Annotated in this window: 61 protein-coding genes (2 of these 61 running past the window's edge); 38 read left to right on the top strand and 23 right to left on the bottom strand. The window is 68.5% G+C overall.

The genetic code is table 11. The annotated features are described in order from the left end of the window. The 3 genes in view from AC1DVU_RS12885 to AC1DVU_RS12875 are tightly spaced (at most 55 nt apart) and all read left to right on the top strand, a layout consistent with a single transcriptional unit that may run on beyond the window. Positions 1–952, top strand: the 3' portion of a protein-coding gene (locus tag AC1DVU_RS12885; protein WP_476922840.1) for an ASKHA domain-containing protein. 962 nt of this gene lie to the left of the window's left edge; 952 of the gene's 1,914 nt are visible here — the last part of the coding sequence; the start codon falls outside the window, past its left edge; its stop codon occupies positions 950–952. 55 nt (positions 953–1,007) lie between these two features. Continuing rightward, positions 1,008–1,538, top strand: coding sequence for a DUF1638 domain-containing protein (locus tag AC1DVU_RS12880; RefSeq protein ID WP_476922839.1), 531 nt, complete (start codon positions 1,008–1,010; stop codon positions 1,536–1,538). Between the two features lie 37 nt (positions 1,539–1,575). After that, positions 1,576–2,370, top strand: a complete 795-nt coding sequence (locus tag AC1DVU_RS12875) for a deoxyribonuclease IV (protein ID WP_476922838.1) — start codon at positions 1,576–1,578, stop codon at positions 2,368–2,370. On the opposite strand, the gene AC1DVU_RS12870 is transcribed toward AC1DVU_RS12875, so the two are convergent. Next, positions 2,367–3,233: a methylenetetrahydrofolate reductase gene (locus AC1DVU_RS12870; protein ID WP_476922837.1), complete on the bottom strand. Its 867-nt coding sequence runs from the start codon at positions 3,231–3,233 to the stop codon at positions 2,367–2,369. The genes AC1DVU_RS12875 and AC1DVU_RS12870 overlap by 4 nt on opposite strands. 279 nt (positions 3,234–3,512) lie before the next feature. On the opposite strand from AC1DVU_RS12870, the gene AC1DVU_RS12865 reads away from it, so the two are divergent. The 5 genes from AC1DVU_RS12865 to AC1DVU_RS12845 all read left to right on the top strand — a co-directional run bounded on the left by AC1DVU_RS12865 (position 3,513) and on the right by AC1DVU_RS12845 (position 7,943). Beyond that, a complete protein-coding gene (locus AC1DVU_RS12865; protein ID WP_476922836.1) occupies positions 3,513–5,222 on the top strand; it encodes an alkaline phosphatase family protein in 1,710 nt (569 codons plus the stop codon). 135 nt (positions 5,223–5,357) lie between these two features. Continuing rightward, a complete protein-coding gene (locus tag AC1DVU_RS12860; protein WP_476922835.1) occupies positions 5,358–6,338 on the top strand; it encodes an aldo/keto reductase in 981 nt (326 codons plus the stop codon). Between the two features lie 24 nt (positions 6,339–6,362). Then, positions 6,363–7,139: an SGNH/GDSL hydrolase family protein gene (locus AC1DVU_RS12855; protein WP_476922834.1), complete on the top strand. Its 777-nt coding sequence runs from the start codon at positions 6,363–6,365 to the stop codon at positions 7,137–7,139. 22 nt (positions 7,140–7,161) lie between these two features. Next, a complete protein-coding gene (locus AC1DVU_RS12850) occupies positions 7,162–7,482 on the top strand; it encodes a hypothetical protein (RefSeq protein ID WP_476922833.1) in 321 nt (106 codons plus the stop codon). Next, complete coding sequence (locus AC1DVU_RS12845) at positions 7,479–7,943, top strand: GNAT family N-acetyltransferase (protein WP_476922832.1); 465 nt, start codon at positions 7,479–7,481, stop codon at positions 7,941–7,943. The genes AC1DVU_RS12850 and AC1DVU_RS12845 overlap by 4 nt, the downstream gene beginning before the upstream one ends. A gap of 96 nt (positions 7,944–8,039) precedes the next feature. Here the strand turns inward: AC1DVU_RS12845 and AC1DVU_RS12840 are convergent, their stop codons facing one another. Further along, positions 8,040–8,426 carry a hypothetical protein gene (locus AC1DVU_RS12840; protein ID WP_476922831.1) on the bottom strand — a complete coding sequence of 129 codons (387 nt, stop codon included), beginning with the start codon at positions 8,424–8,426 and terminating at the stop codon, positions 8,040–8,042. 4 nt (positions 8,427–8,430) lie between these two features. Further along, complete coding sequence (trmB, locus tag AC1DVU_RS12835) at positions 8,431–9,147, bottom strand: tRNA (guanosine(46)-N7)-methyltransferase TrmB (RefSeq protein WP_476922830.1); 717 nt, start codon at positions 9,145–9,147, stop codon at positions 8,431–8,433. Positions 9,148–9,165: 18 nt separating this feature from the next. Between trmB and AC1DVU_RS12830 the strand changes: the two genes are divergently transcribed. The 7 genes from AC1DVU_RS12830 (at position 9,166) to AC1DVU_RS12800 (ending at position 13,686) form a co-directional block, all read left to right on the top strand. Then, positions 9,166–9,684 carry a DinB family protein gene (locus tag AC1DVU_RS12830; protein ID WP_476922829.1) on the top strand — a complete coding sequence of 173 codons (519 nt, stop codon included), beginning with the start codon at positions 9,166–9,168 and terminating at the stop codon, positions 9,682–9,684. Between the two features lies 1 nt (position 9,685). Continuing rightward, entirely contained in the window at positions 9,686–10,261 is a 576-nt protein-coding gene (gene mobA, locus AC1DVU_RS12825) for a molybdenum cofactor guanylyltransferase (RefSeq protein WP_476922828.1), read from the top strand. After that, positions 10,254–10,511, top strand: coding sequence for a DUF6457 domain-containing protein (locus AC1DVU_RS12820; RefSeq protein ID WP_476922827.1), 258 nt, complete (start codon positions 10,254–10,256; stop codon positions 10,509–10,511). The genes mobA and AC1DVU_RS12820 overlap by 8 nt, the downstream gene beginning before the upstream one ends. Further along, positions 10,512–11,339 (top strand): formate dehydrogenase accessory sulfurtransferase FdhD, encoded by an 828-nt coding sequence (gene fdhD / locus AC1DVU_RS12815; protein ID WP_476922826.1) that lies wholly within the window; start codon positions 10,512–10,514, stop codon positions 11,337–11,339. 75 nt (positions 11,340–11,414) lie between these two features. Then, a complete protein-coding gene (locus AC1DVU_RS12810) occupies positions 11,415–11,756 on the top strand; it encodes a PadR family transcriptional regulator (RefSeq protein WP_476922825.1) in 342 nt (113 codons plus the stop codon). Then, positions 11,753–12,766, top strand: a complete 1,014-nt coding sequence (locus AC1DVU_RS12805) for a hypothetical protein (RefSeq protein WP_476922824.1) — start codon at positions 11,753–11,755, stop codon at positions 12,764–12,766. The genes AC1DVU_RS12810 and AC1DVU_RS12805 overlap by 4 nt, the downstream gene beginning before the upstream one ends. An 83-nt stretch (positions 12,767–12,849) precedes the next feature. Beyond that, positions 12,850–13,686 carry a Bax inhibitor-1/YccA family protein gene (locus tag AC1DVU_RS12800; RefSeq protein WP_476922823.1) on the top strand — a complete coding sequence of 279 codons (837 nt, stop codon included), beginning with the start codon at positions 12,850–12,852 and terminating at the stop codon, positions 13,684–13,686. Positions 13,687–13,804: 118 nt separating this feature from the next. On the opposite strand, the gene AC1DVU_RS12795 is transcribed toward AC1DVU_RS12800, so the two are convergent. Further along, a complete protein-coding gene (locus tag AC1DVU_RS12795) occupies positions 13,805–14,731 on the bottom strand; it encodes an SGNH/GDSL hydrolase family protein (RefSeq protein WP_476922822.1) in 927 nt (308 codons plus the stop codon). A gap of 86 nt (positions 14,732–14,817) precedes the next feature. On the opposite strand from AC1DVU_RS12795, the gene AC1DVU_RS12790 reads away from it, so the two are divergent. The 4 genes from AC1DVU_RS12790 (at position 14,818) to AC1DVU_RS12775 (ending at position 19,266) form a co-directional block, all read left to right on the top strand. After that, complete coding sequence (locus AC1DVU_RS12790; protein WP_476922821.1) at positions 14,818–15,504, top strand: tyrosine-protein phosphatase; 687 nt, start codon at positions 14,818–14,820, stop codon at positions 15,502–15,504. Further along, positions 15,501–16,403, top strand: a complete 903-nt coding sequence (locus AC1DVU_RS12785) for a pirin family protein (RefSeq protein ID WP_476922820.1) — start codon at positions 15,501–15,503, stop codon at positions 16,401–16,403. The genes AC1DVU_RS12790 and AC1DVU_RS12785 overlap by 4 nt, the downstream gene beginning before the upstream one ends. A gap of 84 nt (positions 16,404–16,487) precedes the next feature. Next, positions 16,488–18,386: an ABC transporter ATP-binding protein gene (locus AC1DVU_RS12780; RefSeq protein WP_476922928.1), complete on the top strand. Its 1,899-nt coding sequence runs from the start codon at positions 16,488–16,490 to the stop codon at positions 18,384–18,386. Positions 18,387–18,447: 61 nt separating this feature from the next. Further along, a complete protein-coding gene (locus AC1DVU_RS12775; RefSeq protein WP_476922819.1) occupies positions 18,448–19,266 on the top strand; it encodes an SDR family NAD(P)-dependent oxidoreductase in 819 nt (272 codons plus the stop codon). Here AC1DVU_RS12775 and AC1DVU_RS12770 read toward each other — a convergent pair. Then, the gene (locus AC1DVU_RS12770) at positions 19,263–19,880 is read right to left on the bottom strand and encodes a TetR/AcrR family transcriptional regulator (protein ID WP_476922818.1); all 618 of its coding nucleotides are present in this window, start codon (positions 19,878–19,880) and stop codon (positions 19,263–19,265) included. The genes AC1DVU_RS12775 and AC1DVU_RS12770 overlap by 4 nt on opposite strands. Before the next feature lie 79 nt (positions 19,881–19,959). Between AC1DVU_RS12770 and AC1DVU_RS12765 the strand changes: the two genes are divergently transcribed. Next, entirely contained in the window at positions 19,960–21,480 is a 1,521-nt protein-coding gene (locus AC1DVU_RS12765) for a cytochrome P450 (RefSeq protein ID WP_476922817.1), read from the top strand. On the opposite strand, the gene AC1DVU_RS12760 is transcribed toward AC1DVU_RS12765, so the two are convergent. Both AC1DVU_RS12760 and AC1DVU_RS12755 read right to left on the bottom strand, forming a co-directional pair. Continuing rightward, positions 21,384–21,812, bottom strand: a complete 429-nt coding sequence (locus AC1DVU_RS12760; RefSeq protein WP_476922816.1) for a VOC family protein — start codon at positions 21,810–21,812, stop codon at positions 21,384–21,386. The two genes, AC1DVU_RS12765 and AC1DVU_RS12760, sit on opposite strands and share 97 nt — an antisense overlap. Before the next feature lie 50 nt (positions 21,813–21,862). Then, a complete protein-coding gene (locus AC1DVU_RS12755) occupies positions 21,863–22,714 on the bottom strand; it encodes an SDR family oxidoreductase (RefSeq protein WP_476922815.1) in 852 nt (283 codons plus the stop codon). A gap of 111 nt (positions 22,715–22,825) precedes the next feature. Between AC1DVU_RS12755 and AC1DVU_RS12750 the strand changes: the two genes are divergently transcribed. Continuing rightward, positions 22,826–23,191: a winged helix-turn-helix transcriptional regulator gene (locus AC1DVU_RS12750; RefSeq protein WP_476922814.1), complete on the top strand. Its 366-nt coding sequence runs from the start codon at positions 22,826–22,828 to the stop codon at positions 23,189–23,191. Here the strand turns inward: AC1DVU_RS12750 and AC1DVU_RS12745 are convergent. Together AC1DVU_RS12745 and AC1DVU_RS12740 are read right to left on the bottom strand one after the other, a co-directional pair. Continuing rightward, entirely contained in the window at positions 23,188–23,739 is a 552-nt protein-coding gene (locus AC1DVU_RS12745) for a mismatch-specific DNA-glycosylase (protein WP_476922813.1), read from the bottom strand. The two genes, AC1DVU_RS12750 and AC1DVU_RS12745, sit on opposite strands and share 4 nt — an antisense overlap. A 24-nt stretch (positions 23,740–23,763) precedes the next feature. After that, the gene (locus AC1DVU_RS12740; protein ID WP_476922812.1) at positions 23,764–23,982 is read right to left on the bottom strand and encodes a hypothetical protein; all 219 of its coding nucleotides are present in this window, start codon (positions 23,980–23,982) and stop codon (positions 23,764–23,766) included. A gap of 483 nt (positions 23,983–24,465) precedes the next feature. Here AC1DVU_RS12740 and AC1DVU_RS12735 point away from each other — a divergent pair, with 483 nt between their 5' ends. The 3 genes from AC1DVU_RS12735 to AC1DVU_RS12725 all read left to right on the top strand — a co-directional run bounded on the left by AC1DVU_RS12735 (position 24,466) and on the right by AC1DVU_RS12725 (position 28,200). Then, positions 24,466–24,888, top strand: coding sequence for a hypothetical protein (locus AC1DVU_RS12735; protein WP_476922811.1), 423 nt, complete (start codon positions 24,466–24,468; stop codon positions 24,886–24,888). A gap of 70 nt (positions 24,889–24,958) precedes the next feature. Beyond that, the gene (locus AC1DVU_RS12730) at positions 24,959–25,648 is read left to right on the top strand and encodes a response regulator (protein WP_476922810.1); all 690 of its coding nucleotides are present in this window, start codon (positions 24,959–24,961) and stop codon (positions 25,646–25,648) included. Then, a complete protein-coding gene (locus tag AC1DVU_RS12725; protein WP_476922809.1) occupies positions 25,645–28,200 on the top strand; it encodes a DUF4153 domain-containing protein in 2,556 nt (851 codons plus the stop codon). The genes AC1DVU_RS12730 and AC1DVU_RS12725 overlap by 4 nt, the downstream gene beginning before the upstream one ends. A gap of 118 nt (positions 28,201–28,318) precedes the next feature. Here the strand turns inward: AC1DVU_RS12725 and msrA are convergent, their stop codons facing one another. After that, a complete protein-coding gene (gene msrA / locus AC1DVU_RS12720; protein WP_476922808.1) occupies positions 28,319–28,954 on the bottom strand; it encodes a peptide-methionine (S)-S-oxide reductase MsrA in 636 nt (211 codons plus the stop codon). A 121-nt stretch (positions 28,955–29,075) separates the two neighbouring features. Here msrA and AC1DVU_RS12715 point away from each other — a divergent pair, with 121 nt between their 5' ends. Next, positions 29,076–30,179: an AI-2E family transporter gene (locus AC1DVU_RS12715; protein ID WP_476922807.1), complete on the top strand. Its 1,104-nt coding sequence runs from the start codon at positions 29,076–29,078 to the stop codon at positions 30,177–30,179. Next, entirely contained in the window at positions 30,176–30,508 is a 333-nt protein-coding gene (locus tag AC1DVU_RS12710) for an MmcQ/YjbR family DNA-binding protein (protein WP_476922806.1), read from the top strand. Before AC1DVU_RS12715 ends, AC1DVU_RS12710 begins: the two co-directional genes overlap by 4 nt. Before the next feature lie 125 nt (positions 30,509–30,633). On the opposite strand, the gene AC1DVU_RS12705 is transcribed toward AC1DVU_RS12710, so the two are convergent. Genes AC1DVU_RS12705 through AC1DVU_RS12695 form a run of 3 tightly spaced genes read right to left on the bottom strand, consistent with a single transcriptional unit; the run spans position 30,634 to position 33,155 of the window. Then, entirely contained in the window at positions 30,634–32,178 is a 1,545-nt protein-coding gene (locus AC1DVU_RS12705) for an MDR family MFS transporter (protein WP_476922805.1), read from the bottom strand. Beyond that, positions 32,175–32,618, bottom strand: a complete 444-nt coding sequence (locus AC1DVU_RS12700) for a MarR family winged helix-turn-helix transcriptional regulator (protein WP_476922804.1) — start codon at positions 32,616–32,618, stop codon at positions 32,175–32,177. The genes AC1DVU_RS12705 and AC1DVU_RS12700 overlap by 4 nt, the downstream gene beginning before the upstream one ends. Before the next feature lie 51 nt (positions 32,619–32,669). Further along, positions 32,670–33,155 (bottom strand): nucleoside deaminase, encoded by a 486-nt coding sequence (locus AC1DVU_RS12695; protein ID WP_476922803.1) that lies wholly within the window; start codon positions 33,153–33,155, stop codon positions 32,670–32,672. Positions 33,156–33,264: 109 nt separating this feature from the next. Between AC1DVU_RS12695 and ilvA the strand changes: the two genes are divergently transcribed. Further along, complete coding sequence (gene ilvA / locus AC1DVU_RS12690) at positions 33,265–34,392, top strand: threonine ammonia-lyase (RefSeq protein WP_476922802.1); 1,128 nt, start codon at positions 33,265–33,267, stop codon at positions 34,390–34,392. A gap of 144 nt (positions 34,393–34,536) precedes the next feature. Here ilvA and greA read toward each other — a convergent pair whose 3' ends face one another. The 3 genes from greA to AC1DVU_RS12675 all read right to left on the bottom strand — a co-directional run bounded on the left by greA (position 34,537) and on the right by AC1DVU_RS12675 (position 36,341). Further along, complete coding sequence (gene greA / locus AC1DVU_RS12685; protein WP_476922801.1) at positions 34,537–35,040, bottom strand: transcription elongation factor GreA; 504 nt, start codon at positions 35,038–35,040, stop codon at positions 34,537–34,539. Between the two features lie 64 nt (positions 35,041–35,104). Next, on the bottom strand, positions 35,105–35,482 hold the full coding sequence (locus tag AC1DVU_RS12680; protein ID WP_476922800.1) for a DUF4307 domain-containing protein: 378 nt from the start codon (positions 35,480–35,482) through the stop codon (positions 35,105–35,107). Positions 35,483–35,495: 13 nt separating this feature from the next. Then, positions 35,496–36,341: an SDR family oxidoreductase gene (locus tag AC1DVU_RS12675; RefSeq protein ID WP_476922799.1), complete on the bottom strand. Its 846-nt coding sequence runs from the start codon at positions 36,339–36,341 to the stop codon at positions 35,496–35,498. Positions 36,342–36,429: 88 nt separating this feature from the next. Between AC1DVU_RS12675 and mca the strand changes: the two genes are divergently transcribed. Beyond that, positions 36,430–37,302 (top strand): mycothiol conjugate amidase Mca, encoded by an 873-nt coding sequence (gene mca / locus AC1DVU_RS12670; protein ID WP_476922798.1) that lies wholly within the window; start codon positions 36,430–36,432, stop codon positions 37,300–37,302. 1 nt (position 37,303) lies between these two features. On the opposite strand, the gene AC1DVU_RS12665 is transcribed toward mca, so the two are convergent. From AC1DVU_RS12665 to AC1DVU_RS12655, 3 genes are all read right to left on the bottom strand, one after another. Continuing rightward, a complete protein-coding gene (locus tag AC1DVU_RS12665; protein WP_476922797.1) occupies positions 37,304–38,518 on the bottom strand; it encodes a globin domain-containing protein in 1,215 nt (404 codons plus the stop codon). A 129-nt stretch (positions 38,519–38,647) separates the two neighbouring features. Next, entirely contained in the window at positions 38,648–39,085 is a 438-nt protein-coding gene (locus AC1DVU_RS12660; RefSeq protein WP_476922796.1) for a DUF3224 domain-containing protein, read from the bottom strand. 37 nt (positions 39,086–39,122) lie between these two features. Beyond that, the gene (locus AC1DVU_RS12655) at positions 39,123–39,560 is read right to left on the bottom strand and encodes a DUF3224 domain-containing protein (RefSeq protein WP_476922795.1); all 438 of its coding nucleotides are present in this window, start codon (positions 39,558–39,560) and stop codon (positions 39,123–39,125) included. 138 nt (positions 39,561–39,698) lie between these two features. Between AC1DVU_RS12655 and AC1DVU_RS12650 the strand changes: the two genes are divergently transcribed. Both AC1DVU_RS12650 and AC1DVU_RS12645 read left to right on the top strand, forming a co-directional pair. Continuing rightward, positions 39,699–40,511 carry a helix-turn-helix domain-containing protein gene (locus tag AC1DVU_RS12650; protein ID WP_476922794.1) on the top strand — a complete coding sequence of 271 codons (813 nt, stop codon included), beginning with the start codon at positions 39,699–39,701 and terminating at the stop codon, positions 40,509–40,511. Between the two features lie 111 nt (positions 40,512–40,622). Beyond that, positions 40,623–40,808 (top strand): hypothetical protein, encoded by a 186-nt coding sequence (locus AC1DVU_RS12645; RefSeq protein ID WP_476922793.1) that lies wholly within the window; start codon positions 40,623–40,625, stop codon positions 40,806–40,808. Here AC1DVU_RS12645 and AC1DVU_RS12640 read toward each other — a convergent pair. After that, positions 40,805–41,251, bottom strand: a complete 447-nt coding sequence (locus tag AC1DVU_RS12640) for a hypothetical protein (RefSeq protein WP_476922792.1) — start codon at positions 41,249–41,251, stop codon at positions 40,805–40,807. The two genes, AC1DVU_RS12645 and AC1DVU_RS12640, sit on opposite strands and share 4 nt — an antisense overlap. Before the next feature lie 115 nt (positions 41,252–41,366). Here AC1DVU_RS12640 and AC1DVU_RS12635 point away from each other — a divergent pair, with 115 nt between their 5' ends. Beyond that, entirely contained in the window at positions 41,367–43,376 is a 2,010-nt protein-coding gene (locus AC1DVU_RS12635; RefSeq protein ID WP_476922791.1) for a thioredoxin domain-containing protein, read from the top strand. Here the strand turns inward: AC1DVU_RS12635 and trhA are convergent. Beyond that, entirely contained in the window at positions 43,348–44,049 is a 702-nt protein-coding gene (gene trhA, locus AC1DVU_RS12630) for a PAQR family membrane homeostasis protein TrhA (protein WP_476922790.1), read from the bottom strand. The two genes, AC1DVU_RS12635 and trhA, sit on opposite strands and share 29 nt — an antisense overlap. Before the next feature lie 41 nt (positions 44,050–44,090). On the opposite strand from trhA, the gene AC1DVU_RS12625 reads away from it, so the two are divergent. From AC1DVU_RS12625 to AC1DVU_RS12595, 7 genes are all read left to right on the top strand, one after another. After that, entirely contained in the window at positions 44,091–44,852 is a 762-nt protein-coding gene (locus tag AC1DVU_RS12625; protein ID WP_476922789.1) for an isoprenyl transferase, read from the top strand. Positions 44,853–45,143: 291 nt separating this feature from the next. Next, positions 45,144–46,487 carry a PhoH family protein gene (locus AC1DVU_RS12620; RefSeq protein ID WP_476922788.1) on the top strand — a complete coding sequence of 448 codons (1,344 nt, stop codon included), beginning with the start codon at positions 45,144–45,146 and terminating at the stop codon, positions 46,485–46,487. A 90-nt stretch (positions 46,488–46,577) separates the two neighbouring features. After that, positions 46,578–47,822: an extracellular solute-binding protein gene (locus AC1DVU_RS12615; RefSeq protein ID WP_476922787.1), complete on the top strand. Its 1,245-nt coding sequence runs from the start codon at positions 46,578–46,580 to the stop codon at positions 47,820–47,822. Next, a complete protein-coding gene (locus tag AC1DVU_RS12610) occupies positions 47,819–48,640 on the top strand; it encodes a carbohydrate ABC transporter permease (RefSeq protein ID WP_476922786.1) in 822 nt (273 codons plus the stop codon). Before AC1DVU_RS12615 ends, AC1DVU_RS12610 begins: the two co-directional genes overlap by 4 nt. Beyond that, positions 48,637–49,617, top strand: a complete 981-nt coding sequence (locus AC1DVU_RS12605) for an ABC transporter permease subunit (RefSeq protein ID WP_476922785.1) — start codon at positions 48,637–48,639, stop codon at positions 49,615–49,617. Before AC1DVU_RS12610 ends, AC1DVU_RS12605 begins: the two co-directional genes overlap by 4 nt. Then, on the top strand, positions 49,614–50,780 hold the full coding sequence (locus AC1DVU_RS12600) for an ABC transporter ATP-binding protein (protein WP_476922784.1): 1,167 nt from the start codon (positions 49,614–49,616) through the stop codon (positions 50,778–50,780). Before AC1DVU_RS12605 ends, AC1DVU_RS12600 begins: the two co-directional genes overlap by 4 nt. After that, the gene (locus tag AC1DVU_RS12595; RefSeq protein WP_476922783.1) at positions 50,777–52,105 is read left to right on the top strand and encodes a DUF2079 domain-containing protein; all 1,329 of its coding nucleotides are present in this window, start codon (positions 50,777–50,779) and stop codon (positions 52,103–52,105) included. Before AC1DVU_RS12600 ends, AC1DVU_RS12595 begins: the two co-directional genes overlap by 4 nt. Before the next feature lie 244 nt (positions 52,106–52,349). Here the strand turns inward: AC1DVU_RS12595 and AC1DVU_RS12590 are convergent, their stop codons facing one another. After that, on the bottom strand, positions 52,350–53,735 hold the full coding sequence (locus tag AC1DVU_RS12590; RefSeq protein ID WP_476922782.1) for a class II fumarate hydratase: 1,386 nt from the start codon (positions 53,733–53,735) through the stop codon (positions 52,350–52,352). Between the two features lie 56 nt (positions 53,736–53,791). Next, on the bottom strand, positions 53,792–54,033 hold the 3' portion of the coding sequence (locus AC1DVU_RS12585) for a maleylpyruvate isomerase N-terminal domain-containing protein (RefSeq protein WP_476922781.1). The gene runs 400 nt beyond the window's last position; the window shows 242 of its 642 coding nt (coding positions 401–642); its start codon lies beyond the right edge, outside the window; the stop codon is at positions 53,792–53,794.

Here is a 54,033-nt window from a genome sequence, read left to right as displayed (position 1 = left end):
GATCGGCGTCGCACCGTTCATCCTGAGCTCCCGTCTCACCCCGACCGTGAGTGCCGCCGATCTCGGTGTCCCCATCCACCCGGCGGCGCCGGCGTACGTACTGCCGTCGCTCGGCGCCTACGTCGGAGGCGACATCGTGGCCGGCACGCTGGCCTCGGGCATGGACCGCGACAAGCGGCTCCGGCTGTTCATCGACGTCGGCACCAACTGCGAGATCGTCCTGGGTGACGGCGACCGGCTGCTCTCCACAGCGGCGCCGGCCGGTCCGGCGTTCGAGGGCGGTCAGATCCGCTGCGGCATGCGCGCGGCCGATGGCGCCATCGAGGTCGTGGGCTTGACCGAGGACGATGTCGTCCTGCAGGTCATCGGTGATGTCGAGCCGATCGGTCTGTGCGGTTCGGGCCTCGTCGACGCGGTGTCGGAGCTCGTACGTGCTGGACTGCTCGATCACAGCGGTCGCTTCATCAGCGAGGAAGCCGCGCAGGAGCTCCTGCCCAAGCTGGCCAGCCGCCTGACCAAGATCGGCGAGGAACGCATCTTCGTCCTGCACTGGGCCGGCGTCGAGGGTGACGTCAGCAAGTCGACCTACATCTCCCAGCGCGACGTGCGCGAGCTGCAGTTCGCCAAGGCCGCCATCTCGACCGGCTGGACGTTGCTCCTCGAGGAGATGGGCGTGACCGAGGACGACGTGCAGCAGGTCCTGCTCGCCGGTTCGTTCGGGTCCTACCTGTCCCCGGCGAGCGCCATCCGGATCGGCCTCGTGCCCAAGCTCCCGGTGCTGCGCATCGTCAGTGCCGGCAACGTCGCCGGTGAGGGCGCCAAGATGACGCTGCTGAGCCAGGCCGAGCGCGCCGGTGCCGAGGCGCTGCTGAAGGAGGTGGCCTATGTCGAGCTCTCCGACCGCAAGGACTTCAACGACCGGTTCGTCGACCTCCTCGCCTTCCCCGGATAGGGCACGCTTCGCGGTCATCGCGTGTGGGGCCATCGCGCAGCCCATCTCCGAGGTCGTGGCACGGCACGGGTGGGACGTCGACATCCACCCGCTGCCTCCGCTGCTGCACAACCATCCCGAGCAGATCGCCGGCGAGGTCGAGCCGCTGGTCGTGGCCCTGAGCGGCAGGTACGAGACCGTCGCGATCGCGTACGCCGACTGTGGGACGTACGGCGCGCTCGACGAGGTGTGCACCCGACACGGCGTGCGACGGCTCGAAGGCCTGCACTGCTACGACGTCTACGGGGGAGCGGACCGCATGCGCTCGATGTTCGAGCAGCAGCCCGGGACGTACGTGCTCACCGACTTCCTGGTGAAGTCATTTCGCCGCACGGTCGTCCAGGAGCTCGGGCTGGATCGCTATCCCGAGCTGCGCGACGACTACTTCCAGCACTACACCCGCGTGGTGTGGCTCGCGCAGGACCCCGACGACGAGGTTCGGGCCCTCGCCGAGGACGCGGCCGCCGTGCTCGGCCTGCCGCTCACGGTGGTCGACGTCGGCCTGCAGGGCCTGGACGACTCGATGCGCGAGCTGCTCGCCCTCTAGCCTGTGGCTGTCGTAGCCGGTTCCTAGACTGAGTGTTATGACGATCTCCATCGGAGCACATGTCGCCCAGGACGATCCGATCGCCGAGGCGAAGGCCCGTGACACGACGCTCGTGCAGTTCTTCCTCGGCGATCCCCAGGGCTACAAGGGGCCGGAGGTGCGCTATCGCGGGGGAGCCGCCGGTCTGCGCGCCGACGCAGAGGCAGCCGGGGTCGACCTCTACGTCCATGCTCCCTACATCGTCAACGTCGCGACGACCAACAACCGCATCCGCATCCCGAGCCGCAAGCTCCTCCAGCAGCACGTCGACGCGGCCGCCGAGATCGGCGCCAAGGGCCTGATCGTCCACGGCGGCCACGTCAACAAGGGCGATGACCCGGCGACGGGGTTCGACAACTGGCGCAAGGCGGTGGAGGCGACCGATCTCAAGCTGCCCGTCCTGATCGAGAACACCGCAGGCGGTGACAACGCGATGACCCGCCACCTCGACCGCATCGAGGGTGTGTGGGAGGCGATCTCCAAAGCTGGTGGTGCCGAGCACGTCGGTTTCTGCCTCGACACCTGTCACGCCTGGGCCAGCGGCATTCCCCTTGCCGACGCGGTCGACCAGATCCGTTCGATCACCGGTCGGATCGACCTGGTGCACGCCAACGACAGTCGCGACGCGTTCGGATCCGGCGCCGACCGGCACACCAACTTCGGCAACGGCGAGCTCGACGCCGACGAGCTCGCGGGCGTCATACGCTCGGCCGGCGCGCCGGTGATCTGCGAGACGCCAGGTGGCCCGGCGGAGCACCAGGCAGACTTCGCCTGGCTGCGTGATCGCCTCTAGTGCTTGGCTGCGGAGTGCGAGTCGAGCACTGACAGCAGCCCCTCGCGCCAGGCGTGGGTCTCGGCCACCTGGTTGAACGTGAAGAGATGCAGGCCCTCGACGTGCGACTCGGGCTCGCGGGTCGTGGGCGAGATCCGCTCGATGAAGCGCTCGGGGCTGTAGCCGCCCGGCGTGGCGATCCGCGCGAAGACGGACTTGTTCTTGGCCAGGAAGCGCGCCGACTCGCTCACGCCGATCTTCGTCGCCATCGACAGCAGCTTGGTGCGCTCGACGGGCCCGGGCAGGCCGATCAGCAGCGGCGTGACGGCGCCACGCGACCTGACCCGCTTGATCCACGTGCTGACCACGGCCGGGTCGAAGCACAGGTTGCTCACCAGGCTCGTGGCGTGCTCGCGCTTGTCCCACATCGCCTGCACCGTGATGTCGTCATTGATGGTCGGGTGCGACTCCGGGTAGCCCGTCACACCGACGTGGGCGAAGGGCCGGCCCATGTCGCTGAGATCGCGCAGCAGGTCGACCGATCCGGCGTACGAACCAGCGGCAGGATCGGCATCGCCGGCCGGCACGAAGACGCTGTCGATCCCGCTCTCGAGGAGTCGCGCCACTATCTCCTCGAGCTCGGCGCGCCCGCTGATCATCCGGGCCGCGAGGTGGGGGACGGCGCGATAGCCGTGCCCGACGAGCCGCTCCGCGAGGTCGAGAGTCGCGGGCAGGCCCTTGCCGATCGACGCGGTCACCGTGAACGTGTGACCCGGCGGGACCGAGGCGACGATCTTCTCCTCGATCGTCGCGGTGGGCAGCACCTCATAGCGGGCGTTCGTGAGGAGCCGACGCATTTCGGTCTTCGTTGCTGCGTTGCGCATTAAGCAACTCATTTCGTGATACGCACCAAGGACCTTCAGCGTACCGGTGCACGCACCCTGCGACAAGAGTCGCGGGGCCCGGATCTGGAGTCTCGTCCCTGGCGCCTCTGAGTCACGTTTCGCGCGACGGGCTCTCTTGACACGTTGCGGGGCTCACCCCATACTTCCGGGAATCGCCAAGCGGCGCTATGCGCAACGAGTTGTGTATAACGCAACAAAGTGTGGCCTTGAGTTTCACCACGTCCGTTCAGCGCAGCTTTCCTGACCAAAGGAATCGGCATGGGATCACGTCACCTCTCACGGAATCGCTTGATCACCGCTGCTGCTGGGGCCGCGCTCGGCCTCGGTGCCCTGATGGCTCCGCTGGCGGCGGACGCCAGCCCGTCAGCGGGTTCGTCGGCGGCCCGCGACCTTCCGGTCTCGCAGAAGCCCAAGCGGGTCGTCATCATCGTCGTGGACGCTCTGCGCAAGGATCTGGTCGAGAAGTACGAGATGAACAACATCGAGTCCCTCATGCGCGGAGGGACGAACTTCAAGAACTCCTATCTCGGTCACATGGGCTCCGAAACCGTCGTGACCCACAACGTCATCACCAGCGGCAAGCTGCCGAAGAACATGGGCTGGACCGACGAGGGCTACCGCGATGTCGACGGCGTGCTTGCCCCGAAGGACAACGATCCGTCCAATGACTTCTACCTTCCGGGCGACCTGAGCAGGGACCAGCTCTACGCGCTGCAGAACCACGCCGGCAACAAGAAGCTGCAGGACTACCTGCACGAGAACTTTCCAGGCAAGCTGGTCGCAACCGTGAGCCCCAAGACCTATGCCGCATGGGCCTTCGGTGGCTCGACGTCCGACATCACCGTGACATTCGGTTCCAAGGTGGACTGCGATGGAACTGGCGCCAACTACCGTGCGCCCGGCGGTGTGAACGTCCCCGCCTACATCAGTGCACCCTCGTGCGGTCGCTACTTCGTGGACGGCAAGAAGTCGAACGTTTATGACACCGACAACCAGCCCGCCCGGATGTATCCACTGGACGGCAATCGCTACACGGTCGGCCATGACACGGCTCACCAAGGTGGCGACGTGTGGGCCGCCGACGCTGCCATGGACATCATGAAGAACGAGGACTGGAGCGGTGTGTTCGTGACCCTCCCGGGCGTCGACAAGGCGGCACACATGTGGGGCGGTGTCGACGATCCAGGCGCCGAAGCGTTCGCCAACGGCGATCCAACGACTCACCTTGCACATGCCGCCAAGGTCGCCGATGAGCAGGTCGGCCGCATCATCCAATCGCTCAAGGACCGCGATCAGCTCAAGGACACGATGGTCGTCCTCACAGCCGACCACGGTCAGTTGTCGGCGCGCACGTTCCTGGGCAACACCGAGGACACCGCGGCAGGATTTCCTGCCGATCCGCGCGGCTATTACAACTGGTACTACGCCGACACCCCCGTCCTCGACTACCTGGATCCTTCGGACTGGATCAAACCGCTGGTCAACACCGACAACATCGGCGTCAGCTTCCAGGACTCTGCGATCCGCATCTGGCTCAAGGACAACTCGCGCACCAAACAACTCGAAGCCAGCCACATCGTCGAGGGCATGAGGGGCGTTCTCGCCACCTACTACCGGGACGGCAGCCAATATCGCCTCGTCTCCCACCTGAACCGCGACAAGCTCACGGCGGCGGAATGGACGTGGTTCAAGGCGCACGGTCAGGAGATCGTCAACACCTCGGCGGCGCGCTATGGAGCCGACGTCATCGGACTTCTGCGCGACAACACGACGGCCGGAGTCGCGGGCGACCACGGTGGCGCGCAGTACGACGCCCAGAACATCCCGATCGCCTTCTACGGGGCGGGCGTCTCATCGAGGGACAACAGCGCACCCATCAGATCGGTCGACATCATGCCGACCGTCCTCAGGGCCATGGGAATCACGCCTGCGCCGAAGCTCGACGGCCAGGCAATGCCGCTCCAGTAGGCGCGTTCCTGGCGCCCATCCTGCCGAATGATTCGTTGCGCTGACCCCGCGGCAAGAGAGGTGCGGCGCTGACATCTAGGGTGGCCGTCGAGAGAGTGTCGGCGAGACCGGCCGACGAGACCAAGGGGAGCGCGGATGGACACACGGACGCTGGGTCGGACAGGACGTGAGGTCTCGGTCGTCGGGCTCGGGACGTGGCAGCTCGGCGCCGACTGGGGCGACGTCAGCCACGAGGACGCGATGGCGGTGCTCGACACCGCGACGGACGCGGGAGTCACATTCTTCGACACTGCGGATGTCTACGGCGACGGTCACAGCGAGAAGCTGATCGGTGAGTACCTGCGCGGCAGGCCCGATCTCGATGTCTTCGTGGCCACCAAGATGGGCCGCCGGGCCGAGCAGGACCCCGTGCACTTCACGCTCGACAACTTCCGCGCGTGGACCGATCGCTCCCGGACGAACCTCGGCGTGGACACGCTCGACCTGGTTCAGCTGCACTGCCCGCCGACGCCGGTGTTCTCGAGCGACGAGGTCTTCGATGCCCTCGACCTCTTGGTGCAGGAGGGTGTCATGTCGGCGTACGGCGTCAGCGTCGAGACCGTCGACGAGGCGTTGACCGCGATCGCCCGGCCCCATGTCGCAAGCGTGCAGATCATCTTCAACGCGTTCCGGCTCAAGCCGCTCGACGAGGTGCTGCCGGCGGCCAAGGAGGCCGGCGTCGGCATCATCGCCCGGGTCCCGCTCGCCTCCGGTCTGCTGTCCGGTCGCTACACGACCAGCACGACGTTCGCGCCGGACGACCACCGCACCTACAACCGCTCGGGTGAGTCGTTCGACGTGGGCGAGACGTTCTCGGGTGTCGACTTCGAGACCGGCGTACGTGCTGCGCAGGAGTTCGCGGCGGCCGTGCCCGACGGCGTACGACCGGCGCAGGCGGCGATTGCGTGGATCCTCGCGCAGGACGGCGTCACCGCCGCGATCCCGGGTGCCCGCAACGTCAACCAGTCGCGCTCCAACGCCGAGGCCGCCGACGTGGCGCTCCCCGACGGATTCGATGCCACGGTGCACGACATCTATGACCGGTATCTGCGCGAGGCCATCCACCCCCGCTGGTAAGTCGAAGTCACCAGGAGACCTGTGATGTTCAGCCGCTATGTCGCGATCGGCGACAGCCTCACCGAGGGCCTCGGTGACACGCCGTGGCCGGGAGATGTTCCGCGCGGTTGGGCCGACCGGCTCGCACAGCACCTCACGGACCACGCCGGTCACCCGATTGAGTACGCGAACCTCGCGGTTCGCGGGCAGAAGGCCGCTCAGGTGCGCGATTCGCAGCTGCCCGCTGCGCTCGCCGCGCGACCTGACCTGGTCACCATCACGGCCGGCATGAACGACCTCATGCGGGTCAACGTCGACATCGACGCGGTGGGGGTTGCCCTCGATGACATGGCTCATCAGCTGGCGGACAAGGACATCGTCACGATCCTGGTCCCGATGCCGGACATGACCGGGCTCCTGCCGATCGGGGCCCGGCTCAAGGGTCGCGTCGACGCGCTCAACAGCACGCTGACCGAGGTGGCCGCTCGACGAGGAGCCCTGCTCGCACCGCTCCCTCCGCGCCAGGTTTTCGGTCTTGCCGAAGCGTGGAGCAGCGATCGGCTCCACCTTTCGCCGGTGGGCCACAGCCGGTTCGCGCTGGGGATGCTGCACACGCTCGGACTGCCGACGTCGTCTCCGTGGGACGAGCCACTGGCCAACGGGTTGCCGCTGGGCTCAGTGGAGCGCGTGGTCGGAGAGCTGCGTTGGTGGGCCGGCTTCGCGGGTCCATGGATCGGGCGACGCCTGACCGGCCGCTCGTCCGGGGACGGCCGCACCGGAAAACGCCTCGAGCTCGCGCCGTGGACCGACGCATCGGACTAGGCTGACGCGCAGCGAGGTGAGGATGGACGCAGAAGCCCGATTCGACGAGATCGTCGATGACCTGGCGCCTCGTGGCGTCCTGCCGGGGGCGCTGTTCGGCGCTCGCTCGCTGACGTTCGACGGCACGGCCTTTGCGTGTCTCAAGGGTGGGCACCTGGCGGTCAAGCTCGGCGCCGGGAGCGCAGCCCACGGGGCAGCGCTCGACCTCGACGGCGCTTCGCTGTTCGACCCGTCGGGCAAGGGCCGGCCGTTCAAGGACTGGGTGGCCGTACCGGCCGGCGAGTCGGAGGAATGGGGCCGGCTTGCCGAGGCGGGTCTCGCGGCGCTCGGCGGACCGGCATGATCTTCTCGTCACCTGATCCGGCCTGCGACCCCTACTTCGCGGTGGCGTTGTTGCAGCTGCAGAAGACGTCGTACGCGATGGAGGCCGAGCTGATCGGCGACGACCGGATCCCACCGCTGCAGGAGGACGAGGTTCGGCTGACCGCCTGGCGGGGCCGCTGGCTCACCGCGTGGGACGGCGTCGACCTGGTCGGCGCGATCGCGTGGTGGGAGTCAAACGACCGGGTCGAGATCGAGAAGGTCATGGTCAGCCCGTCGGTGATGCGCCGCGGCATCGCCAGCGCGCTGCTCGGCCAGGTCCTCGACCGGGCTTCAGGCCGCGAGATCCTGGTGGCCACGGGGCGCGCCAACACGCCTGCCGTCTCGCTCTACGCCAAGCACGGCTTCCGCATCGAGGGCGACGAGGAGGTCCCGCCCGGGATCTGGATCACCCGCCTGCGCAAGAACTCGCCGGTCGAGTAGCAAGCTCGCTCAGCGAGCGGGGTATCGAGACCACATTTGGTTTCGAGGCTTCGGCCGCGGGCGGCCTCCGCACCTCAACCAGCGGATAGCGAGAGCTCAGCTCTGGAGGATGCGCATCGCGGCCCAGGTCTCGTCGAGGGCGATGCTCTCGACGGCCCTCCAGCCGTAGTCGCCGATCAGGTCCTGCAGCGTGGCCTCGTCGAGGTCGGAGTGACCGTTGAGCGGATAGGTGATCCACACGATCGGGATCGAGCCGAGCTGGGGCAGCACCTCGTCGAAGTCGTCCGTCAGCGCTGCACGGTTGTCGGTGATCATGATCGCGGCGTCGACGTTCTCCGGGTCGTCCTCGTCGCGCTCCTCGATCGTCTCGGCGCCCTCGGGCATCGGGTCGAGCAACGAGGTCTCCTCGACGCTCTGTCCGATGATCCAGACGAGGAACCCGTCGCCGATGCGGAGCTTCTCGGCGTTGGTCGTCTCGGTCATGCCCTCATCCTATGGTGGGTCGCCGCACGGCCGTGACGTCCCGGATCGTCCGCCCCACGCCCAGGCCCTTGCCCTCGAACCGGGTCTGCGGCCGGCCCTCGAACCGCGGGCCCCATTCACCGCCGTCGAAGTCGGGTGACTCGGTGACGACGGCGCGGATCTGCTCGGCGTAGTCCTCCCAGTCGGTCGCGAGCCGCCACATCCCGCCGGGTTCGAGCACGCGGGCGGCGAGCCGGGCGAACTCCGGCGTGACCAGCCGCCGCTTGTGGTGTCGCTTCTTGTGCCACGGGTCGGGGAACCACACGCGCAGCTCACGGACGGACTGGGGCGGCAGCATCGTGGTCAGCGCCTCGGCCGCGTTGACGACGAGCAGGCGTACGTTCGTGACACCGATGTGTCTGATCGTGACGAGCGTCTGGGCGACACCCGGCACATAGACCTCGAGTCCCAGGAAGTCGAGCTCAGGATGATCCGCGGCTGCCTGGACGAGCGCCTCGCCGCGACCGCTGCCGATCTCGACGACCAGCGGAGCGGTGCGCCCGAACACCTCGCGGGTGTCCAGCACGTACGACGGGTCGACCGACGTGCTCGGGCCGTGCCGCGGGACGTCCAGCACGTACGCCTCGGACAACGCGTCCCAGGCCGACTGCTGCCGCTCGGTCAGGCGGCCACCGCGTCGGGTGAACGAGACCGGCTCGGTTCGGTACGGCGTGGGCTCCACTCGCGCTAGCGTAGACGCGTGGACATCGAACCTGACACCAAGGACTGGACCTGGGTGCTCGAAAAGCCATGCCCCGAGTGCGGCCTGGCTGCCGGAGACGTGCCGCCGACCGAGGTCGCACATCGCGTGCAGGCTGAGCTGCCGCGCTGGTCAGCCGTGCTGGAGCGCCCTGATGCGCGCGAGCGGCCGGCTCCTGACACCTGGTCACCGACGGAGTACGCGTGCCACGTCCGCGACGTCCACACGTTGTTCGGCCTCCGGATCCGGCTCATGCTCGAGCAGGACGCGCCGCGGTTCCCCAACTGGGACCAGGACGAGACCGCTATCGCCGACGACTACGCGTCGCAGGACCCCGCGACCGTCGCCGCGCAGCTCGTCGACGCCGGCGAGGGCATGATCGAGATTCTGCACTCCATCCCCGACGACGCCTGGGATCGCACCGGATTCCGCAGCGACGGCTCGGAGTTCACGATCGCCACCCTGACGCAGTACTACCTGCACGACATTGCCCACCACCTCCACGACGTCCGCGGCTGACATGCCGCAAGCAGCCGACTGGGACGCGATCGTGCTCGCCGGCGGTCGTGGCTCGCGGCTCGGCGGCGTCGACAAGGCGGCGCTCGAGTTCGAGGGCGAGACGCTGATCGCGCGCACGCTGCGCGCCGTCGCGGGTGCGGGCCGCATCATCGTCGCGGGTGACCCGGGACCGGTGCCCGAGGGCACCATCGTCGTACGGGAGGAGCCCCGATTCTCCGGGCCGGCTGCCGCCATCGGAGCGGCGATGGCCGAGGTCCACGCCCCGTACGTCTTCCTGGTCGGTTGCGACCACCCCTTCCTCTCCGATGCCGTCGACCTGCTGCTCGACGAGGCATCGGGCGACGGGGTCATCGCGATCGATGCCGACGGTCGTCGCCAGTACCTCATGAGCGTGCTCGACGCGTCCGCGCTGAGGGCCTCGATCGCCGCCCAGGCGACACTCGTCGACCTCGCGGTCCGCGCGCTGCTGGTGCCGTTGGAGCTCATGGAGATCCCGATCCCCACACGTGCAGCGCTCGACATCGACACGTGGCACGATCAGGAGAAAGCGCTCGCAGAAGGGAACCCCGATGGCTGACATCACGCTCGACGACTGGGTCGTCACGGTCGCTGCCGAGCTCGGCATCAAGGAGCTGGACCTCGACACCGAGTCGGTGCTCGACCTGGCTGCCGTCGCCGCGCACGCCGTCGTACGTCCAGCCGCGCCGCTCACGACATTCCTGGCCGGCCTCGCTGCCGGGATGGCGGGTGGCTCGGAGTCAGACCTGCGTGACGCGATCGAGACGGCCACCGCGCTGTGCGAACGGGTCGAGGAGGCCGAAGACTAGATGGCCGGCCGGCTGACGAGACGTACGAAGGTCACCCGGTTCGCGCCGGATGGTTCGTCGACGGTCCGTGAGGACGCGCTGGCGGTGGAGGAGCCACTCGAGATCCGGGTCGGCGGCACGTCGCTGTCGGTGACGATGCGCTCGCCGGGCGACGACTTCGATCTCGTCGCCGGGTTCCTGGTGTCGGAGGGTGTCATCTGGTCTGCCGACCAGCTCGTCTCGATGCGGTTCTGCGCAGGCACTGACGACAACGGTCTGCAGACGTTCAACGTCGTCGACGCCGAGCTGAGCGCCGACACGCCGCCGCTGGATGTCTCGCTGGAACGACACGTCTACACGTCGAGCTCGTGCGGCATCTGCGGCACCGCCTCGATCGACGCCGTGCACAAGGCCGCGCACTTCGGCCACCTCGACGACACGACGAGCTGGGATCACGCGCTCCTGGCCTCGTTGCCCGAACGGTTGCGCGAAGGCCAGAAGGTGTTCGACCGCACCGGGGGAGTGCACGCCGCCGGGCTCTTCGACGCGTCGGGCGCGTTGCTGTGCCTGCGCGAGGACGTCGGCCGGCACAACGCCGTCGACAAGGTCGTCGGATGGGCGCTCCGGGAAGGCCGACTGCCCCTGGCCGGCACGGTTCTGCAGGTCTCGGGCCGGGCATCCTTCGAGCTGGTCCAGAAGGCACACATGGCCGGCATACCGGTTCTCGCGGCGGTGTCGGCGCCGTCATCGCTCGCGGTGGAGCATGCCGAGTCGGCCGGGCTGACGCTGCTGGGCTTCAGCCGCGACGGCGGCTTCAACGCGTACGCCGGGACGCACCGCATCTCCTGAACCGGGCCCCTGCCGACTCGCCGGTCCGAGGTGCGTCACGCGCGGTAGTGCGTATTGCGTGGTACTGTCCCATCCATGGATGCAACCCAGCTGCTCAAGGGCGTGCTCGACGTCGCGGTCCTCGCGGTCGTCGAGGACGAGGACGGATATGGCTATGACGTCGTGCGCAGGCTGCGCGCCGCAGGCCTCGAGGAAGTCGGAGATGCCTCCGTCTACGGAACGCTGCGCCGGCTCTACACCGCGGGTGCCCTCACGTCGTACGTCGTGCCGTCGGAGGAAGGGCCGCACCGCAAGTACTACGGCATCAACGCCCAGGGGAGGGCCATGCTCGATCTCCAGCGCAAGGTCTGGACCGAGTTCTCCACCACCATGAACAACCTGCTCACCAGTTCGTCCCATACAGGGGAGGCAGCATGACCACGTCCACCGTCACGCCCGAGATCGTCGAGTTCGCGCAAGGAGTCCGTGCCGCGCTGGCCGACCTGCCCGCCGAGGAGGTCGACGACCTGACCGAAGGTCTCGAGGCCGACCTCGCCGAGGCGTATGCCGAGGACCTGCAGCGCGAGCTGCCCGATCCTGCGGCATACGCGACCGAGCTGCGGGCGGCTGCCGGGCTGCCGATGCGCACCAAGGCCAAGGCCGGGATGTTCTCCGGCCTTGCGCAGGGATGGAAGGACACGCGCGGCGACATCGCGATCGCGATCCGCCGCAACCCCACGCTCGCAAGCGTGGCCGAGTTCCTCGTCTCACTGCGCCCGGTCTGGTGGATCACCCGCGCGTGGCTGGCGGCCTGGCTGGTCGGCGCGTTCTTCGGCAACGAGCGCGGCTACGGCCTGGCCGGCACGTGGTGGCTCGTGTTCGCCGCGTTCGTCGTGGTCAGCGTGCAGTGGGGTCGCGGCAAGTGGCACGGCTCCGGAGTGCCGGCCCTCATCGCGATCGGCAACGTCGTGGCGGTCGTCGTGCTGCTTCCGGTCATGGCGGCCGCGAGCTCATGGGATGGCGGTGGCGGCGACTACTACGCCGAGCCCTATCCGGAGGCCGGCGACTCGAGGGGAATCACCCTCGAGGGCCGATCGGTGACGAACATCTTCGCGTACGACGCCGCGGGCAAGCCCTTGAACAACGTGCAGCTGTTCGACCAGGACGGGCGGCCGATGGTCGCTCACCTCGACCCCTTCCGCGACGAGTGTGGCGACGGCAGCGAGTGCATCGCCAATCCCGATGGGCTGACATTCGCTCCTGTGAAGATCGAGACCGGGGCTTCCGTCGCGAACGTCTTTCCGCTGTCACTCATTGCGACCGTGGCTGACGCCGAGACCGGCGAGCCGTCGATCGATCCCTCGGCCACGCCGCAGCCGCCCGAGGCCCCGTTCATCAAGGTCCCCGGCCTGTTCACGCCTGAGAAGGTTGCCAAGTCCAACGACTGACTCGGGATCAAACGGGGTGTCTGCAACGTTGGATAGGGTGAAGGACAACGACTCCATCTCGGAGCCATCCCACGGAGGGAATCATGCAGAGCAGCAATCCCGTCTTCGCCCGCAGCGCCGAGTTCAACGGCAAGGGCACGCAGACGTACAACGACCCGTCCCAGTGGCAGATCGACCTCAACGGGTCGCCCACGCACACCGAGCGCGGCACCGGCCGCATGACGATCGACACGGTCGTCGAGAAGACAGCGATCACGCTTGGCGTGCTCGTGGCCACGGCTGCGGTCGCATGGGTCATGGTTGGCAACCTCGGCGACAGCGCCAACCCGGCCGACGATTCCGCGCTGCAGACGGCCTACATGCTGACCTTGGTCGGTGGCCTCGGCGGTTTCGCGCTGTCGATGGTCAACTCGTTCAAGAGGAACGTCAGCCCGGCGCTCGTGCTCGCCTACGCGGCGGTCGAAGGCCTGTTTGTCGGCGCCTTCTCCAAGATCGTCTCGACGTACGTCGGCGGAGATCCGTCGATCGTCTTCGGCGCGGTGCTTGGCACGATGGCGGCGTTCGCCGGCACGCTCGCGGCCTACAAGATCCTCAACATCCAGGTCAACGACCGGTTCCGCAAGGTTGTCATCGCCTCGATGTTCGGCTTCGTGGCGGTGTCCCTGCTCGACTTCGTGCTCAGCTTGTTCGGTTCGAGCTTCGGCTTCAATGGTTTCGGCCCGATGGGACTCATCTCCAGCTTCATCGGCGTCATCATCGCGGTGTTCATGCTGATCCTCGACTTCGACTACGTCGAGCGCGGCATCGAGGCGGGTCTTCCCGAGCATGAGTCCTGGCGTGCGGCGTTCGGCCTCACCGTCACGATCGTGTGGCTCTACATCGAGTTGCTCCGCATCCTCGCGATCCTCAAGGGCGACTGACCTTGTAGCGCTGGACACACGAACGGCCGATCCCTCCGGGGGTCGGCCGTTCGTCGTTTGGTGGTTTCGAGGCTACGGCCGCGGGCGGCCTTCGCACCTCAACCCGCGAGCTGGGTGATCAGGAGGCGCGGCGGCGGCGCAGGACCGAGGCGAACCGTCCGCCGGGACCCGCATCGGGCGCGACCTGGGTGCCGGGGTTGTCGACCGACACGGCGGCCGCGTCGGCGACCGAGAGGAGGTCCCGCGTCTGGCCGGCGTAGGCGTACGAGGTCTGCTTCTGCCGCAACGACGCCGTGATGGCCGGGATCAGCACGGACACCATGTTGGCGTATCCGGTCTCCGACGGGTGGAAGTGATCGGCGCCGAACATGACGTCGCGCTTCTCGGCGAACAGGGTGCCGAGAAGGTCTCCGAGCGACACCGCGCGACCACCGGCCTCCACGACGGCGATGGTCTGCTTGCGGGCGAGCGCACGACTCAGCCGCCGGGCGACGGTGCGCAACGGCTGCATGATCGGCTGCACCGTGCCCAGGTCGGGGCACGTGCCGACGATGACGTCGCAGTCCTCGGCGACGAGCCGCCGCACGACCGTGCTGATCAGACGAGCGGATGCACGAGGTGTCACGTTGTGCGTCACATCGTTGGTGCCGACCACGATGACCGCGACGTCGGGGTGCCAGTCGGGATCGAGGTCGATCTGACCCATGAGGTCGGCAGTCTGGGCGCCGACGACAGCGCGGCACTGCACCTCGACGGGCGCGTCCATGACGTGCGCGAGGCCGACGCCGATCATCGCGGACGGCGTGGCATCCGCGCGGGTGACGCCGTAGCCGACGGCGGCGGAGTCGCCCAGCACGAGGACGCGAATCGTACGGCCCGGCAGGTCGTCGCCATAGATGCCGTCGGGGGACGGCGGTCGCTCGTCGGTCGTGCCGATCGCGCGGCGGGCGAGCATCGCCTCGCCGACCAGGAATCCGTAGAACCCCGACAGCGTGGCACTGCCGCCAATCAAGGTGGCGGCAGCGATACGGCGGGGGCGAGGCACTCTGTCATTTTACGTCGGTGAGATGACCGAAACACACCAAAGAGCCGGTCAGCGGATGTGTCCTTGCTTGCGCTTAGGGTGTCTTCGTGCGCGAATTCGTCCCCAATCTCCGAGATGTCGGCGGAGTCGCGACGGCGGAGGGGCGCACAGTTCTCAGGGGTCGCGTCCTGCGCAGTGCGATGCCGTCGCGCAAGGATCACGCGCCGGACGACATCGTCTGGCCGCCGGCGCTGGTGATCGACCTGCGGTCCGCCAACGAGTCCGACGACATCCACCCGCTCGCACGAGCCGGTTCGCGCATCGTCAACCTGCCCCTCCTCAGTGCACTGCGTCCCGGCACGGCACCGGCCGAGAGCCTCGCGGGCCTCTACCTCCTGCTGCTCGACCACGCGTCGATGTACCTCGTCGAGCTCGTGCGCGAGGTCGGCACGGCTCGCGGGGCGACCCTGATCCACTGCGCCGCAGGCAAGGACCGCACGGGGGTCTCGATCGCGCTGCTGTTGCGACTCGTCGGAGTCTCACGCGAGGACATCGTCGCCGACTTCCTCGAGACGCAGCACGCCGAGCAGGCCATCTCGTCCCGGCTCCGCAAGATGCCGGGACGCCATCATCGGGCCGCGCTGCCACCGGAGTTCCTCGCCGTCCCGGTCGAGGCGATCGAGGGAGTGCTCGACCTGTGGGACGCGCACGAGGGTGGCGTGCACGGATGGTTCGTCAGCATCGGCGGCAGTGACGACCTGGTCGAACAGCTGCGACGTACGCTTCTCACATGACCTCGCTCGACCTGTCACTGGATCCGCGGGAGGTTCCGCTCGGCGGGGTTCGCGGCATCACAGTGCACCGCACGCTTCCCCATCGTGGCCTGCCGACCGTCGGGCCATGGTGCTTCGTCGATCACTTCGGGCCGACCGCCGAGCACATGAACGTGCTCCCGCACCCGCACACCGGCCTGCAGACCGTGACGTGGCCGATGGCCGGCGAGATCCGCCACCGCGACAACCTCGGCAGCGATGTCGTCCTCAAACCCGGCGAGCTCAACCTGATGACCTCGGGCGACGGGGTGGCGCACTCCGAGATCTCCGTCGGTCACACGGACGGCCCGATGCACGGCCTCCAGCTGTGGGTTGCGCTGCCCAACCTCCGACGCACCGGTGCAGCCGGCTTCGAGCACCACCCGGACCTGCCCGTCGCGGATGGCAAGAACTGGTCTGCCAAGGTCCTGATGGGCGAGCTCTCTGATGCCAGTTCTCCGGCCACGACGTTCTCACCCATGGTCGGCGCTGAGCTGACCGTACGACCTGGGGGAGCGGTCGTCCCTCTCCGGCCGGAGTTCGAGCACGCGATCCTGGCGGTCGACGGCGAGGCACTCGTCGCCGGCAGCGAGATCGTCCACCGGCAGATGCGCTACCTCGCACCCGGCCGCGACGAGGTCGAGCTGTTCGTGCCCACCACCACGACCCTCCTGCTGATCGGCGGCACGCCCTTCCAGGAGGAGCTCGTGATGTGGTGGAACTTCATCGGGCGTTCGCACGAGGACATCGTGCAGGCCCGGCTCGACTGGGAGGACGCCTCCGAGCGGTTCGGTGAGGTCGCCGGGCACAACGGCCAGCGCATCCCCGCCCCGCCGATGCCCGAGATACGCCTCAAGCCGCGCCGCCGCACCGCCGCCTGAGTTGACCTCAACTCTGATTGAGGTTCTACGTTTGTCGTGCCCGAGGAGGACACTGGGCAGGCGCACGCCGATCAGGAGGACGACATGAGCATGGACGCCGCAGCATGGAACTCGCTGCACCGTGTGATGAACACGCAGGACGGTCCTCAACGGCTGACGAAAGAGACGCTCAAGCGCATCGCTGGCTTCGCCGCGCCCCACAAGCGGCGGCTGATCCACTTCCTCCTGTTGAGCGTCGTCTCGGCGTGCCTTGCCGTGGCAACCCCGGTCCTGGCCGGCCGCGTGGTCAACGCGATCGTCGACGGCGACTCGCGCAGCAAGGTCTTCGGCATCGCCGGCCTCATCGCGATCATCGCGCTCGCAGACGCAGCGCTCGCCATCTGGACCCGGTGGCTGTCGGCGACGATCGGCGAAGGGCTGATCCTCGACCTCCGCACGACGGTCTTCGACCACGTCCAACGCATGCCGGTCGCGTTCTTCACCCGGACGCGCACGGGCGCATTGGTCAGCCGGCTCAACAGCGACGTGCTCGGGGCCCAGCGTGCATTCAGCGGCACGTTGTCAGGAGTCGTCAGCAACCTGGTCACGCTGACGCTGACGCTCGTCGTGATGATCAGCATCTCGTGGCAGATCACCGTCGTCGCCCTGATCCTCCTTCCGGTGTTCGTCGTGCCCGCCCGCCGCATGGGCAGCCGGCTCGCTGCGCTGTCACGTGAGGCGGCCAACCACAACGCCGTCATGAGCACCCGCATGACCGAGCGCTTCTCGGCGCCGGGCGCGACCCTCGTCAAGCTCTACGGCCGGCCCGACGAGGAGTCCGTCGAGTTCGCCGCGCGGGCCCGGCGGGTGCGAGACATCGGCGTGAAGTCCGCGATGCTGCAGTCGGTCTTCGTCACGGCCCTGACCACGGTCTCTGCCCTGGCGCTGGCGGTGGTCTACGGACTCGGCGGCTTCTACGCGCTCAAGGGCTCGCTCGACCCCGGTGCGGTCGTCGCCCTCGCACTGCTGCTGACCAGGCTGTACGCGCCGCTGACCGCGCTCGCGAGCGCCCGGGTCGAGATCATGAGCGCCGTCGTCAGCTTCGAGCGCGTCTTCGAGGTGCTCGACCTGCAGCCGCTGATCCGCGAGAAGGCCGACGCCGTCGCGGTGCCCGACGGTCCGGTCTCGGTCGAGTTCTCGCACGTGACGTTCGCCTACCCCTCAGCCGACAAGGTCTCGCTGGCGTCGCTCGAGGAGGTCGCGATGCTCGACAACCGCGGCGGCGTCGAAGTCCTGCACGACGTGTCGTTCCGGGTGGAGCCCGGCCAGATGGTGGCACTCGTCGGCACGTCGGGCGCCGGCAAGTCCACGATCGCCAGCCTGATCCCGCGCCTCTACGACGTGGACGGCGGCTCGGTGCGCCTGGGTGGTGTCGACGTCAGGGACCTCTCGATGGCGTCGCTGCGCGCCACCCTCGGCATGGCGACCCAGGACGGCCATCTGTTCCACGAGTCGGTCCGCGAGAACCTCCTGCTGGCTCGTCCGGGAGCCACCGACGACGAGCTGTGGGCGGCGTTGCGCGATGCCCGGCTCGACGATCTCGTCGCGTCGCTCTCGGACGGCCTCGACACGATCGTCGGCGAGCGCGGCTACCGGCTCTCGGGCGGCGAACGCCAGCGACTGACGATCGCCCGCCTGCTGCTGGCCCACCCGCGCGTCGTCATCCTCGACGAGGCGACTGCCCACCTCGACTCGACGTCGGAGTCCGCGGTGCAGGAGGCGTTGGCCGTCGCCCTCGCAGGGCGTACGTCCGTCGTGATCGCCCACCGGCTGTCGACCATACGAGCGGCCGATCGCATCCTCGTCGTCGAGGACGGCCGGGTCGTCGAACAAGGCACGCACCACGAGCTGCTGGCCCAGGGCGGTCGCTACGAGGAGCTCCATCGCACCCAGTTCGACGTCGGCACGCTGGCTGAGCCCGTCGAACAGCCACTTCCTGGCTAACGCGATTATCTGCTAGCCTCGCATTCAGATACCCTCAGTATCTGAATTGCGAGAGGACGCCATGACCCACTTCACCGACAAGGTCGCCGTCGTGACCGGAGCCGGCTCCGGCATCGGCCGGGCGCTGTCCGTCGAGCTCGCCCGTCGAGGCGCGAAGCTCGCGATCTGCGACGTCGATGTCCATGGACTCGCCGAGACCGAGGCGCTCGTCGCGCAGGCCGGCGCCGACGTGAAGGCAGATCACCTCGACGTCTCGCAGCGCGAGCTCGTGCTGGCGTACGCCGACGATGTCGCGGCCCACTTCGGCCAGGTCAACCTGGTGTTCAACAACGCCGGCATCGCGTTCACCGGCGACGTCGAGGAGATGTCGTTCAAGGACATCGAGCGGGTCGTGGACGTCGACTTCTGGGGCGTCGTCAACGGCACCAAGGCATTCCTGCCGCATCTCGTCGAGTCAGGCGACGGGCACGTCGTCAACATCTCGAGCATCTTCGGGCTGTTCGCGGTGCCGACGCAGAGCGCCTACAACGCCGCGAAGTTCGCGGTTCGCGGCTTCACCGAGTCCCTTCGCCAGGAGATGGCGCTCAACAACCGGCCGGTCAAGGTCACCTGCGTGCACCCCGGCGGCATCAGGACCAACATTGCTCGCAACGGCGAGCAGGTCGAGGGTCGCGACCATGACAAGCTCGCGAGCTCGTTCGACAAGATGGCCCGCACCTCTCCGGAGAAGGCGGCCAACGTCATCCTCAAGGGTGTGGAGAAGGACAAGGCGCGCGTGCTGATTGGCGCCGACGCGTGGGTCCTCGACCGGTTCGTACGCCTGACCGGCTCCGGCTACCAGCGCGCGGTCACGGCCTTCAGCAAGCGCAGCGGCCTCTAGCTCTCCAGCTCGGCCAGTGCCGAGGGGCGGGAGCCCTCCGGCAGGGCGAGGAGTGTGGCCACCAGCGCCTGGGTGCACAGGTCACGAACCTCGTCGCGGCTGGTCTCCGTCGAGTCGAGCCACTGGTGGCAGGCATTGCGCATGAAGTGCAGCCAGCTGCGAACCGCGATCTGCAGGAGCTCGGTCGGCTTGCCGGCTGGTTCGACGCCTGCGGTGATGCGGTCCTGCTGGCGCTGCATGTCGTCCTCGATGATCGCCTGGATCTCCGGATCGGCCGAGGCGGCGCCATGGAAGATCGCCTTGACCCCCATCTTGTGGCCCTCGCAGTAGTCGAGGTACGTCTCGATGCCCTGACGCAGTCGGTCCAGGATCGGGAGCGAGTCGTCGGGAGCGGTGAGCTCCATCATGCGAGTCGACTCGCGCCGGACCATCGCGGCAAAGAACGCCCGCTTGGTCGGGAAGTAGTGATAGAGCAAGCCGCGCGAGACACCCGCGACCTCGGAGAGCTCCTCGATGTGGACGTCCTCGTAGGACCGGTCGGCGAACAGCTCGGCGCCGAGCTCGAGCAGCTGGTCCTGCCGAGCCTCGCGGCTCAGACGGGTGCGGGTGGCCATGCCGCCCAGACTACTTGACATTGATTCAACAAGAGTTAGTCTGGCTTTACTGAATTGTTGTCCAATAAGGAGAGTCGCGGTGCGCAACGACTGGTCAGGTCAGACGTTCCCCCACCCGCCCGGTCGCAAGCCGATCGTGGGCGACATCCTCGGGGCAGACGCGCAGGCCCCGCTGCAGAGCACGATGCAGCGGGCCGAAGGACTCGGCCCGATCTTCGAGCTGCACATCTTCGACCAGAAGTTCGTGTTCGTGACCGGGGCGGAGCTCGCCGCCGAGCTGGCTGACGAGTCGCGCTTCGTCAAGAGCCTGTCCCCGGCGCTCGTTGCGCTGCGCGAGTTCGTCGGGCAAGGGCTCTTCACGGCATACAACGACGAGACCAACTGGGCGCTGGCCCACGACCTGCTGCGGCCGGCTTTCACCAAGCCCGCCATGCAGCGCTATCACCCCATCATGCTGGCCGCGGCGCAGGAGCTGTTCGACAGCTGGGATGCCGGCGACGCGCCGGTCGACGTGTCGGCTGACATGACGAAGCTGACGATGGAGACCATCAGCCGTACGGCGTTCAGCACCGACTTCGGATCGTTCAGCCGCACCGAGCCACATCCGTTCATCCCGGCGATGATCGCGGCCCTCAAGGCCGGCCAGCGCAAGGGCTCGCTCAACGCCATGCCCGGTGCCGGTCTGATGGCGAAGCGCATCGACAAGAAGAACGCGCACCACCAGGCATACGTCGACTCGCTGCTCGACGGCATCATCGCCGAGCGCCGCGCCGCCAGCGACGTCGACGAGAGCGACCTGCTCGGCATCATGCTGCACACCCCGCACCCCGAGACGGGTGAGCGGCTCGATGACCTCAATATCCGGCACCAGATCCTGACGTTCCTCGTCGCCGGTCACGAGACGACCTCGGGCGCGCTGTCGTTCGCGCTCTACTACCTGTCCCGTGACCCGGCGGTCCTGGCCAAGGCGCAGGCCGAGGTCGACCAGGTCCTCGGCCCGGATCGTGACGCCGAGCCGACGTTCGAGCAGGTGGCGAAGTTCCGCTACCTGCGCCGGGTGCTCGACGAGGGCCTGCGGCTGTGGCCCACCGCGCCGGCGTTCACCCGCAGCCCGCGCGAGACCACGGTGCTGAGCACGGGCCACACGATGCGGCCGGAGGACTGGGCGATCGTGGTGCTGCCGATGATGCATCGCGACCCAGCAGTCTGGGGTGAGGATGCGGACCAGTTCGACCCCGACCGGTTCCTGCCGGAGAACTCTCGCGGCCGCCAGCCCCACTCCTACAAGCCGTTCGGCACGGGGGAGCGGTCGTGCATCGGCCGGCAGTTCGCTCTGCACGAGGCGATCCTGGTGCTGGCGCGCATGCTGCACCGCTATGACATCGCCGCCGATCCCGACTACGAGCTGGAGATCGCCGAGCGGCTCACACTGATGCCCAAGGGCTTCGAGCTGACGTTGGCGCCGCGCACGCCGGCAACCGTGTCACCACCGGACCTGTCGGTTCAGGCCGAGCCGAGGGACGTATGTCCGGCGTCGTCGATCGACCAGCCGGGGTTCCAGGCGACCTCCCACGGGTGCCCGTCGGGGTCTGCGAAGTAGCCGGAGTAGCCGCCCCATGGTTGTTCTTCGCCAGGCTTGAGGATCGTGCCGCCGGCGGCCTCAGCCTCGGTGAGGATCTCATCGACCTCGTCGTGGCTGCGCGTGTTGAACGCGATGCTGATGCCACTGAAGGTGGCTCCGGTGTCGGTGACCCTGGCGTCATCCGCGAGGTCGGGGCGAGTCCAGAGCGCGAGGATCAGGCCGTTGAGCTGGTAGAACGCGACCTCGTCCTCGGGGTTGCGCTTGGTCCAGCCGAGGCCGCCCTCGTAGAAGGCGCGTGCTCGCGCGAGATCAGAGACGCCGAGCGTGATCAGGCTGAGTCGTTGCTCCATGCCGCCACGTTAGCGCCGGGCCCGGACAGGATGCCGGGCCCGGCGAACGCTCAGACCAGGGCGCGGAGCGACTCGACGAGCGGCGTCGTGGGACGGCCGATCAGCGAGCTGAGGTCGCCATTGGCGAGCGCGAGCTCACCCTTGGCGGTGGCGACGTCGATGCCGGTGACGAAGCCGGCGGTGCCCTCGTCGAGGCCGGCGTCGACCAGGATCGAGGTCTGCTGCTCCGGGGTCACCTGGGCAACGGTGATCGGTGTGCCGAGCACCTCGCTGAGAGCCGCGGCGAGCTCGTCCTGGGTCCAGGCGACATCGCCCGCGAGCTCGTAGACGGACTTGACCGGCGCGTCGGTCGTCAGCACGACGGCGGCGGCCTCGGCGAAGTCGGCGCGGGCGGCGCTGGCGACGCGGCCGTCACCGGCGCTGGTCAGGACCGATCCGGTCTGGCGTGCGGTCTCGAGCGACTGCGCGTAGTTCTCGTTGTACCAGTTGTTGCGCTGCAGCACGTGATCGATGCCGGCGCCGGCAAGGTGCTGCTCGGTCGCGAGGTGCTCGGGTGCGACCGGGAGCGTGGACGTGTCGGCCTTCGGCGCGCTGGTGTAGACGATCCGCGAGACGTCATTGGCGATCGCGGCGTCGATCACGTTGCGGTGCTGCGTCGACCGCTGGCCGAACTCGTTGCCCGAGATCAGCAGGACCTGGTCGACACCGGCGAGGGCGTCCTTGAGCGCGGTGGGGTCGTCGTAGCTCGCAATGCGCACCTCGACGCCCTTGGCGGCCAGCGGCTCCGCCTTGGCGGCGTCGCGCGCGATGGCGACGATCTGGTCGGGGGTGGTGCGCTCGAGCAGTGCGTCGACGACGAGGGTGCCCAGCTGCCCGGTGGCTGCGGTGACGGCGATGGTCATGGGTGGTTCCTTCCGATTGGCGGTGCCTCGAACGTACACTAACCAATCGAAAGCACAAACTTAGGGTTAGTACTAACGAAGTGCTAGCATGGCGCCAACAGGAGGCGTGACATGGCTGAGGATCCGAGACGACCGTTCGACGTGTTCAGCGGCGCGTGCCCGTCACGCGAGGTGCTCGAGCACGTCACGAGCCGGTGGGGCTCGTTGACGCTTGCAGCCTTGAGCCCTGAGCCCGCGCGGTTCGGCGAATTGCGCCGGTGCGTCGACGGCGTGAGCGACAAGATGCTGTCGCAGACCCTCAAGGCCCTCGAGGCCGACGGGCTGGTCGAGCGGCACGTGCAGTCGACGCTGCCGCCCCACGTCGACTACCGCCTGACGCCGAACGGCGAGAAGGTCGCGGTGGCCGTCAAGGACTTGATCGTCGCGCTCTACGGTGTGATGCCGCAGGTCATGAAGGCCAGGGCAAAGTCGGCCTAGACGACGCCGGCAGCCTCGGCTGCCTCGCGATAGGCCGCGGCGAGCGACTCGACGGTCTCGTGCGCGTTGAGCCCGCTCGGATTCGGGACGACCCAGAGCTGGGCGTCGCCGATCGTCTCCTCCTGACGCCCGGCCCGCGCGACCCTGCGGCCGAAGGCGACACGGTATGACGTGATGCCGGCGATCGCGACCACCCGTGGCCGGTGCTCGTCGACGAATGCCTCAAGCCGCGCGCGGCCCTCGACCAGCTCGGCGGTGTCCAGCTCGTCAGCCCGCGCCGAGGCGCGGGCGACGATGTTGGTGATGCCGATGCCACGGCTCAGCAGGGCGGGTCTCGCGTCCTCGGGCGTCATCACGTCTTCAGGGATGATGCCTGCCAGGCGCAGCGCGGGGTAGAACCGGTTGCCCGGCCGGGCGAAGTGCAAACCCGTGGCAGCGCTGACGAGTCCGGGATTGATGCCGACGAACAGCAACCTCAGGTCGTTGCCGACCAGGTCAGGGATCGTGCGGCCGGCGTAGGAGAGCAGCTCGTCGCGGGTGAAGCCCATCTGGCGAACGTACCTCGGCCGGCGTCATCCCTCGTCGAGGTCCGGGACCACGCGGTCGCCGTCGGGGACGATGCCCTGGTCCTCGTCGTCCGGCCACGCGCTCTCGGTCTGAGCTGCCAGGTCGCCGTCGGGCACGAAGTCCGCGACGTCACCAGGCTCATCGGGGACGTCGGGGTTCGGCACCTCCGGCACGTCGCCGGGCAGGTCGATGTCCGGGTCGGGTCCTACGGGTGGGACGGTCATGGGTCCTCCTGGGTCGGTCCTTGCCGATCCCGTACCCGCGAACGTACGTCGGTAACGCGCGTGTGACCGTCCCGCGGGACGGGTACGCCGTGGAAAGGAACGAGAGGAGCTGCCATGACCACCGTCCCCGACGATCCGGTCTCCACCCCTCCTGGCGACGAACCAAGTCTCGACCCAGGTGCGCCCAAGCCGGCGGACCCGAACACGGACCCGGAGCCGGACCCCGGTTCGGAGCCATTCACCCACTCGGCTGCGGCCTCCTTCACCCACTCGGCTGCGGCCTCCCCGCCCAACCGTGTGAGATTGGCCCTGACGCCCCGGGGGTAGTCACTCGGCGTACGGGTTGAACGGTCGGAAGGAGACCTCATGTCGGGCACGCGCTGGCTGGCGGTGGCGTTCTTCCTGGCCTTCCTGGCGATTGGCACGATCATCGTGGTCGTGTCGGCCGAGCTCTCGAAGTGATGTTGAGCCGAGGCTCGAGCCATGACTGGGCTGCTGGTGGGTCATCGGAGATGGGCGGCGACAGCTGCAGCAGCAGCGGCGTTCGCGTTGGTCTGGGCAGCCCGTTGGGCCGCGGGGAACAGCCCGACCGACAGTCAACCGTGGGCATCGACAGCGGCTGTTGGGTACTGCGCTCTCACCGCTGCGCTGTTCATCTATCTGGGGACCGACCGCGCACGAAGCGCGCTCGATGACGGAACGGACTCGGTGGCTGCGGCTCGGATCGTCGTTGCCCTGAGTCCGACGGTCGTCGGAAGCGTCCTGCACCTCGTCGGGGCGGACATCTGGGTCCTGTGGTGCGTGCTGGGGGCGACTGTTGCTGAGCTCGTCGTCTGGTGTGGGCTCCCGACGACAGGCGCCCGGCGACCACGCGCGAGCGACGTCAGCGTGACCGGCTCGTCGTGAGCCGCAACCTGCACAGGATCTTCACGAGTCGACCCCGATTCCCGACCAGTGGCGCTCATACGCTGATGGCATGACCGCACCCCGCCGCATCCTCGTCGTCGAGGACGAGCCGATCATCAACGGAGCGGTCACCGACCGGCTGGTCGCGGAGGGCTACGAGGTCGTCCGCGCCTGGGACGGCCCCGGCGCGGTGGAGGCGTTCACCGCACACGACCCCGACCTGGTGCTGCTCGACGTCATGCTCCCGGGCTTCGACGGCCACGAGGTCTGCCGGCGCATCCAGGCCGTCCGGCCGGTCCCGGTGCTGATGCTCACGGCGCGAGACGACGAGGCCGACATCCTCGTCGGGCTGGCGGTTGGGGCCGACGACTACCTCACCAAGCCGTTCCGCATGCGTGAGCTCGTCGCCCGCGTGGCCGCCCTGCTGCGCCGCGTCGACCGGGCCGTTGAGCTCGCCGGTCAGGGCATCGCCGATCTGGGTGACCTGCGCATCGACCCCGGCGCCCGGCGGGTCTGGACCGGCGACGACGAGGTGCACTTGACGCCAACCGAGTTCGACCTCCTGCTGTGCCTTGCCGCGAGTCCGGGCGTGGTGCTCACCCGTGAGCACCTGCTCGCCGAGGTGTGGGGCTGGCCGGACGCCTCCGGCACTCGTACGGTCGACAGCCACGTCAAAGCGTTGCGCGCCAAGATCGGCGCCGACCGGGTGCGGACCGTGCACGGCGTGGGCTACGCGCTCGAGTCGGGAGTCGACCGATGACGGCACGGCCCCTCGACCAGGTCCAGTCGGTCAAGGTCAAGCTGGGCCTGCTGGTGGCAGCGAGTGTCACGGTGGCGTCCGTGGTGGCCACGATCGGCTCCGCCGGAGGTGTCCCGATCTGGCTCAGCATCCCCGTCACGATCGCCCTGGCGCTCGCCGTGACCCAGCTGCTCGCGGTCGGCATGACGTCGCCGCTGCGCGAGATGACCGTGGCCGCCCGGCGGATGGCGACGGGCGACCACTCCGTACGTGTGTCCGCCACGTCTCGCGACGAGGTCGGAGAGCTGGCCCGGGCCTTCAACCGGATGGCGGAGGAGCTTGCCGGCGTGGACCGCCAGCGTCGCGAGCTGGTCGCCAACGTCAGCCACGAGCTCCGTACGCCCCTGGCAGCCCTGTGCGCGCTGCTGGAGAACCTCGCCGACGGCGTCGCCGATCCCGATCCCGAGACACTGCGGGCTGCCCTCGACCAGGGGGAGCGGATGACGGCGCTCGTGACCGACCTCCTCGACCTGTCGCGCGTCGACGCCGGCAAGGCGCCGCTCAACCTGCAGGACGTCGAGGTCGGACCGCTCCTCGAGGCTGCCGTCGCCGAGCTCAGGATCAGCTCTCGTGACGTGACGTGTGCCGTGCAGGTGGATCCGACCGACCTCGTGGTCGAGGGCGACCCCGCCCGGCTGCGCCAGCTCGTCGCCAACCTGCTGGACAACGCCTCCCGGCACAGCCCGCCGGGCGGAACCGTGACGATCCGCGCGGGGGTTGTGGGCGACCGCTGGCACCTGGAGGTCGCCGACGAGGGTCCTGGGATCGCGCAGGCCAACCGCGAGCGCGCGTTCGAGCGGTTCGGGACGCTGACCGACATCGACGGCGGGGGCGGAACCGGTCTGGGCCTCGCAATCGCCCGATGGGTCACCGACCTGCACCAGGGCTCGATCGGGTTCATGAACCCCGAGCCGGGGGAGTCCGGCGCCCTCGTGCGGGCCGACCTCCCGCTCCACCCCACACTCGCTCGTCCGAAGGAGGACCCCATGTCTGCCTCGACTGCGTCGCCGGGCCCCGCCGCCGCGTCCCTGCCGCCGTACCGGCACCAGCCGCTGCCGTCTCTCACCGACAGCACGTTCGGTGACTTCTGGCCGGATGCCGGCGTGCCCGGCAACGTTCGAGTGCTGCTGGGTGCGCTCGGCGTCGGCGTGCTTGCCGGTGCGCTGATCCCGTTCCGCGATCACGGGGTGGGCGTGTTCCTCGTGCTGGTGGGGGCCGGCGTGGTCCTGCTGACCGCGAGCCGTAACCGTCGCGACCCGTTCACCCTGACGTGCGCCGCGTTGTGCCTGGCGCTTTCAGCGGTCGTGGTCCTCCGTGATGCTGAGTGGATCGTGGCGCTGTGCCTGATCACCGGCGCCGGCCTCTGCTTCATTGGCCTGGTCCGTGGCCGCACCATCGTGGCCTTCGTCCTCGCCGGTGTGGCGTGGCCGCTGGCTGGTCTGCGGGGGATGCCCTGGCTGGGTCGCACGCTGCGGCGGGTCACCGGCATGGGCGGCGGAGCGGCACTCGTACGTACCGCCGTCCTCTCGGTCGTCGGCGTCACGGTGTTCGCGCTGCTGTTCGCCTCGGCGGACGCCCTGTTCGCCGAGTGGGTCGGCGCGATCGTGCCGGACGTCGGGTCGGCCGACTTCGCCCTGCGGGTGTTCGTCGCGGTGTTCGTCGGTGGCGTCCTGCTGGCCGGCGCCTACCTTGCCCTCAACCCGCCCGAGGTCGATCGCGGCGAGCGCCCGGCCCGGCCGGTCGCGCACCGGTTCGAGTGGCTGGCGCCGGTGCTCGTCGTCGATGCGGTCTTCGCGGTGTTCCTGGTCGCGCAGGCGGCAGTCATCTTCGGCGGCCACGACTACCTCAGGCGGACGACCGGGCTGACATATGCGGAGTACGTCCATCAGGGCTTCGGGCAGCTGACGGTCGCGACCGCCCTCACCCTGCTGGTCGTGTGGGCGGCGTCGCGCAAGGCCCCGCGGGAGACGCCGTCCGACCGAGCCTGGATCCGCGGATCGCTCGGCGTGCTCGGTGTGTTGACGCTGGTCGTCGTCGCATCGGCGCTGTATCGGATGCACGTCTACCAGGACGCGTACGGGTTCACCCGGCTGCGGCTGCTGGTCGATGTGTTCGAGGGATGGCTCGGGGTGCTGGTGCTGGCGACGCTCGCCGGCGGCGTCGCCCTGCGCGCAAGGTGGCTGCCCCGGTTTGCACTGTTCAGTGGCGTGGCGCTGCTGCTCGGCCTGGCCGCGATCAACCCTGACGCATGGATCGCCCGGCACAACATCGACCGTTTCGAGACCAGCGGCAAGGTCGATTGGACGTACCTCCAGGGTCTGTCCGACGACGCCCTCCCGGTGCTCTCGACATTGCCCCCTGGTCTCGTCGAGTGCGCGGTGTCGCTCGACGGCCGTACCCACGACGACTGGCTCGAGTGGAACCTCGGCCGCTCGCGGGCCCGCGCGACGATCGAGTCGCACTCAGGCGACTGGGCGGGTAACCCGTACTGCCCCGGCCGGACCGATCGCTGAGGTCCCACCCGGCGGCTGGCGGTGACTTAGCGACCAAACAAGGGTCGCGATTGGTCGCCAAGTCACCGCTCGAGGGCCAGGGTGGTCGCTAAGTCACCGCTCCGCAGTCAGGAGCGCGTCAGGCGTACGAGACGCCGGTCGCGTGCAGCGGGCAGTAGCCGAAGGGGTTCTTGACGAGATACTGCTGGTGGTAGTCCTCGGCGTAGTAGTACGTGTCCAGCGGCAGGATCGACGTCGTGATCTCGCCGTAGCCGGCCTCGGTCATGCGCAGCTGATACGCCTCGCGGGACGCCTCGGCCTCGGCCTGCTGCTCGGGCGTCGTGGTGAGGATGACCGAGCGGTACTGCGTGCCGCGGTCGTTGCCCTGGCGCATGCCCTGCGTGGGATCATGGTTCTCCCAGAACACCTTGAGCAGGTCCGCGTACGTCACCTTGGCCGGGTCGAAGATGACCCGGACGACCTCGGCGTGCCCCGTGCGACCGGTGCACACCTCTTCGTACGTGGGGTTGGGCGTGACACCGCCGGCGTACCCGACGGACGTCGACCAGACGCCCGGGACCTCCCAGAACGTCTTCTCCTCGCCCCAGAAGCAGCCCAGCCCGAAGACCGCGACCCCGAAGCCTTCGGGTGCCTGGGTCTCGACCGGGTTGCCGAGGGTGAGGTGCGTGCCACCGACTTGGTAGGGGCGGCCCTCACGGCCGGGGAGGGCGCTGTCGGCGCCGGGAAGCTCTGACTTGCTGCGGTTGAAAATCATGCGGTTTCCACCTCTCCTGATCGGTCGGGTCTCGTCACGACCGATGCACCACATACAACTCCATTCGGGTCGCCGATGTTCCTCGCCGATGCCATAGGCTCCTGCGCATGAGGTGTGGGTCGTGAGGGAGCGCTATCAGGTGCCCATCGGCATGGAGATCGCGACGCAGTGGGCCTGGCGGCTCCTCGTGATCGCGTCGGCGGTGCTGCTCGGGGTGTTCTTCCTGCGCTACTTCTCCGAGATCACCGTGCCGATCGCGATCGCGGTGCTCGTGACGGCGTTGACGATCAATGCCGTCGACTGGCTCGAGGCGCACCGCATCCCACGCCTCGCCGCGACGTTCATCGTCGTGATCACGGGACTGCTCCTGTTCTTCGGCATGCTGACGCTGGTGGGCCAGCAGCTGGCGACTCAGGCGACCGACGTGCGTACGAGCGTCGTCGACGGAATCTCCAAGATCCAGGACTGGGCCAAGACCGGCCCGCTCAACCTCAGCGACGACCAGATCCAGACGTGGATCGACAATGCCAAGGAGTCGATCCAGTCCAGCGACACGTCGCTGATCACCCGCGTCAGCGAGGTCGGCACGACGCTGACCCACCTGCTCGCCGGGTTCTTCATCGCGCTGTTCTCGACATTCTTCTTCCTCTACGAGGGCAACCGCATCTGGAGCTGGGTCGTCGCGTTGTTCCCCCGTGCCTCCCGCGAGCGGGTCAACTCCTCGGGCCACACGGCATGGGCGTCGCTGACCGCGTTCGTACGCGCGACGGTGATCGTGGCGCTCACCGATGCCATGGGTATCGCATTCGGCGCCTGGGTCCTCGGCGTCCCGCTGACGTTCGCGATCGGCGTGCTGGTCTTCCTTGGTGCCTTCATCCCGATCATCGGCGCGCTGCTGTCGGGCATGGTCGCGGTGCTGGTGGCGCTGGTCGCCCAGGGCCCGTGGACCGCCCTGTTCATGCTGCTCGTCGTGATCGCGATCCAGCAGATCGAGTCCCACGTGCTGCAGCCGTTCCTCATGGGCCGGCTCGTGGCGGTGCATCCGCTCGCGATCATCTTCGCGATCACCGCCGGCGTCGTCGTGGCCGGTGTCGTGGGGGCGCTCATCGCGGTGCCGCTCGCGGCCTGCCTCAACGGCGTCGTGCGACACCTGGCGACCGTCGCCGAGGACTACGACAACGAGCCACCCGACGACGGCATCCAGCCCCTGCCCGGGCTCGCGTGACCGACATCCACGCGGTGTGCCTCGCGCTGCCCGGCGCCGCGCTGACCTTCCCGTTCGGTGAGGAGACCGCGGTGTTCAAGGTCGGCGGCAAGGTCTTCGCGATCACCGCTGCGGAGTCGCCGACGCACGTCACGCTCAAGGCCGAGCCCGAAGAGGTCACGGGCCTCGTCGAGACGTACGAATCGGTCACCCGCGGCTATCACATGAACAAGAAGCACTGGATCACCGTGCAGGTCGACGGCAAGCTGCCCGACGGTCTGGTCGAGGAGCTCGTCGAGGACTCGTACGACCTGGTGGTCGACAACCTCCCCGCCCGCGACCGGCCGTAGAGAGCATCCGGCCCCTAAGGAGGCCGCCCGCGGCCGACTGGGAGCGGAGCGAAGGGGCGTCACGTGAGCCCCCTTCGCTTCGCTCCCGCCCTCGTTCCTCGGGCTAGGGGGCGGGTGTGCGACGCCTAGCGCTCCGTGGCTTCGGCGGCGACCGGGGTGTCGCGGGTACGCAGCGGGATCTCCTTGATGAACAGCGAGATCAGGAACGCGATCGCGACGATCGGCAGGGCCGCCAGGAACACGTCGTGCAGTGAGTTGGCGAACGCCTCGATGACCTTCGACTGCAACGGCTCGGGCAGGCCGTGGATCGCCGACGCGTCATTGGTGTTGATCTTCGGCGCATCGCCGCCGGAGCCCACGGTCTCCGCGAGGTGATGCGTCAGCCGGGTGTTGAGCACGGCGCCGAAGATCGCGGCACCGAACGCACCGCCGAGCGTGCGGAAGAACGTGATGGTGGAGGTCGCGATGCCCATGTGGCGGGGATCGACGGAGTTCTGCACGATCACGGTCAGCAGCTGCATCGTCAGGCCGAGACCCGCGCCGAGGATGAACATGCCCAGCCCGATCCGCCAGTAGGGGCTGTCCGCGTCGGCCGTCGAAAGCACGAGCAGCGCCGTGAACACCACGACCGTGCTCGCGATCGGCAGCGGGCGGTAGCGGCCGGACCTGCTGACCCAGTTGCCCGAGGGGATCGACGTGCAGAACAGGCCGGTGACCATCGGCAGCATGCCGAGGCCAGACTTGGTCGGCGACATGCCCATGACGATCTGCAGGTAGAGCGGCACGAAGATGATCGCGCCGAACATCGACATGCCCATCACGACGGACATCGCGTTGGTCGTCCGGAAGATCGACCCGCGGAACAGCTCCATCGGGATGATCGGCTCCTTGGCCCGGAGCTCGATCGCGATGAACACGGCGGTCAGCACGAGGGCGCCGGCGAGGAGGCCGAGACCGAGGCTCGAGCTCCAGCCGTGGTCGGGTCCGGCCCACGAGACGTACAGGAGCATCGATGAGACGCCGGTGACCAGGACTCCTGCGCCGAGCCAGTCGATGACGTGGTCGCGCCGGGTGTGCGGGAGCTTGAGGGCATACGAGGTGACCACCAGGGCCACGATGCCGATCGGGACGTTGAGCCAGAAGATCCACTCCCAGCCGGGGCCGTCCGCGAGCCAGCCGCCGAGCAACGGTCCGGCGACGCTGGAGGTGCCGAACACCGCGCCCATGTAGCCCATGTAGCGACCGCGCTCACGAGGCGGGATGACGTCGCCGATCGTGGCGAAGGCCAGCGCCATCAAACCGCCGCCGCCGGCACCCTGGAGTGCGCGGAACGCGATGAGCTCCTCGATGTTGCGCGCGAAGCCGCACAGCAGGGAGCCGATGAGGAAGGTGACGATGGCGATCTGGAAGATCAGCCGGCGACCGTAGAGGTCGGAGATCTTGCCCCACAGTGGCGTCGATGCGGTCGAGGACAGCAGGTATGCCGTGACGACCCAGCTCAGCTTGTCCAGGCCGTTGAGGTCTGACGTGATGCGGGGGAGGGCCGTGCCGACGATGCTCTGGTCGAGCGCGGCGAGGAACATGCCGGTCATCAGGCCGCCGAGGACCACCAGGATCTGTCGGTGCGAGAGGTACGTCGGTGTGGCGGTTGCCGGGGTGGTGTCGGTCATGAGGCGGCTCCGAGAGAGGCGGTGAGTCGGGTCAGGTCGTGGCGTAGGCGATCGCGGTCTGCGTCGTCCCACTCCGCGAGGGCCGCCGTGATGAACGCGCGGCGTTGGTCGAAGGTCTTCTTGAGGCTCGTGGCCCCGGCGTCGGAGAGTGCGATGATGCGCGCCCGGCCGTCGACGGGATCGGGCTCGCGGTCGATGAACCCGCGGTCGCCGAGCTGTTGGACGTGCCGGCTGACCGTCGAGGCGTCGAGCTGCATGGCCTCGGCGATGTCACCGAGCCGCATGGCACCGCGGCACTTGAGCGTGTAGAGCAGGGCAGCCTGCGACGGATCGACGGCGTCCCCGTCGATGCGAGACCGGAAGCGCCGGCCCATCGCCAGCATCAGGTGCAGGAGCGCATCCTCGGCCGTGGTCGCGATCTCCGCGGACTGTGCTTGCATGCTGCAACCATATAACAGGTTGTGCAGTGCAACCAACTCGTACGTGTGGGGTCAGACTTGGCCTAGGCGGTAGCGGCGATGCAGCTCGTGGACCTCGTCGTCGAGACCCGGGATGGGGCCCTCCACGACGACGCCGGGTGCGACGTCCTGGATCGGTATGGCGCGGACCGGGGAGGGGCCGACCCCGAGATCGGTGAGCCAGGCGCTGGTCTGGGCCGACGAGCTGGCGAAGACGATGCGTCCCAGGCCGACCCAGCCGTGCGCGGCGGCGCACATGGGGCAGTGCTCGCCCGAGGTGTAGACCGTCGCGGCCGCGCGCTGGTCGGCGTCGAGGTGGCTCGCTGCCCAACGGGCCAGGGCGAACTCCGGATGGCGGGTCTGGTCGCCCTCGGACGTCTCGCGGTTGCGGTCCTCGGCGAACACCTCGCCGTCACCGCTCACGAGGACCGAGCCGAACGGCTCGTCTCCTGCTTCGATGGCTTCGGCGGCCAGCTCGAGGCATCGCCGCAGGTGCTGCAGGTCGTCGTCGGTCACCATGGGTCCGAACGTACCTGCGCACCCGGACAAGCACTACGTTGGTGAGGTGGATCTGAATGATGTGAGGGCCGCCCGCGAGCTACTCGAAGGGGTCACTGAGGTGACCCCCATGGCGCACTCGCGCTGGCTGAGCTCGAAGACGTCGACGCAGGTCTATCTCAAGGCGGAGAACCTCCAACGTGCCGGCTCGTTCAAGATCCGTGGAGCATACGTCCGCATCTCACGACTGAGCGAGGATGAGCGTTCGCGCGGCGTCGTCGCCGCGAGCGCAGGCAACCACGCGCAAGGCGTCGCACTGGCGGCGCGGCTGCTCGGGATCAAGGCGACGATCTTCATGCCGGTGGGTGCTGCGCTGCCCAAGGTCGCCGCGACCGAGGGATATGGCGCCGACATCCACTTCCACGGCACCGGCGTGACCGAGGCTCTGGTGGCCGCGCGGGAGTTCGCGGATCGTACGGGCGCCGTGCTGATCCACCCGTTCGACCACGAGGACATCATCGCCGGGCAGGGGACGGTCGGCCTCGAGATCCTCGAGCAGCGGCCCGACGTCAAGACGATCATCGTCCCGCTGGGCGGCGGCGGTCTCGCGGCGGGCATCGCGCTGCTGCGCACGGAGCGTCCTGACATCCGGGTTGTCGGGGTGCAGGCCAAGGATGCCGCGGCATACCCGCCGTCGCTCGCAGCCGGCAAGCCGGTGACGTCGCCGATGGGCATCACGATGGCCGACGGGATCTCGGTCGCGCTGCCGGGTGACATCCCCTACGGGATCCTCGAGTCCTTGTGCGACGAGGTGCTCACGGTGAGCGAGGAGTCGATGAGCAGCGCGCTGATCGCCCTGCTGGAGCGTGCCAAGCTGCTCGTCGAGCCGGCCGGGGCGGCGGCGGTTGCGGCACTGCTGGAGCAGCCGCACGCGTTCGAGGGCCCTGTGGTGGCGGTGCTCTCGGGCGGCAACATCGACGCGCTGGTGCTGCTCGACGTGATCCGCCACGGCCTGGCCGCCGCGGGACGGTTCCTGCTGTTCCGTGCGCGCATCCCCGATCGTCCCGGTGAGCTCATGCGGCTGCTGACGGACCTCGCCGAGATGCAGGTCAACGTGCTCAACGTCAACCACGATCGCGCCTCGGAGACGCTCGGCGTCGGCCAGGTCGACGTCGACGTGCAGATCGCGACGCGCGGCCCGCAGCACCGTGAAGAGGTGCGGGACCGTCTCATCGCCCTCGGCTACGAGCTGGTCTGACCCCTCGCCGCTGCAGTGAGCGGTGAGTTAGTCGCCCAACGCAGGCAGGAGCGGTGGGTTAGTTGGGTTATCGGACCTCCGACACCCAACTAACCCACCGCCCGCTGACGTGAAGGGCGACTAGGTCACCGCTCCGGCAGGAGGTCAGAACGGCTTGGCGTCGACGACCTCGACGGTGATGTTCTTGCCGTTGGGCGCCTCGTAGGTCGCCTCGTCGCCCTTGTGCTTGCCGAGGATCGCGGCACCGAGCGGCGAGGTCGGCGAGTAGACGTCGATGTCGACGCTGGAGTCCATGCTGAGCAGCTCACGCGAACCGAGCAGGAACTCCTCGGTGTCGGTGTCGCCCTTGAAGCGGATCGTGACGATCATGCCGGCCTCGACCATGCCGTCGTCAGCCGGCTTGTCGCCGACCTCGGCACGCCGAAGCATGTCCTCGAGCTGGCGGATGCGGGCCTCGGTCTTGCCCTGCTCCTCGCGCGCGGCGTGGTAGCCGCCGTTCTCCTTGAGGTCACCCTCGTCGCGCGCTGCGGCGATCTTGGCCGTGATGTCGGCGCGCACATCGCCCTTGAGGTGCTCGAGCTCCTGCTGCAGGCGCGCGTAGGCCTCCCGGGTCACCCAGATGGTGTCGGTCTCTGTGGGCTGAGTCATATGAGCGCTCCTTTACGTGCTGCACCCCAGGCGTACGCCCGGGGTGAACCTCCCACGTTAGCACTCAACTGCGAGGTTCACACGTCCTCAGCACACCGGTGACGGCCTTGCGCTCGGTCTGCACATCGATCGTGATGCGAGTCTTTTCGGCCTTGGACGCCGGTACGTCGACGGTCTTCTCGCCGACGATCGAGTGGTCGGCCGCCTGCGCGTAGACCGTGCAGCGTACGTCGAGGGGATCGGGGCGGATGACGTCGACCGTCAGCGTCACGAGGTGCTCGCTCTTGACGTCGTATCCCCACAGCCGCCCCTTGACGGGCTCGTCCTGGAAGCCGACCCACGCTGCGAACGTGATGCCGATCGCGATGCCGACCGCCGCGACGGCTGGCCAGAACCAGCGTGGTCGGGTGCGGGTCCCGTAGCGGGAGCTGAGGTCGGTCACGCCTGCCATTGTCTCAGGAGCCGAACAGCTGCTTCCGGACGGCCTTGTCGAACGTGCGGTACGGCAGCAGGTTGGATGCCGCGGCGATTCCCTTGGCCTGCGCGCCGACGAGGTACTCCGCCTTGGGCCGGCGGGCGAACACGGCGTGATGTGCCGCCTCGGCGACCTTCGACGCCGGTATGCCAGAGGTGCGGGCGCTCTTGGACAGGGCGCGCATGGGCTCGATCGACGGGCCGTAGAGCTCGACGCCACGAGGCGGCAGGGCCGCGATGACATCGTCCATGTCCGTGACCGCCTTGTCCCAGATGGGAGTCGCGACGGTTGCCGGTGCCAGCACGGACACGCCGATCCCCCAGGGTATGAGCTCGCGACGCAGTGACTCGGCCATGCCGTTGAGCGCGTGCTTCGACGCCGCGTAGGGGCCGACGAGCGGTGCCGCGACCCGGCCGCCGATCGAGCTGGTGAACACGATGCGGCCCTTGCCGTGCTGCCTCAGCAGCGGCAGGAACGCCTGGGTCACGGCGAGCTGACCGACAACGTTGACCTCGAGCTGGCGCCGGAACTCGTCGAGGTCGATGAACTCGAGCGGCCCGGCGACGGCGACACCGGCGTTGTTGATGATGCCCCGGAGCTTGGTGTCATCACCCAGCGCCTCGGCGACGAGCTCGACCGCGTCGGAGATCTCCTGAGCAGAGGTGATGTCGAGGCGTACCGGCGTCACGAGCGGGTGCTCGTCGACCGTGGACAGGTCCCGCACACCGGCGAACACGCGAATGCCGTTCGCAGCGAAGTTGTCGACCATGGCCTTGCCGATCCCGGTCGACGCACCGGTCACGATCACTGCATCGGGAGTTGTCATACCGAGAGTATTGCCGACGGAACAACCCGGGCCGCGCGGGATGTTGGAGACAGTGCGAGGATTTTGCTCGAACCTTCGAAGGAGAACCGTGGTCGATCAACTGCGCCTCATGCACGTGCACGCCCATCCCGACGACGAGTCGAGCAAGGGTGCGGCCTCGACCGCGAAGTACGTCGCCGAGGGCGTCGACGTGCACGTCGTCACCTGCACCGGAGGGGAGCGCGGCTCGATCCTCAATCCTGGCTTCGAGCACCCGGGGATCCTCGAGAATCCGGAGCTGATCTCGGAGATCCGCCGCGAGGAGATGGACCGCGCGCGCGAGATCCTCGGCGTCAAGCAGGACTGGCTGGGCTTCGTCGACTCCGGCTGGCCCGAGGGTGATCCCAAGCCGCCGCTCCCGGAGGGTTGCTTCGCCCTGGTGCCGATCGAGGAGGCCGCAGAGCCGCTCGTACGCCTGATCCGCTCGTTCAAGCCGCACGTCCTCACGACGTACGACGAGAACGGCGGCTACCCGCACCCTGACCACATCAAGTGCCACGAGATCAGCGTGTACGCCTACGAGGCGGCGGCCGACCCGGAGCGCTACCCCGACGCGGGCGAGGCGTGGCAGGTGTCCAAGCTCTACTACCACCTCAGCTGGAGCTATGCCCGGATGAAGGCGATCGACGACGAGATGAAGAAGCACGACCTCGAGAACCCGTTCGCCGAGCGGCTGGAGTCGTGGGAGCGCAAGCCCGAGGACGAGGCCCGGCTGACGACTCGCGTGGAGTGCGCCGGCTACTTTGGTGTCCGCGACCAGGCCCTCCTGGCGCACGCGACGCAGATCGACCCCAACGGGTTCTGGTTCGCGATCCCGCACCAGGTGCAGGAAGAGGCCTGGCCGACCGAGGACTATCAGCTCGTCGACTCCAAGGTCGAGACCAGCATTCCCGAGGACGATTTGTTCGCTGGGTTGCGCTGAGTCAGACCGCCCAGAGGTCGGGACCGAACACCTCATAGCGGATTCGCGACGCCGGCACTCCGCGGTCGAGCAACGTGGTTCGCACGTGGCGCATGAACGGCAGCGGGCCGCAGGTGAAGACCTGGATGTTGTCGCCCAGCGGCGTCTCGGACAGGTCCATGTAGCCCTTGACCGAGCGAAGGTCGCCCTTGTCGACCGTCTCGTACCAGGTGTACGACGTGAAGTCGTCGATCTGTCGTCCGGCGTGCAGGACCGTGTCGCGCAGCGCGTGGTCCTGAGCCGTGCGGTCCGCGTGGGCGACGATGACGCGTCGCCCCGGCTGCGTACGAGCAATGAGCTCGACGATCGGCAGCACCGTCGTGATGCCGGCGCCTGCGCTGGCCAACAGCAGGGGATCCGTTGACGACTGCACGACGAAATCGCCTGCCGGAGCACTGACATCGAGGAGGTCGCCGACCTCGACACCGTCGTGCAGGAACGACGAGACGCGACCGTCGGGGGCGCCATCGGTGCCCCGGAGCCGACTGATCGTGATCTGCAGACGCGTGCCCAGCGCGGCTGAGGAGACCGTGTACTGGCGCGGCTGCCGGCTGCCGTCAGGGAGGTCGACGAACACCGAGACGTACTGGCCGGGGGAGATCTCCGGCAGGAGCTCGCCGTCCGCCGGCTCGAGGACGAGTGAGACGACGTCGCTGGTCTCCTCGATCCGCCGGACGACGCGATAGGGGCGCAAGGGACGTGCCGGGTCGACACCGGCCTGCTGGTACAGCCGAGCCTCCTCGGCGATCAGCTGGGTGGCGAACAGCCAGTAGACCTCGTCCCACGCTGAGGCCACCTCAGGGGTGACGGCGTCGCCGAGCACTTCTGCGACGGCGGCGATCAGGTGGTGTCCGACGATCGTGTACTGCTCGGGACGGATCCCGAGCGAGATGTGCTTGTTCGCGATGCGGCTCATGACGTGGTCGAACGGCGGGGCCTCAGGGTCGATGAGCTGCACGGCGTACGCCACGACGGAGGCGGCCAATGCGCGGCTCTGTTCTCCTGTGGCCTGGTTGCCCTGGTTGAACACCCTCAGGAGGTCGGGGTGCTCGGCGAACATCCGTGGGTAGAACCGGGCGGTGATCTGCTCGGCATGTTCCGCGACGACGGCGGCGGTGGCGCCGACGACGGCTGCGGACCTGGCGGAGAGCAGGGACGGGCTGGCTTGCGGGGACATGTTCGGCACAATGACGCTCCGTGATTGAGGTGAGAGTCAGTGGTGAACTCGCTTGACGTTGCCCAGCCTCTTTCACCGTGCCACGACCTTCTAGGGCCATTGGGCCATGATTGCCCGGGCTTCTGCGGCTCAGCTCTTCAGCGTGAACTCGTAGCCGCCCTCCGGCGGTGGCCCGGCCATCGACACCTCGGCCGATCCGGTCAGGTCCGCCAGCCCGTCCGTCCCGAGCCCCGGCAGCACCTCGACGTGGTCGCTGACGGCGCCGTCCTCGTACGACCCCGTGTGCCGGAACATGCACGAACCCTCACGGCCGCCGATCGAGCCGGTGAAGCGCTCGTACCCGACGATGTCTGCGTGGCCGGCCTTGCTGTCCCGGTACGCGAACAGGTACGTCGTCGCGCCGGTGCCCTCGATGTCGCCGGTGTACTGGAACGTGACCTTGGCGGTCGTGACGCCGCGGCTGGGGTAGTACGTGCCGTTCTTGGTCTCACCCTCGCCGTCGATGTCCTCGATGACCGACTCGTCCCAGCCGGTCGGCGTGAATCGTCCTGTCGTCTCGGTGCTCATGTCCTCACTGTCCTCCCGTTCGCGGTCGGTGGCATGTTCAGAGGTCGTAGCTCAGTGTGATGTCGTAGCCGTCGTCGCTGTGCCCGGCGAGCTCGACCGTCGCCTCGCCTCGCATGCCCTCGAGCCCGCCGGTGCCCATCCCTTCGACGATGGTCAGGGTCGCGCGTACGGCCTGCTCGTCGTGGTCGCCGAGGTGCTGGAACACCAGCGAACCGTCGTGACCGTCGATCGAGCCCTCGAAGCGTTCGAAGCCGGACGTCGGCGCGAAACCCGGGTTGTAGGAGATGAGGTACGCGACGGTGCCCGTGCCCTCGATCTCGCCGGAGTAGGCGTACGTCGTGTCGGCTCGCGAGAACCCGCGCTTGGGATAGGTCACGCCGTTGATCTCGGTGCCCTCGCCGTCGATGTCGACGATGACGTTCTCGTCCCAGGACTTGACGGTGAACCTGCCTGATGTGGTGTGTGCTCTGCTCATGCCCACGACGCTAGGAGACTGCGGCCGGAAGTGTCTTGGACAAACGCGACACTGGTGCCATGAGCGAGCGCAGCGAGCGAACAATGAGGCTGTCATGCCGTCATCTCCGTATCGTTGGCTCTTTGTGGAGGTGACGGCATGAGCTCTGAACCGACTGGTCGGGGAGCGTCGGCGATCGTGCGGCCGACGGCGGCCGCGCAGCACATCGACGTGCGCCGGGCCGTGCCGTCGGAGCGCTGGCAACCGTTCCTCCAGTACCACTGGATCGTCCGCTGGGAGTGCCCCGAACCGTTCGAGCAGCAGGTCATCCCGCAACCGTGCGTGCACGTGTCGGCGGAGTGGTTCGAAGGGCGGCCGCGGCTCCTGGTCAACGGGATCACCCGCGAGCCGTTCGTCCGTGCGCTCACCGGCACGGGCCACGTGCTCGGCGCGGCGTTCAGGCCGGCGAGCTTCCACGCCATGCTCGGCGAAGACCTCGGCGTCGTGTCGGGCCGGATCGTGCGGATCGGCGATGTCGTCGGCCCTGACGACTCGGCGGCAGCGGCCGAGATCCTGCGAACGGACGCCACCGACGAGGAGATGGTCACGGCGCTCGAGGCCTACCTCGACCAGCTCGACCCCGCGCCCGATCCCCAGGCCGACGTCCTCAACGCGCTGGTCGATGCCGCCGAGCAGGATCGCTCGCTGATCCGCGCCGAGCAGCTCGCCGAGCTGGCCGGGGTCAGTCTGCGCACCCTGCAGCGGCAGTTCACGGCCTACCTCGGGATCGGGCCCAAGTGGGTCGTGCAGAGGTTCCGCCTGCTCGACGCCGCGGCGGCCGCCCACTCCGGCACGCGCACTGACTGGGCAGCGCTGGCCGCCGAGCTCGGCTTCAGCGACCAGGCGCACCTGACGAGGGCCTTCACCTCGGTCGTCGGGACGCCGCCGGCGACGTACGCCAAGGACGCCTGACCGCGTCGCCAAGATGTGGCGGCTCATCAACCGTTCTGCGTCGAGTTTTCGCGAGTTTCGGTTGATCACCCGCCACATCTTGGGGCGGTGGAGGCGACTACTCTTGAGGGTATGAACGTGTACGCGATCGCCTCCTTCGTCACGGCCGAGCCGGCCTTCACCGACGACGACGTCAAGCCGGGCTGGATCGCGCTGGGCATCGTCGTGGCGCTGTGCGTCGCGACGTACTTCCTCGCCCGCTCGTTCCTCAAGCACTCCAAGAAGGCGCAACAGCCCTGGGACGGCGAGGACCGCTAGCCGGTCAGGACCCCTTGGCGCGGCCAAGACTGCCAGGTCAGCCAGGCTGCGATGACCGCGGGGCCGAGCAGGGCAACCGCGATCACGACGTCCGTCGTCGTCGAGAAGTCTGCCGACACCGAGTTCTCATCCTTGTGAGTCGCACTCACGATCGAACCAGCGCCCAGTGCGACAAGGTTGAGCGCGACGGTCGCCCACCTCGCGAAGGCCTCCGGGGCACGAACGCCGAGCCCTCCGCCGACGACGCTGACCGAGAGCCGTGCCGAGACCAGGATGATGACGGCGGCGCACGCGAAGAAGAACAGATGCTGTCCCGTGGTGACGCGGTCCTTGAAGCCGTACGCGAACAGGAACGCGATGAAGTAGGGCGCGGCATTCAGGAGGTTGAGGCCGGCAATCAGGGCCAGGGCGCCCAGCCCTCGAGAGAGGTTTCGTCGATTCACACGGACATGTTGTCACAGAGCCTCAGAGTCTGGGGTCGACGGGCTCGGACTCCAGCGCGAGGATCGCTGCCCGACGCGCCATGCGGTCATCGAACGACGCACCTAGGGTGGCGGTATGCCCAATCGCCTCGCTCAGGCCACGAGCCCCTACCTGCAGCAGCACGCCGACAACCCGGTCGACTGGTGGGAGTGGAGCGACGAGGCGTTGGCCGTCGCGCAGGAGCTGGACCGGCCGATCCTGCTGAGCGTCGGCTACGCCGCGTGCCACTGGTGCCATGTCATGGCGCACGAGTCGTTCGAGGACACGGCGACGGCGGCATACATGAACGACCACTTCATCAACATCAAGGTCGATCGCGAGGAACGCCCCGACATCGACGCGGTCTACATGAAGGCGACGACCGCCATGACGGGTCAGGGCGGCTGGCCGATGACCTGCATCCTGACGCCGACGGGTGAGCCGTTCTTCGCCGGTACGTACTTCCCGCCCGAGCCGCGGCAGGGTTCGCCAGCGTTCACCCAGGTGCTGCAGGCGCTCGCCGAGGCCTGGCGCGATCGCCGCGACGAGGTGCTCAAGGTCAGCAACGACGTGCTCGCCCATCTGCAGCAGAACACCGACACCGTCGGCAGCGCCCTCGGGCTCGAGGAGCTCGACGCGGCGGTCGACGAGCTGGTCAAGAACTATGACGCCGAGGCCGGAGGGTTCGGCGCGAGTCCGAAGTTCCCGCCATCGATGATCCTGGAGTTCCTGCTGCGCAACGCCGCGCGTACGGGGTCGCCGCAGGCGCTCGCGATGGTCGCCGGCACGTGCGAGGCGATGGCCCGCGGCGGCATGTACGACCAGCTGTCCGGCGGGTTCGCGCGCTACAGCGTCGACCGGTTCTGGCGGGTGCCGCACTTCGAGAAGATGCTCTACGACAACGCCCTGCTGCTGCGGGTCTACCTGCACTGGTGGCGGGAGTCCGGCTCTCCGCTGGCCGAGCGCATCGCCCGCGAGACCGGCCGGTTCCTCCTGGCCGAGCTGCGTACGGCCGAGGGCGGCTTCGCCTCCGCGCTCGACGCCGACAGTGACGGTCATGAGGGCACGTTCTACGTCTGGAACCCCAACCAGTTCATGCGACTGCTCGGTGTCGAAGACGGCGCCTGGGCGGCGCAGCTGCTGGGCGTCACGGGACCGGGCACGTTCGAGCGCGGCTTCTCGACGCTCCAGCTGCGCGCCGATCCCGACGACCCGGCGCGCTGGTCGAGCGTACGCACGAAGCTCCTCGACGCCCGTGCGCAGCGCACGCGGCCGACGCGTGACGACAAGGTCGTGGCGTCGTGGAACGGGCTGGCGATCACAGCCCTGGCGGAGGCTGCCGTGCTGCTCGACGAGCCGGACTTCGCCGACGCCGCCGTGGCCGCTGCCCAGCTGCTGGTCGACGTGCACGTGGGTCATGAGGGTGGCTTCGCGCGCACGTCACGCGACGGGGTCGCCGGGGCGAACTCGGCGGTGCTGGAGGACCACGGCGCGGTCGCGGAGGCGTTCATCGCGGTGCTCGGCATCACCGGCGACGCGGCGTGGCTTGAGCGAGCGCGTGCGTTGCTCGACCGGGTCGTCGACCACTTCGCCGACCCCGACGGCGGCTTCTTCGACACCGCCGACGACGCCGAGACCCTGGTCGTACGCCCCAAGGACGCGTCCGACAACGCCTACCCGTCCGGCACCTCCGCAGCAGTGGCCGCGTTGCTCGCGTTCGCGGCAGTGACGGGCGAGCACCGCTATCGCGAGGCCGCTGAGTCCGGCATCGCGTCGGCAGCCAACATCGCGACGCAGGTGCCCCGCTTCGCCGGCTCGACGCTCGCCGCGGCTGAGGCGGTCGTCGCCGGGCCACTGGAGATCGCGGTGGTCGGCTCGGGCGAGGAACGTACGGAACTGCACCGGGCAGCGTTGGGGCTGACCTCACCGGGTGCCGTCGTGATCGCCGGCGACGTCGGGCTCGACATCCCGCTGTTCGAGCAGCGCGACCTGGTCGACGGCCACGCCACGGCGTACGTCTGCGAGGGCTTCGTCTGCCGCCAGCCGGTGACGACGGTCGAGGATCTGGTCGCGACGGCTAGTGCTTCTGGTAGGCCAGCAGGCTGACGCCGATGTAGTGCACGATGAACGCCGCAATCGTGAACGCGTGGAAGATCTCGTGGAAACCGAAGTACTTCGGCGACGGGTCTGGCCACTTGAAGCCGTAGACGACGGCACCGAGCGTGTAGAGCCCGCCGCCGGTGATCAGCAGCACCAGCACGGCCGTCGAGGCGTTGTCGACGAACTCGGGGAAGTAGAGCACCGCGGCCCAGCCCAGCAACAGGTAGAGCGGCACGTAGAGCCAGCGCGGGGCGCCGATCCAGAAGATCTTGAACGCCACGCCGAGCAGGGCCCCGCCCCAGACGAGCGTGAGCATGATCCAGGCGTGCCTCGTGGACAGCAGGAGCAGCGAGAACGGGGTGTAGGACCCGGCGATCAGCAAGAAGATGTTGGCGTGGTCGAAGCGTTTCCAGAAACCCTTGACCCGGTCGTTCCACGTGCCGCGGTGATAGACCGCGCTGACGCCGAACAGCAGCATCGAGCTGACCATGAACACCGCGACGCCGACCCTGACCAGGATGTCGTCGGAGATCACCAGCATCACGATGAACGCGAAGAATGCGAGAGGAAGCGTGACGGCGTGCAGCCACCCGCGCAGCTTCGGCTTGATCTCGTCGACGGTCTCGCGGATCCGGTCCGAAGCCTCTTGCACCATGCCCTCGGGCTCCCGGTCGCTCATGCGCTCAGCGTAGTGCGTGGACGGGTACTACTCTGGCCCGCATGGGAGTGAGCGACCTCGCGTACGGCGTGTATGAGCGGCGTCTCGTCAGACGCCTCGATCCTGCCCGCCTCCCGCACCACGTCGGGGCGATCGTCGACGGCAATCGACGCTGGGCGAAGGGCGCCGGGACGCGGTTCGAGAACGGCTATCAGGCCGGTGCGGACAAGATCTCGGAGTTCGCCCAGTGGTGCGATGAGCTCGGTGTCGAGATCGTCACGTTGTGGCTCCTGTCGACCGACAACCTCCAACGTTCGCCCGAAGAAGTCGGCAGCATCCTCGCCGCGGTCGAGGGCCTGATGGAGAAGCTCGCGGGCGAGAAGCGCTGGTCGCTGGCCGTCATCGGCAACCTCGACATGCTGCCCGCCGAGTCCGCCGGACGGATGAAGCGACTCGCCGACTCGACCTCCGACGTCAAGGGCATGCGGGTCAACATCTGCGTCGGCTACGGCGGGCGCCAGGAGCTCACCGACGCTATGCGGTCACTGCTCCTCGACCAGGCAGCCAAGGGGCGAAGCCTCGCCGAGGTTGCAGGCACCCTCGAGGTCGATGACATCGCCGAGCACCTCTACACCAAGGGCCAGCCCGACCCGGACCTCGTGATCCGCACGTCGGGGGAGCAGCGGCTCTCGGGCTTCCTGCTGTGGCAGAGCGTGCACTCGGAGTTCTACTTCAGCGATGCGCTGTGGCCGGCATTCCGCCACGTCGACTTCCTGCGCGCGATGCGTTCGTACGCCGCGCGGGAGCGAAGGTTCGGCCAGTAACGGCACCTAGCTGGTTGAGCAGCGTAGGCCGCCCGCGGCCAGTGGGGGCACCTCCCCCGCGCCAGCGAGCGGGGGACTCGAAACCAGCGGTGGTTTCGAGGCTCCGCTTCGCTCCGCACCTCAACCACCGGTTGTTCACACGCTCGTGACCTGTCGTCAGCGTGTCGCGCCCGAAATCGACGACCCGCAGCCGTACGTTCGAGGTGTGTTGATGCTCGCCCCTGAGCCCCGATTTCCCGCCCACGAGTAGGGCCGGCGCAGGGTGCGCGCGGGCTCGTTGAGGAGACAGTTGTGGCCGCACAACGCGCTTCAAAGCCAGGCACGAAGAAGTCGAGCACGAGCCCTGTCCGCCGCACGTACGTCCTGGACACCAGCGTCCTGCTCGCGGATCCCAACGCGGTCAACCGCTTCCACGAGCACGAGGTGGTCATACCCGTCGTGGTGATCACCGAGCTCGAGGGCAAGCGGCACGACCCCGAGCTCGGCTACTTCGCCCGCAGCGCGCTGCGCTTCCTCGACGACCTCCGGGTCCTGCACGGCACCCTCGACGTCCCGCTGCCGATCGGCGACGAAGGCGGCACGATCCGGGTCGAGCTCAACCACACCGACTCCTCGTCGCTGCCGTCCGGGTTCCGCCTCGGCGACAACGACACCCGCATCCTGTCGGTCGCCCGCAACCTGGCCAACGAGGGCAATGACGTCACGATCGTCTCCAAGGACCTGCCGATGCGGGTCAAGGCGTCGGCGGTCGGCCTGGTGGCCGAGGAGTACCGCGCCGAGCTCGCCCTCGAGTCGGGCTGGACCGGCATGCGGGAGCTCGAGGTCGAGAGCGCCGACCTCGACACCTTGTACGAAGGCGGCACGCTCGACCTGCCGGAGGCCCGCGACCTGCCGTGCCACACCGGGCTCGTCCTGCTGTCCGACAAGGGCAGCGGTCTTGGCCGGGTCACCGCCGACAAGGAGGTGCAGCTCGTCCGCGGCGACCGCGACGCGTTCGGCATCCACGGCCGGTCGGCGGAGCAGCGAGTCGCGCTCGACCTGCTGCTCGACCCCGACATCGGCATCGTGTCGCTCGGCGGCCGCGCCGGCACCGGCAAGTCGGCGCTCGCGCTGTGCGCCGGACTCGAGGCCACGATGGAGCGCAGCCAGCACAAGAAGGTCGTGATCTTCCGCCCGCTGTACGCCGTGGGCGGCCAGGAGCTCGGCTACCTGCCCGGCAGCGAGTCCGAGAAGATGGGTCCGTGGGGCCAGGCGGTCTTCGACACCCTCGGTGCCGTCGCCTCGCCCGCAGTCATCGAGGAGATCCTCGACCGCGGGATGCTCGAGGTGCTGCCGCTGACCCACATCCGCGGCCGTTCGCTGCACGACTCGTACGTCATCGTCGACGAGGCGCAGTCGCTCGAGCGCAACGTGCTGCTCACGGTGCTCTCGCGCATCGGCGCCAACTCCAAGGTCGTCCTCACGCACGACGTCGCACAGCGCGACAACTTGCGAGTCGGCCGGCACGACGGTGTCGTCGCCGTGGTCGAGAAGCTCAAGGGTCACCCGCTGTTCGCGCACGTGACGCTGACCCGCTCCGAGCGTTCGCCGGTGGCGGCGCTGGTCACCGAAATGCTTGAGGATGTCACGTTGTGACGTGAGTGTGACGTGAGTCAACTCATGTGACGGTGGGGCCTTTCCCGGTATGCCCGGGAAGGGCCCCTCCTCTGTGGCAAAGTTGCGCTCGTGAGCGCACGAGGGAGAGTTTGGACCGGTGCGACCATCGCTGTCCTGCTCTGCGTGCTCGCCGCCTGTGGCTCGTCCGACGAGAAGCCCGGCACGACCCCGACACTCACCTGGTACGTCGGCCCCGACCGCGCCGACACGACCGCCCTCGCGCGTACGTGCACGGAGGCGGCCAAAGGCGCGTACGAGATCCGGGTCGAGCAGCTGCCGGCCGACGTCACCGCGCGCCACGCGCTGCTCGTACGCCGGCTGCAGGCCAAGGACACCTCGATCGACCTGCTGAGCCTCGACTCGGCGTTCACCGCCGAGTTCGCCGCCGCGCAGTTCCTGGCGCCGATCCCGGAGGAGCTCAAGGCCCCGTTCGCCCAGGGCATCGCCCCGGGTGCGCTGGCCGCAGCGACGTACGACGGGCAGCTCGCCGTCGCGCCGTGGTGGTTCGACCCGCAGCTGCTCTGGTATCGCGGCAAGGTCGCCGAGCGCGCGGGCCTCGACACGACCAAGCCGATCAGCTGGGACGACCTCGTCTCCGGGGCCGAACGGCTCGGCGTCACGATTCAGATGGCCGACGAGGACGGAACCGGCCTGGCGCAGTGGGTCAACGCCCTTGTCGTCGGTGCCGGGGGCAAGCTGGTCGACGGCTCAGGACGCAACGCGAAGGTCGGGCTCGACACTGCTGCCGGCCGGACTGCGGCGTCCGTCGTCGAGTTCTACCTCGACTCCGACCGCGGACCTGGGCCGTCGAAGAGCGCCCTCAAGAAGTTCGCCGCGCCCGACGGCGGGTTCCTGCTCGGCCCGAGCTCGGTCATCTCCGATCCGGATGTCGCGGCCGTGGCGTCCGACATGGCCTGGACGGCATACCCGACCGTGGCCGACACGAGTGTCGCGCCACTGTCCGGCGTCGGGCTCGCGGTCCCGCTGTACGCACCGCACTCCGACCTCTCCTACCAGGCGATCAGCTGCCTGACCTCGCCGACCGTGCTCACCTCGATCATGGCGAGCGCCGGCCACAGCGCGAGCCGACTGACGACATACGACGACCCAGCGCTCAGCCGTTCCTATCCGATGGCCGCCGTGACCAAGCCGGCGGTCCAGTCCGGCGCGACGCTGCCCGTGACGCCGTACTGGCAGGTCGCCGAGGCGGCGCTCGACGACACCTGGCTGCCGCTGCGCGACTTCTCGCAGGACGCGACCCTCGAACGGTCGCAGAAGGCCGTACGCGCGGCGATCGCCGGAGAGCTGCCGTGAAGGGCTGGCGCTGGCTCGCGCCCGCCTTCATCGTGCTGCTCGTCGTGACGGGCTGGCCGATCGGGCGCGGCATCTGGCTGTCCCTGCACTCCGCGCCGCTGACCAACCCCGCAGACCGTACGTTCGTGGGCGCCGACAACTACGTCGACGTGCTGACGAACCGGTCGTGGTGGCTGGCGGTCGCCACGACGCTCGTCATCGTGTTGGTCGTCGTGATGCTGCAGCTGCTGATCGGGTTGGGGTTCGCCGTGGCGCTTCGCCGACTGACATTGCTGTGGCCGGTCACCCGGGTTCTCGTGCTGGTGCCGTTCGCGATGCTCGCGGTCGTGTCGGCCGTCGTGTGGCGTGATGCCGTCACGACGGGGTTCGCGGCCGAGTGGTTCGGACTTGATGACGTCGGGCCGTTCGGCCAGCTGGTCGGCGTCACGGTCGGCGAGCTGTGGCGGGGCACGGGCATCACGACGCTGATCCTGCTCGCCGGACTGCTCCGCGTGCCGACCTCGCTGCTGGCCGCTGCGACCGCCGACGGCGCCACTGCCTGGCAACGGTCCCGCCGGGTCGTGCTGCCCGCGATGGGGCCGGCGATCGCAGTCGCGACGACCTATCGGGCGCTCGACACCTTCCGGATCCTCGAGGGGCCGCTGCTGGTCGACGAGCCGGGAGCCTCGATCCGCACGGCACCGCTGCTGGTCTGGAACACCACGTTCTCGTCGCTGGAGCTGGGTCTCGGTGCCGCGATGTCGGTGGTCCTGCTGGTCCTCGTGCTGTTGATGGCCGCGATCATGGTCCCGCTGTTCCGCGTGAGGAGGGTCGTGTGACGCCTTCCGTCCGCTCGCGCCTCTGGGCGTCGGGCACCGCCTTCGTCCTCGGGTTCGCCCTCGCCAACTACGCCATCTTCCGCGTTTCGCGACCCGACGTGTGGCTGTGGCTCGCCCTTGCGGTCGTCCTGATGGCGACCAGCGCCGCCGGCATCCTGTTCGCCGACACCCGCCGGCCGGTGTCGATCTGGGCGCTCATCGGCGTCGAGCTGTTTGCTGCGTTCACCCTGGTCCCGCTGCTGTGGACGTTCTCCGTCGCCGCGGCGCCGCAAGGCACGACGGCGCGCACGGTGTGGCCGAGGGACGTCAGCTGGGACGCGTTCGACGGCGCGCTGCACTCCCAGATCCTCCAGGACGCCGCACAGACGTCGCTGTTCGTCGCCGGCATCGCCACCGTGGTGACCATGCCACTCGCGGTCGCCGCTGCGTACGCGTTGGTGCGGCTGCCGGTCCATGGCCGACGGTTCGTGTACGGACTGGTCGCCGGGGCGCTGTTGCTGCCGGTGCTCGCCCTGGCCGGACCGATCACCGACCAGGTCATCGCATGGGACCGTTTCGGCACCCGGATGTCACTCGTACCACCTGCACTCGTCCTCACCCTGCCGCTGGCGATCTGGTTGTGCGTCACGGTCTTCCGCGACGTGCCGTGGTCGCTGCGCGAGTCCGTGCGCGCCGACGGTGCGACGTGGTCGCAGGCATTCGTACGTTTTGCGGTGCCCAACGTGGTGCCGGGGGTTGTCGTGGCGACCCTGCTGGTGTTCGTGGCCGGCTGCAACGACTTCGTCCTCGGTGCTGCGCTCTCGGCCGACGACGACTCGCGCCCGCTGCCGGCGACCCTGATGCTCGCCACCGGCCAGCTCGAGACCTCGAGCTCCGCGGTCGCGGCCGCGGGCCTCCTGTGGCTCGCGCCGGTCGTTCTGCTGCTGCTCGTGTTCCCGCGCCGGATCACTCAACTCCTGGGAAGGTCGTACCGATGACCTCGATCGAAGTCCGCAACCTCACGACGGCCGCGAACGGCGATCGCCCGCTGCTCGATGACATCAGCCTCACGGTCCCGTCGGGCGAGACGCTCGCGATCACGGGTCCGTCGGGCGCCGGCAAGAGCCTGCTGCTGCGCACGCTGATCGGGCTCGAGGACCACACGTCCGGCGACATCCTGATCGATGACGTCGTGGTCAACGCCGCCGGCCCGCGCCGCCGCGACCTGGCGATGGTGTTCCAGGACTTCGCCCTGCACCCGCACCTCGATGTGTTCGACAACCTGGCGTTCGCCGCGACGCTGCGTCGTGGCTACGACCGCAGGGAGCTGTCGGAGCGCATCAACGCGGTTGCCGAGTTCCTCGCACTCGGCGAGCTGCTCGACCTCAAGCCGGCCGAGCTCGACGACGCGCAGCGCCAGCGGGTTGCGCTCGGTCGGTCGCTCGTGCGCGACGCCAAGGCGTACCTGCTCGATGCGCCGTTCTCGCAGCAGTCCGAGCGCGTACGCACGCAGGTGCGCTCGGTCACCCACCAATGGCAGCAGGAGAACCAGCGCACGTCGATCTTCACGACCAACGACGTCGCCGAGGCCCTCAGTACCGCCGATCGTGTCGCGGTGATGCACCAGGGATTCATCCACCAGGTCGGCACCCCACGCGATCTCTACGAGCGGCCCGCGGACATGTTCGTCGCCGGCTACCTCGGCTCGCCGCCGATGAACCTCGTCCCGGCGTTCCCCATGGGGCGCCAGCTGGTCATGCCGCTGGCCACGATGCTGCTGGACGACAACCTGCTGGAGCGCATCGGTGACCGCGGTGTCGTCGTCGCTGGCATCCGCCCCGAGCACTGCTACGACGCATCGGGTCAGGGCGGTCAGGCCGTCACCGACCGGGTCGACTTCACGACCCGCATCGACGACGTGGAGTGGCGTGGCAGCAGCCAGTTCGCCTACCTCGGCTATGACATCGCGCCCGAGGTCGAGGACCTGCTCAACGAGGTTGAGGACCTGCTGGAGTTCGACCTCTTCCAGAACTTCCTGGTCGCCGAGCTCGCCCCCGAGAGCACCTTGCGTCCCGGCATGTCGATCCGGGTCGTCATACCGCGCCAGAAGGTGCACGTGTTCGACCCCGAGACGGGTGAGAACCTCACACTCGAGCGATGACCTCGACTCGCGCCCAGCGGATCATCGCTGGGCTGATCGCCCTCGCGGCCGGCACGGCATACGGCGTGCTGACGCTGATGCGCTTTCGGCGCTTCACGATCTCGTCGTGGGACCACGCGATCTTCGAGCAGGCGGTCAAGGGGTATGCGCGGCCCGGCGCGCCGATCGTCGACATCAAGGGCCCAGGCTTCAACATCCTCGGCGACCACTTCTCGCCGATCGACGCCCTGATCGCCCCGTTCTACCGGGTCTTCCCGTCGGCGCAGACCATCGCCTTGGCGCAGGTCGTGCTGATCACGATCTCGGTCGCGGTGATCGCGCTGGTGGCGATGCGACACCTCGGCACCCTGACCGGCGCGACGATCGGCCTGGCGTACGGGCTGTCGTTCGGGCTGCAGTCCGGCGTCGAGGCCGAGTTCCACGAGGTTGCCTTCGGGGCGCCGCTGCTGGCGCTCGCCGGTGCGGCATACGTCGACCGGCGCTTCGGTGCTGTCGTCCTGTGGTCGTTGCCGCTGCTGCTGGTCAAGGAGGACCTCGGCCTGACCGTTGCGGTCATCGGCGGGGTCCTTTGGCTCGCGGGGGAGCGGCGTCGCGGCGTCCAGCTCGCGGGGATCGGCCTGGTCGCGATGGCGTTCATCGTGCTGGTCATCGTGCCGGCGTTCAACCCCGGTGACTCGTATGCGTACACCTCGTCGCTCGGCGGTGACCGCGGGATCCTCGCGACGCTGTTCGACGAGCCCGGCCGCAAGCTCGCGACCGTCGCGTTGACCGTCGGCATCACCGGGCTCGCCGCGCTGGCGTCGCCGTGGCTGCTGGTGGTGCTGCCGACGTTCGCGTGGCGCTTTGCGGGCGACAACGCGTACTACTGGGGCACCGAGTGGCACTACTCGCTGCTACTGATGCCGATCGTGTTCATCGCGATGATCGACGCGATGCGGCGGTGGCCGGTGCTCCGTTGGGCGACCGTCGCGGCGGTCGTCGTCACGGCGTTCACGCTGGTCAACTCGCCGCTGTCGACGCTGCTCGACTCCGAGACGTACGACGAGCAGCCGCGAGCCGCTGCCGCACATGCGGTGATCGCGCAGGTGCCCGACGGTGCGACGGTCGAGACCGACATCGCGATGATGAGCCACCTCGTTACGGACCACACGGTCTACTGGTGGGGCTCGATCGGCAAGCGGGTCCGGCCGGCGTACGTCCTGTTCGACGCCGGTGCCGGCATCGGCTCACCCGTGGACGTCGTGTCGTACGCCGAGGAAGCCCACGGTGGGACGTACGAGCTGATCTACGACCGCGACGGCTACGTCCTAGCCAAACGCCGCTGACGCGTGGCTTACGCCCGGTGAGGCGTGGCTTGCGCCGGGTGAGGCGTGGCTTGCGCCCGGTGAGGCGTGGCTTGCGCCCGGTGAGGCGTGGCTTGCGCCGGGTGAGGCGTGGGTTACGGCGGCACGTAACCGTCCCTACTCGCGGAGCTCGTGGGGGACCCCCAGCTTCGGCGGACGCAACCCACGCGTGAGCGGGCGTAACCCACGCGTGAGCGGGCGCAACCCACGCGTCAGCGGGGGTGGGTCAGGGGTGGGTCATGGACATGACGTCGAGCGCCTTGTCCAGGTCCGCCTCGCTGATCTCGCCGCGCTCGACGAAGCCCATCTCGACGACGACCTGGCGGATCGTCTTCTTCTCCTTGACCGACGTCTTGGCGACCTTGGCGGCGTTCTCGTAGCCGATGAACCGGTTGAGCGGCGTGACGACCGACGGCGACGACTCGGCAAGCTCGAGGCAGCGCTCCTCGTTGGCCGTGATGCCGTCGATGCAGCGGTCGGCGAGCACCCGCGACGCGTTGCCGAGCAGACGCATCGACTCGAGGATGTTGCGGCCGATGACCGGCAGCATGACGTTGAGCTCGAACGAGCCGGACGCACCGGCGGTCGCGATCGTCGCGTCGTTGCCGATGACCTGGGCGGCGACCATCAGCGTCGCCTCGGGCAGGACCGGGTTGACCTTGCCGGGCATGATGCTCGAGCCGGGCTGCAGGTCGGGCAGGGCGATCTCGCCGAGCCCCGTGCGTGGACCGGAGCCCATCCAGCGCAGGTCGTTGCAGATCTTGGTGAGGCTGACCGCGATCGTACGGAGCTGGCCGGACATCTCGACCAGGCCGTCGCGGGCGCTCTGGGCCTCGAAGTGGTCCGTCGCCTCGGTGATCGGCAGGCCGGTGTTCTCGGCGAGGATCTCGATGACGCGCTGCGGGAAGCCGATCGGGGTGTTGATGCCGGTGCCGACTGCCGTGCCGCCGAGCGGGACTTCGGCCGTACGGCCGAGGGAGGACTCGACCCGCTCGATGCCGCGGCGGATCTGTGCCGCGTAGCCGCCGAACTCCTGGCCCAGCGTGACCGGAGTGGCGTCCATGAGATGCGTACGCCCGGACTTGACGACGCCGGCGAACTCCTTGGCCTTGGCCTCCAGCGAGGCGGCCAGGTGGTCGAGCGCGGGGATCAGCTCGTTGGTCGCCGAGGCGGTCGCTGCGACGTGGATCGACGTCGGGAAGACGTCGTTGGACGACTGGCTGGCGTTGACGTGGTCGTTGGGGTGGACGTCCTTGCCGAGCGACTTCGTGGCGAGCGTCGCGAGGACTTCATTGGTGTTCATGTTGCTGGACGTGCCCGAGCCGGTCTGGAAGACGTCGATCGGGAACTGCGCGTCGTGCGCTCCGGAGGCGACCTCGTCGGCGGCAGCGACGATCGCGTCGGCAATGTCTTGGTCGAGGATGCCGAGCTCGGCGTTGGCCTTGGCGCACGCGGCCTTGATCTGGGCCAGGGCGCGGATCTGCGCGGGCTCGATCGGGGTGCCGGAGATCGGGAAGTTCTCGACGGCGCGCTGGGTCTGGGCTCGCCAGAGGGCGTCGGCGGGGACGCGGACCTCGCCCATGGTGTCGTGCTCGATGCGGTATTCGGTCATGCTTCCGACGATATCGCTGCGGTCCGGGCGGGCGTCCGGCAGGACGTCGTCGTACGTCAGAAGGCCGAGATCGACGCCGGTGCGCGCTGTGGTCGGCTCAGCGCGCGGACCACGGCGGCCTGACCGTGACGGCGTACGGCGACGCCACCGAGCAGGTCGACGACGTGCGCCGCAACGTTGTCCGGGAAGTCAGGCGTCGGCAACCCCACGCTCGCGGCGAGGTCGTCGGAGTGGACCATGAGCTCCATCGACCGGGTCACGAGGAAGTCGTCGGTCGTCAGAGCCCAGCCCTGCCATG

Source organism: Aeromicrobium sp. P2_G6, assembly GCF_056403535.1.
The sequence above is the reverse complement of the archived record's forward strand: the minus strand, read 5'-3'. Positions and strand labels throughout refer to the sequence as shown.

What these genes read in the sequence shown, in the direction of transcription:
- msrA (WP_476922808.1), bottom strand. Translation starts at nt 28,954, where the DNA reads ATGATTTTCAACCGCAGCAAGTCAGAGCTTCCCGGCGCCGACAGCGCC.
- AC1DVU_RS12650 (WP_476922794.1), top strand. Translation starts at nt 39,699, where the DNA reads ATGAGCTCTGAACCGACTGGTCGGGGAGCGTCGGCGATCGTGCGGCCG.
- AC1DVU_RS12725 (WP_476922809.1), top strand. Translation starts at nt 25,645, where the DNA reads ATGACGGCACGGCCCCTCGACCAGGTCCAGTCGGTCAAGGTCAAGCTG.
- AC1DVU_RS12860 (WP_476922835.1), top strand. Translation starts at nt 5,358, where the DNA reads ATGGACACACGGACGCTGGGTCGGACAGGACGTGAGGTCTCGGTCGTC.
- trhA (WP_476922790.1), bottom strand. Translation starts at nt 44,049, where the DNA reads ATGAGCGACCGGGAGCCCGAGGGCATGGTGCAAGAGGCTTCGGACCGG.
- AC1DVU_RS12595 (WP_476922783.1), top strand. Translation starts at nt 50,777, where the DNA reads ATGACCTCGACTCGCGCCCAGCGGATCATCGCTGGGCTGATCGCCCTC.
- AC1DVU_RS12855 (WP_476922834.1), top strand. Translation starts at nt 6,363, where the DNA reads ATGTTCAGCCGCTATGTCGCGATCGGCGACAGCCTCACCGAGGGCCTC.
- AC1DVU_RS12870 (WP_476922837.1), bottom strand. Translation starts at nt 3,233, where the DNA reads ATGCGCAACGCAGCAACGAAGACCGAAATGCGTCGGCTCCTCACGAAC.
- AC1DVU_RS12775 (WP_476922819.1), top strand. Translation starts at nt 18,448, where the DNA reads ATGACCCACTTCACCGACAAGGTCGCCGTCGTGACCGGAGCCGGCTCC.
- AC1DVU_RS12760 (WP_476922816.1), bottom strand. Translation starts at nt 21,812, where the DNA reads ATGGAGCAACGACTCAGCCTGATCACGCTCGGCGTCTCTGATCTCGCG.
- AC1DVU_RS12600 (WP_476922784.1), top strand. Translation starts at nt 49,614, where the DNA reads ATGACCTCGATCGAAGTCCGCAACCTCACGACGGCCGCGAACGGCGAT.
- AC1DVU_RS12750 (WP_476922814.1), top strand. Translation starts at nt 22,826, where the DNA reads ATGGCTGAGGATCCGAGACGACCGTTCGACGTGTTCAGCGGCGCGTGC.
- AC1DVU_RS12655 (WP_476922795.1), bottom strand. Translation starts at nt 39,560, where the DNA reads ATGAGCAGAGCACACACCACATCAGGCAGGTTCACCGTCAAGTCCTGG.
- AC1DVU_RS12635 (WP_476922791.1), top strand. Translation starts at nt 41,367, where the DNA reads ATGCCCAATCGCCTCGCTCAGGCCACGAGCCCCTACCTGCAGCAGCAC.
- AC1DVU_RS12810 (WP_476922825.1), top strand. Translation starts at nt 11,415, where the DNA reads ATGGATGCAACCCAGCTGCTCAAGGGCGTGCTCGACGTCGCGGTCCTC.
- AC1DVU_RS12800 (WP_476922823.1), top strand. Translation starts at nt 12,850, where the DNA reads ATGCAGAGCAGCAATCCCGTCTTCGCCCGCAGCGCCGAGTTCAACGGC.
- AC1DVU_RS12875 (WP_476922838.1), top strand. Translation starts at nt 1,576, where the DNA reads ATGACGATCTCCATCGGAGCACATGTCGCCCAGGACGATCCGATCGCC.
- AC1DVU_RS12730 (WP_476922810.1), top strand. Translation starts at nt 24,959, where the DNA reads ATGACCGCACCCCGCCGCATCCTCGTCGTCGAGGACGAGCCGATCATC.
- AC1DVU_RS12660 (WP_476922796.1), bottom strand. Translation starts at nt 39,085, where the DNA reads ATGAGCACCGAGACGACAGGACGATTCACGCCGACCGGCTGGGACGAG.
- greA (WP_476922801.1), bottom strand. Translation starts at nt 35,040, where the DNA reads ATGACTCAGCCCACAGAGACCGACACCATCTGGGTGACCCGGGAGGCC.
- AC1DVU_RS12695 (WP_476922803.1), bottom strand. Translation starts at nt 33,155, where the DNA reads ATGGTGACCGACGACGACCTGCAGCACCTGCGGCGATGCCTCGAGCTG.
- AC1DVU_RS12645 (WP_476922793.1), top strand. Translation starts at nt 40,623, where the DNA reads ATGAACGTGTACGCGATCGCCTCCTTCGTCACGGCCGAGCCGGCCTTC.
- AC1DVU_RS12865 (WP_476922836.1), top strand. Translation starts at nt 3,513, where the DNA reads ATGGGATCACGTCACCTCTCACGGAATCGCTTGATCACCGCTGCTGCT.
- AC1DVU_RS12780 (WP_476922928.1), top strand. Translation starts at nt 16,488, where the DNA reads ATGAGCATGGACGCCGCAGCATGGAACTCGCTGCACCGTGTGATGAAC.
- AC1DVU_RS12805 (WP_476922824.1), top strand. Translation starts at nt 11,753, where the DNA reads ATGACCACGTCCACCGTCACGCCCGAGATCGTCGAGTTCGCGCAAGGA.
- AC1DVU_RS12845 (WP_476922832.1), top strand. Translation starts at nt 7,479, where the DNA reads ATGATCTTCTCGTCACCTGATCCGGCCTGCGACCCCTACTTCGCGGTG.
- AC1DVU_RS12770 (WP_476922818.1), bottom strand. Translation starts at nt 19,880, where the DNA reads ATGGCCACCCGCACCCGTCTGAGCCGCGAGGCTCGGCAGGACCAGCTG.
- AC1DVU_RS12665 (WP_476922797.1), bottom strand. Translation starts at nt 38,518, where the DNA reads ATGTCCCCGCAAGCCAGCCCGTCCCTGCTCTCCGCCAGGTCCGCAGCC.
- AC1DVU_RS12755 (WP_476922815.1), bottom strand. Translation starts at nt 22,714, where the DNA reads ATGACCATCGCCGTCACCGCAGCCACCGGGCAGCTGGGCACCCTCGTC.
- AC1DVU_RS12625 (WP_476922789.1), top strand. Translation starts at nt 44,091, where the DNA reads ATGGGAGTGAGCGACCTCGCGTACGGCGTGTATGAGCGGCGTCTCGTC.
- mobA (WP_476922828.1), top strand. Translation starts at nt 9,686, where the DNA reads ATGCCGCAAGCAGCCGACTGGGACGCGATCGTGCTCGCCGGCGGTCGT.
- AC1DVU_RS12675 (WP_476922799.1), bottom strand. Translation starts at nt 36,341, where the DNA reads ATGACAACTCCCGATGCAGTGATCGTGACCGGTGCGTCGACCGGGATC.
- AC1DVU_RS12785 (WP_476922820.1), top strand. Translation starts at nt 15,501, where the DNA reads ATGACCTCGCTCGACCTGTCACTGGATCCGCGGGAGGTTCCGCTCGGC.
- ilvA (WP_476922802.1), top strand. Translation starts at nt 33,265, where the DNA reads ATGGCGCACTCGCGCTGGCTGAGCTCGAAGACGTCGACGCAGGTCTAT.
- AC1DVU_RS12740 (WP_476922812.1), bottom strand. Translation starts at nt 23,982, where the DNA reads ATGACCGTCCCACCCGTAGGACCCGACCCGGACATCGACCTGCCCGGC.
- AC1DVU_RS12700 (WP_476922804.1), bottom strand. Translation starts at nt 32,618, where the DNA reads ATGCAAGCACAGTCCGCGGAGATCGCGACCACGGCCGAGGATGCGCTC.
- AC1DVU_RS12705 (WP_476922805.1), bottom strand. Translation starts at nt 32,178, where the DNA reads ATGACCGACACCACCCCGGCAACCGCCACACCGACGTACCTCTCGCAC.
- AC1DVU_RS12745 (WP_476922813.1), bottom strand. Translation starts at nt 23,739, where the DNA reads ATGGGCTTCACCCGCGACGAGCTGCTCTCCTACGCCGGCCGCACGATC.
- AC1DVU_RS12590 (WP_476922782.1), bottom strand. Translation starts at nt 53,735, where the DNA reads ATGACCGAATACCGCATCGAGCACGACACCATGGGCGAGGTCCGCGTC.
- fdhD (WP_476922826.1), top strand. Translation starts at nt 10,512, where the DNA reads ATGGCCGGCCGGCTGACGAGACGTACGAAGGTCACCCGGTTCGCGCCG.
- AC1DVU_RS12840 (WP_476922831.1), bottom strand. Translation starts at nt 8,426, where the DNA reads ATGACCGAGACGACCAACGCCGAGAAGCTCCGCATCGGCGACGGGTTC.
- AC1DVU_RS12820 (WP_476922827.1), top strand. Translation starts at nt 10,254, where the DNA reads ATGGCTGACATCACGCTCGACGACTGGGTCGTCACGGTCGCTGCCGAG.
- AC1DVU_RS12735 (WP_476922811.1), top strand. Translation starts at nt 24,466, where the DNA reads ATGACTGGGCTGCTGGTGGGTCATCGGAGATGGGCGGCGACAGCTGCA.
- AC1DVU_RS12850 (WP_476922833.1), top strand. Translation starts at nt 7,162, where the DNA reads ATGGACGCAGAAGCCCGATTCGACGAGATCGTCGATGACCTGGCGCCT.